The 56811-nt window shown below is 70.3% G+C and carries 55 protein-coding genes (2 of these 55 only partly in view); 23 read left to right on the top strand and 32 right to left on the bottom strand.

All coding sequences use genetic code 11. The features are described 5' to 3' along the window. The 3 genes in view from kamD to kdd are tightly spaced (at most 2 nt apart) and all read right to left on the bottom strand, a layout consistent with a single transcriptional unit that may run on beyond the window. On the bottom strand, positions 1 to 1306 hold the 5' portion of the coding sequence (gene kamD, locus ACUZ2Y_RS03110) for a lysine 5,6-aminomutase subunit alpha (RefSeq protein ID WP_476326679.1). It extends 281 nt beyond the left edge of the window; only the first 1306 of its 1587 coding nucleotides appear in the window; its start codon is at positions 1304 to 1306; its stop codon lies beyond the left edge, outside the window. Beyond that, entirely contained in the window at positions 1303 to 2907 is a 1605-nt protein-coding gene (locus tag ACUZ2Y_RS03105) for an amidohydrolase (RefSeq protein WP_476326677.1), read from the bottom strand. Before ACUZ2Y_RS03105 ends, kamD begins: the two co-directional genes overlap by 4 nt. Positions 2908 to 2909: 2 nt before the next feature. Next, entirely contained in the window at positions 2910 to 3947 is a 1038-nt protein-coding gene (gene kdd, locus ACUZ2Y_RS03100) for an L-erythro-3,5-diaminohexanoate dehydrogenase (protein ID WP_476326675.1), read from the bottom strand. A 78-nt stretch (positions 3948 to 4025) separates the two neighbouring features. Between kdd and ACUZ2Y_RS03095 the strand changes: the two genes are divergently transcribed. The 8 genes from ACUZ2Y_RS03095 to ACUZ2Y_RS03060 all read left to right on the top strand — a co-directional run bounded on the left by ACUZ2Y_RS03095 (position 4026) and on the right by ACUZ2Y_RS03060 (position 12654). Further along, positions 4026 to 5471 carry a KamA family radical SAM protein gene (locus ACUZ2Y_RS03095; protein WP_476326673.1) on the top strand — a complete coding sequence of 482 codons (1446 nt, stop codon included), beginning with the start codon at positions 4026 to 4028 and terminating at the stop codon, positions 5469 to 5471. A gap of 109 nt (positions 5472 to 5580) precedes the next feature. Beyond that, a complete protein-coding gene (locus ACUZ2Y_RS03090; RefSeq protein ID WP_476326672.1) occupies positions 5581 to 6240 on the top strand; it encodes a hypothetical protein in 660 nt (219 codons plus the stop codon). 129 nt (positions 6241 to 6369) lie between these two features. After that, positions 6370 to 7806, top strand: a complete 1437-nt coding sequence (locus ACUZ2Y_RS03085) for a S28 family serine protease (protein ID WP_476326670.1) — start codon at positions 6370 to 6372, stop codon at positions 7804 to 7806. 134 nt (positions 7807 to 7940) lie between these two features. Beyond that, positions 7941 to 8306: a YciI family protein gene (locus tag ACUZ2Y_RS03080; protein ID WP_476326668.1), complete on the top strand. Its 366-nt coding sequence runs from the start codon at positions 7941 to 7943 to the stop codon at positions 8304 to 8306. 33 nt (positions 8307 to 8339) lie between these two features. Further along, entirely contained in the window at positions 8340 to 9587 is a 1248-nt protein-coding gene (locus tag ACUZ2Y_RS03075; RefSeq protein WP_476326666.1) for an RNA polymerase sigma factor, read from the top strand. 202 nt (positions 9588 to 9789) lie between these two features. Further along, a complete protein-coding gene (locus ACUZ2Y_RS03070; protein ID WP_476326664.1) occupies positions 9790 to 10527 on the top strand; it encodes a class I SAM-dependent methyltransferase in 738 nt (245 codons plus the stop codon). 284 nt (positions 10528 to 10811) lie between these two features. Continuing rightward, positions 10812 to 11636, top strand: a complete 825-nt coding sequence (locus ACUZ2Y_RS03065; protein WP_476326662.1) for a hypothetical protein — start codon at positions 10812 to 10814, stop codon at positions 11634 to 11636. A 28-nt stretch (positions 11637 to 11664) separates the two neighbouring features. Continuing rightward, complete coding sequence (locus ACUZ2Y_RS03060; protein WP_476326660.1) at positions 11665 to 12654, top strand: hypothetical protein; 990 nt, start codon at positions 11665 to 11667, stop codon at positions 12652 to 12654. Positions 12655 to 12663: 9 nt separating this feature from the next. On the opposite strand, the gene ACUZ2Y_RS03055 is transcribed toward ACUZ2Y_RS03060, so the two are convergent. After that, positions 12664 to 13071, bottom strand: coding sequence for a winged helix-turn-helix transcriptional regulator (locus ACUZ2Y_RS03055; RefSeq protein ID WP_476326658.1), 408 nt, complete (start codon positions 13069 to 13071; stop codon positions 12664 to 12666). Positions 13072 to 13179: 108 nt separating this feature from the next. Here ACUZ2Y_RS03055 and ACUZ2Y_RS03050 point away from each other — a divergent pair, with 108 nt between their 5' ends. After that, positions 13180 to 14082, top strand: a complete 903-nt coding sequence (locus ACUZ2Y_RS03050; protein WP_476326656.1) for an alcohol dehydrogenase catalytic domain-containing protein — start codon at positions 13180 to 13182, stop codon at positions 14080 to 14082. A 64-nt stretch (positions 14083 to 14146) separates the two neighbouring features. Here the strand turns inward: ACUZ2Y_RS03050 and ACUZ2Y_RS03045 are convergent, their stop codons facing one another. Together ACUZ2Y_RS03045 and ACUZ2Y_RS03040 are read right to left on the bottom strand one after the other, a co-directional pair. Next, positions 14147 to 14611, bottom strand: a complete 465-nt coding sequence (locus tag ACUZ2Y_RS03045; protein WP_476326654.1) for a MarR family winged helix-turn-helix transcriptional regulator — start codon at positions 14609 to 14611, stop codon at positions 14147 to 14149. Continuing rightward, on the bottom strand, positions 14608 to 15228 hold the full coding sequence (locus ACUZ2Y_RS03040; RefSeq protein ID WP_476326652.1) for a DJ-1/PfpI family protein: 621 nt from the start codon (positions 15226 to 15228) through the stop codon (positions 14608 to 14610). Before ACUZ2Y_RS03040 ends, ACUZ2Y_RS03045 begins: the two co-directional genes overlap by 4 nt. Before the next feature lie 63 nt (positions 15229 to 15291). Between ACUZ2Y_RS03040 and ACUZ2Y_RS03035 the strand changes: the two genes are divergently transcribed. From ACUZ2Y_RS03035 to ACUZ2Y_RS03025, 3 genes are all read left to right on the top strand, one after another. Next, the gene (locus tag ACUZ2Y_RS03035) at positions 15292 to 16341 is read left to right on the top strand and encodes a GDSL-type esterase/lipase family protein (protein WP_476326650.1); all 1050 of its coding nucleotides are present in this window, start codon (positions 15292 to 15294) and stop codon (positions 16339 to 16341) included. A 386-nt stretch (positions 16342 to 16727) separates the two neighbouring features. Next, on the top strand, positions 16728 to 17006 hold the full coding sequence (locus ACUZ2Y_RS03030; protein WP_476326648.1) for a hypothetical protein: 279 nt from the start codon (positions 16728 to 16730) through the stop codon (positions 17004 to 17006). Between the two features lie 25 nt (positions 17007 to 17031). Next, complete coding sequence (locus ACUZ2Y_RS03025; RefSeq protein ID WP_476326646.1) at positions 17032 to 17481, top strand: GNAT family N-acetyltransferase; 450 nt, start codon at positions 17032 to 17034, stop codon at positions 17479 to 17481. On the opposite strand, the gene ACUZ2Y_RS03020 is transcribed toward ACUZ2Y_RS03025, so the two are convergent. The 4 genes from ACUZ2Y_RS03020 to ACUZ2Y_RS03005 all read right to left on the bottom strand — a co-directional run bounded on the left by ACUZ2Y_RS03020 (position 17467) and on the right by ACUZ2Y_RS03005 (position 20974). After that, positions 17467 to 17925 carry an Lrp/AsnC family transcriptional regulator gene (locus ACUZ2Y_RS03020; RefSeq protein ID WP_476326645.1) on the bottom strand — a complete coding sequence of 153 codons (459 nt, stop codon included), beginning with the start codon at positions 17923 to 17925 and terminating at the stop codon, positions 17467 to 17469. The genes ACUZ2Y_RS03025 and ACUZ2Y_RS03020 overlap by 15 nt on opposite strands. A gap of 70 nt (positions 17926 to 17995) precedes the next feature. Further along, entirely contained in the window at positions 17996 to 19126 is a 1131-nt protein-coding gene (locus tag ACUZ2Y_RS03015; protein ID WP_476326643.1) for a M24 family metallopeptidase, read from the bottom strand. A gap of 25 nt (positions 19127 to 19151) precedes the next feature. Further along, positions 19152 to 20411: an MFS transporter gene (locus ACUZ2Y_RS03010; RefSeq protein WP_476326641.1), complete on the bottom strand. Its 1260-nt coding sequence runs from the start codon at positions 20409 to 20411 to the stop codon at positions 19152 to 19154. Next, positions 20408 to 20974, bottom strand: a complete 567-nt coding sequence (locus tag ACUZ2Y_RS03005; protein WP_476326639.1) for an ArsR/SmtB family transcription factor — start codon at positions 20972 to 20974, stop codon at positions 20408 to 20410. The genes ACUZ2Y_RS03010 and ACUZ2Y_RS03005 overlap by 4 nt, the downstream gene beginning before the upstream one ends. Positions 20975 to 21046: 72 nt before the next feature. Here ACUZ2Y_RS03005 and ACUZ2Y_RS03000 point away from each other — a divergent pair, with 72 nt between their 5' ends. Beyond that, a complete protein-coding gene (locus tag ACUZ2Y_RS03000) occupies positions 21047 to 21979 on the top strand; it encodes a 5'-3' exonuclease (protein WP_476326637.1) in 933 nt (310 codons plus the stop codon). A gap of 337 nt (positions 21980 to 22316) precedes the next feature. Here ACUZ2Y_RS03000 and ACUZ2Y_RS02995 read toward each other — a convergent pair whose 3' ends face one another. The 8 genes from ACUZ2Y_RS02995 to ACUZ2Y_RS02960 form a co-directional block, all read right to left on the bottom strand. Further along, positions 22317 to 22988, bottom strand: coding sequence for a DUF4333 domain-containing protein (locus tag ACUZ2Y_RS02995; protein ID WP_476326635.1), 672 nt, complete (start codon positions 22986 to 22988; stop codon positions 22317 to 22319). Between the two features lie 887 nt (positions 22989 to 23875). Next, the gene (locus ACUZ2Y_RS02990; RefSeq protein ID WP_476326633.1) at positions 23876 to 26653 is read right to left on the bottom strand and encodes a DEAD/DEAH box helicase; all 2778 of its coding nucleotides are present in this window, start codon (positions 26651 to 26653) and stop codon (positions 23876 to 23878) included. A gap of 65 nt (positions 26654 to 26718) precedes the next feature. Next, positions 26719 to 27603, bottom strand: coding sequence for a diacylglycerol/lipid kinase family protein (locus tag ACUZ2Y_RS02985; protein WP_476326631.1), 885 nt, complete (start codon positions 27601 to 27603; stop codon positions 26719 to 26721). Positions 27604 to 27637: 34 nt separating this feature from the next. After that, positions 27638 to 28597 carry a twin-arginine translocase subunit TatC gene (tatC, locus tag ACUZ2Y_RS02980; RefSeq protein WP_476326629.1) on the bottom strand — a complete coding sequence of 320 codons (960 nt, stop codon included), beginning with the start codon at positions 28595 to 28597 and terminating at the stop codon, positions 27638 to 27640. Positions 28598 to 28617: 20 nt separating this feature from the next. Further along, complete coding sequence (tatA, locus tag ACUZ2Y_RS02975) at positions 28618 to 28920, bottom strand: Sec-independent protein translocase subunit TatA (RefSeq protein WP_476326627.1); 303 nt, start codon at positions 28918 to 28920, stop codon at positions 28618 to 28620. After that, on the bottom strand, positions 28911 to 29165 hold the full coding sequence (locus ACUZ2Y_RS02970) for a bacteriophage holin (protein ID WP_476326625.1): 255 nt from the start codon (positions 29163 to 29165) through the stop codon (positions 28911 to 28913). Before ACUZ2Y_RS02970 ends, tatA begins: the two co-directional genes overlap by 10 nt. Before the next feature lie 51 nt (positions 29166 to 29216). Then, positions 29217 to 30191: a helix-turn-helix transcriptional regulator gene (locus ACUZ2Y_RS02965; RefSeq protein WP_476326623.1), complete on the bottom strand. Its 975-nt coding sequence runs from the start codon at positions 30189 to 30191 to the stop codon at positions 29217 to 29219. Beyond that, a complete protein-coding gene (locus ACUZ2Y_RS02960) occupies positions 30188 to 31165 on the bottom strand; it encodes a helix-turn-helix transcriptional regulator (protein ID WP_476326621.1) in 978 nt (325 codons plus the stop codon). The genes ACUZ2Y_RS02965 and ACUZ2Y_RS02960 overlap by 4 nt, the downstream gene beginning before the upstream one ends. Before the next feature lie 381 nt (positions 31166 to 31546). Between ACUZ2Y_RS02960 and ACUZ2Y_RS02955 the strand changes: the two genes are divergently transcribed. Then, entirely contained in the window at positions 31547 to 31987 is a 441-nt protein-coding gene (locus ACUZ2Y_RS02955) for a carboxymuconolactone decarboxylase family protein (RefSeq protein ID WP_476326619.1), read from the top strand. Positions 31988 to 31997: 10 nt separating this feature from the next. Next, positions 31998 to 32879 carry an RNA polymerase sigma factor SigJ gene (gene sigJ / locus ACUZ2Y_RS02950; RefSeq protein WP_476326617.1) on the top strand — a complete coding sequence of 294 codons (882 nt, stop codon included), beginning with the start codon at positions 31998 to 32000 and terminating at the stop codon, positions 32877 to 32879. Here the strand turns inward: sigJ and ACUZ2Y_RS02945 are convergent. The 3 genes from ACUZ2Y_RS02945 to pafA form a co-directional block, all read right to left on the bottom strand. After that, entirely contained in the window at positions 32869 to 33054 is a 186-nt protein-coding gene (locus ACUZ2Y_RS02945; protein WP_476326615.1) for a hypothetical protein, read from the bottom strand. The two genes, sigJ and ACUZ2Y_RS02945, sit on opposite strands and share 11 nt — an antisense overlap. Positions 33055 to 33590: 536 nt before the next feature. Beyond that, a complete protein-coding gene (locus ACUZ2Y_RS02940) occupies positions 33591 to 34172 on the bottom strand; it encodes a GNAT family N-acetyltransferase (RefSeq protein WP_476326613.1) in 582 nt (193 codons plus the stop codon). 41 nt (positions 34173 to 34213) lie between these two features. Continuing rightward, entirely contained in the window at positions 34214 to 35572 is a 1359-nt protein-coding gene (gene pafA / locus ACUZ2Y_RS02935; protein WP_476326611.1) for a Pup--protein ligase, read from the bottom strand. Between the two features lie 147 nt (positions 35573 to 35719). On the opposite strand from pafA, the gene ACUZ2Y_RS02930 reads away from it, so the two are divergent. Both ACUZ2Y_RS02930 and ACUZ2Y_RS02925 read left to right on the top strand, forming a co-directional pair. Beyond that, a complete protein-coding gene (locus tag ACUZ2Y_RS02930) occupies positions 35720 to 37207 on the top strand; it encodes a phosphatase PAP2 family protein (protein WP_476326609.1) in 1488 nt (495 codons plus the stop codon). A gap of 10 nt (positions 37208 to 37217) precedes the next feature. After that, positions 37218 to 38045: an MOSC domain-containing protein gene (locus ACUZ2Y_RS02925; protein WP_476326607.1), complete on the top strand. Its 828-nt coding sequence runs from the start codon at positions 37218 to 37220 to the stop codon at positions 38043 to 38045. Here the strand turns inward: ACUZ2Y_RS02925 and ACUZ2Y_RS02920 are convergent. The 6 genes from ACUZ2Y_RS02920 to dop all read right to left on the bottom strand — a co-directional run bounded on the left by ACUZ2Y_RS02920 (position 38042) and on the right by dop (position 46271). Beyond that, positions 38042 to 39028 (bottom strand): LysR family transcriptional regulator, encoded by a 987-nt coding sequence (locus ACUZ2Y_RS02920; protein ID WP_476326605.1) that lies wholly within the window; start codon positions 39026 to 39028, stop codon positions 38042 to 38044. The genes ACUZ2Y_RS02925 and ACUZ2Y_RS02920 overlap by 4 nt on opposite strands. A gap of 198 nt (positions 39029 to 39226) precedes the next feature. Next, positions 39227 to 41692, bottom strand: a complete 2466-nt coding sequence (locus tag ACUZ2Y_RS02915) for a S8 family serine peptidase (protein ID WP_476326603.1) — start codon at positions 41690 to 41692, stop codon at positions 39227 to 39229. 1062 nt (positions 41693 to 42754) lie between these two features. Then, positions 42755 to 43540, bottom strand: coding sequence for a proteasome subunit alpha (gene prcA, locus ACUZ2Y_RS02910; protein WP_476326601.1), 786 nt, complete (start codon positions 43538 to 43540; stop codon positions 42755 to 42757). Positions 43541 to 43571: 31 nt separating this feature from the next. Further along, positions 43572 to 44429, bottom strand: a complete 858-nt coding sequence (prcB, locus tag ACUZ2Y_RS02905) for a proteasome subunit beta (protein ID WP_476326599.1) — start codon at positions 44427 to 44429, stop codon at positions 43572 to 43574. A gap of 60 nt (positions 44430 to 44489) precedes the next feature. Next, positions 44490 to 44684, bottom strand: coding sequence for a ubiquitin-like protein Pup (locus ACUZ2Y_RS02900; RefSeq protein ID WP_476326597.1), 195 nt, complete (start codon positions 44682 to 44684; stop codon positions 44490 to 44492). A gap of 81 nt (positions 44685 to 44765) precedes the next feature. After that, positions 44766 to 46271: a depupylase/deamidase Dop gene (gene dop, locus ACUZ2Y_RS02895; RefSeq protein ID WP_476326595.1), complete on the bottom strand. Its 1506-nt coding sequence runs from the start codon at positions 46269 to 46271 to the stop codon at positions 44766 to 44768. An 83-nt stretch (positions 46272 to 46354) separates the two neighbouring features. Here dop and ACUZ2Y_RS02890 point away from each other — a divergent pair, with 83 nt between their 5' ends. Further along, the gene (locus ACUZ2Y_RS02890) at positions 46355 to 46864 is read left to right on the top strand and encodes an NUDIX hydrolase (protein ID WP_476326593.1); all 510 of its coding nucleotides are present in this window, start codon (positions 46355 to 46357) and stop codon (positions 46862 to 46864) included. 159 nt (positions 46865 to 47023) lie between these two features. Here ACUZ2Y_RS02890 and ACUZ2Y_RS02885 read toward each other — a convergent pair whose 3' ends face one another. The 3 genes from ACUZ2Y_RS02885 to arc all read right to left on the bottom strand — a co-directional run bounded on the left by ACUZ2Y_RS02885 (position 47024) and on the right by arc (position 50721). Beyond that, a complete protein-coding gene (locus ACUZ2Y_RS02885) occupies positions 47024 to 47701 on the bottom strand; it encodes a hypothetical protein (protein WP_476326591.1) in 678 nt (225 codons plus the stop codon). A gap of 99 nt (positions 47702 to 47800) precedes the next feature. Next, entirely contained in the window at positions 47801 to 48694 is an 894-nt protein-coding gene (locus tag ACUZ2Y_RS02880) for an aldo/keto reductase (protein WP_476326589.1), read from the bottom strand. A 188-nt stretch (positions 48695 to 48882) separates the two neighbouring features. Further along, a complete protein-coding gene (arc, locus tag ACUZ2Y_RS02875; protein WP_476326587.1) occupies positions 48883 to 50721 on the bottom strand; it encodes a proteasome ATPase in 1839 nt (612 codons plus the stop codon). A 463-nt stretch (positions 50722 to 51184) separates the two neighbouring features. Here arc and ACUZ2Y_RS02870 point away from each other — a divergent pair, with 463 nt between their 5' ends. Beyond that, on the top strand, positions 51185 to 51841 hold the full coding sequence (locus tag ACUZ2Y_RS02870) for a flagellar basal body-associated FliL family protein (protein WP_476326585.1): 657 nt from the start codon (positions 51185 to 51187) through the stop codon (positions 51839 to 51841). Positions 51842 to 51928: 87 nt separating this feature from the next. Further along, positions 51929 to 52717, top strand: coding sequence for a hypothetical protein (locus ACUZ2Y_RS02865; protein WP_476326583.1), 789 nt, complete (start codon positions 51929 to 51931; stop codon positions 52715 to 52717). A gap of 67 nt (positions 52718 to 52784) precedes the next feature. Here ACUZ2Y_RS02865 and ACUZ2Y_RS02860 read toward each other — a convergent pair whose 3' ends face one another. Together ACUZ2Y_RS02860 and ACUZ2Y_RS02855 are read right to left on the bottom strand one after the other, a co-directional pair. Beyond that, positions 52785 to 53618, bottom strand: coding sequence for a tRNA (adenine-N1)-methyltransferase (locus tag ACUZ2Y_RS02860; protein WP_476326581.1), 834 nt, complete (start codon positions 53616 to 53618; stop codon positions 52785 to 52787). 65 nt (positions 53619 to 53683) lie between these two features. Continuing rightward, on the bottom strand, positions 53684 to 54808 hold the full coding sequence (locus ACUZ2Y_RS02855; RefSeq protein ID WP_476326579.1) for a site-2 protease family protein: 1125 nt from the start codon (positions 54806 to 54808) through the stop codon (positions 53684 to 53686). Between the two features lie 100 nt (positions 54809 to 54908). On the opposite strand from ACUZ2Y_RS02855, the gene ACUZ2Y_RS02850 reads away from it, so the two are divergent. From ACUZ2Y_RS02850 to ACUZ2Y_RS02840, 3 genes are all read left to right on the top strand, one after another. After that, positions 54909 to 55805 (top strand): RecB family exonuclease, encoded by an 897-nt coding sequence (locus tag ACUZ2Y_RS02850; RefSeq protein WP_476326577.1) that lies wholly within the window; start codon positions 54909 to 54911, stop codon positions 55803 to 55805. A 107-nt stretch (positions 55806 to 55912) separates the two neighbouring features. Then, positions 55913 to 56455: a class I SAM-dependent DNA methyltransferase gene (locus ACUZ2Y_RS02845; protein ID WP_476326575.1), complete on the top strand. Its 543-nt coding sequence runs from the start codon at positions 55913 to 55915 to the stop codon at positions 56453 to 56455. 277 nt (positions 56456 to 56732) lie between these two features. Beyond that, positions 56733 to 56811 carry the start of a thioesterase family protein gene (locus ACUZ2Y_RS02840; protein ID WP_476326573.1) on the top strand. The gene runs 692 nt beyond the window's last position, so the window shows 79 of its 771 coding nt (coding positions 1-79); its start codon is at positions 56733 to 56735; its stop codon lies off the right edge, out of view.

Raw genomic sequence — 56811 nt, 5'->3', positions numbered from 1 at the left:
TGGCCAGGGCGAGGTCGCGGTCGGACAGGAACGGGGTCACCACGGCTTCGGTCATCATCCCGACCAGCAGGATCGACTGGCCGGTAAGCACCCCCGCAAGATTGAAAAATCCATCTAGGAGGTAGCCGTTGAACACGTCGCCGGTCATGTGCTTGGTCGGCGGCATCCACTTGAGCGGCGCGTCGGGGAACAGCTCCCGGGCGAGCAGCGCGTGGGCGAGTTCGAGCCGGAACGAGTCGGGCACCTTTGGGTTGATCTCGAAGGCGTGCCCGAGGCCGAGCAGCTCGTCGGGCAGCCCGGCCTCGTGCGCGAAGTGCTCGTTGAGCAGCTGCGAGACGGTGACGGTGTGCGCGGCGTCGACGGCGTCGGCGGTGGTGAGGTAGTTGTCCTCGCCGGTGTTGATGATGATCCCGGCGCGGGCGTGGACCTGGCGGGAGAACCGCTGGTCGACGAAGGTGCGGATCGGGTTGATGTCGCGGAACAGGATCCCGTACATCGAGTCGTTGAGCATCATGTCGAGCCGTTCCAGGCCCGCGAGCACCGCGATCTCGGGCATGCACAGGCCGGAGGCGTAGTTGGTGAGCCGCACGTAGCGGCCGACCTCCTTGGACACCTCGTCCAGGGCGGCCCGCATGATGCGGAAGTTCTCCTGGGTGGCGTAGGTGCCTGCGAACCCATGGTGGGTGGCGCCTTCTGGCACGTAGTCCAGGAGCGACTGCCCGGTGGAGCGGATGACGGCGATGATGTCGGCGCCGGCGCGGGCGGCGTTGGCGGCCTGCACGACGTCCTCGTCGATGTCGCCGGTCGCGACGATCAGGTAGATCCAGGGGCGCCGGGGCGGGTCGCCGAGCTTCGTGACGAGCTTGTCGCGCCTGCCGCGGTTGCGGTCGACGGTGCGCAGGCCCTTGGCGACGGCGACGCGGGCGGCCTTGGCGGCGGAGCCGGCGGCGCGGCCGGCGGGGATCGTGAACTGGATCTGCCCGGCGGCGGTGGCCTCGGCCAACTCGGTGAGGCTGCCGAGGTCGTGTTCACGCAGCGCGTGGAACACCGGCAGCGTCACGCCGTGTTCGAGGCCGCAGTGCTCGCGGACGGTGTCGACGACCCGGTTGACCCAGGGCACGTCACCGGCGCGGTGGGTGGTGTCGGCCCCGGTGATCCCGGCCAGGCGCAGGGTCGCGCGTTCGACGGCGACCGTGGTGTGGGCGCGCGCGATGTCGATGACCGGCGCGGCGGCCTTGGCGGCCAGGCCGCGCGCGGTGGCGACGACCTGCGGGTCAAGGTCCAGCAGGGCCCGAGTCTGGCTCACTGGTGGTGCTCCTCGCGGTGGTGGATGGTGCGACCGCGTAGGACGGTGCGCAGACAGACGGGAAGTTCGGCGCCGGGGTGCAGCGGCGGCAGGGCGGGCACGCGCGAGCGGGGGTCGGTGGACCAGCGCTGCACGCGGGAATCGGGGGTGGCGGTGACGAGTTCGGGGGCGTCCCAGATGGCGTAGGTGGCGGGGGCGCCGGGCTGCAGGGTCCCGGTGATCCCGTCGTCGACACCCGCCGCGCGCCAGCCGCCCTTGGTGTGGGCGGTGAACGCGGCCCGGGCGGACAGGCCGTGGCCGTCGGTGCGGTGGTGCACGGCGGCTTGGACGGTGGCCCACGGGTCCACGCGGGTGACGGGGGCGTCGGAGCCCAGGGCGAGGATCACCCCGGCCGCGGCGAGGCGGGAGAACGGGTTGAGCGTGGTGCCGCGCTCGCCGAGCCGCTCGGTGTACATGCCGTCCGGTCCGCCCCAGGCGGCGTCGAACAGGGGCTGCACGGACGCGACCACACCCCACTGGCCGAACCGCTCGGCCTGCTCGGCGGTGACCATCTCCAGGTGTTCGAGGCGGTGCCGGGCCCCGGCGAGGGCTTCGCGTCCGACGGTCTTCTCCGCGATCGCGAAGCCGTCGATCACCTCGGCGACGGCGCTGTCGCCGATCACGTGGAACCCGGCCTGGATGCCCGCCTCGGTGCAGATCCGCAGGTGCTCGGCGATGGCGGGCGCGTCGAGGTAGAGGGCGCCGCTGGTGTCGGGGGCGTCGGTATACGGGTGGCACAGGGCGGCGGTGCGGGAACCGATGGCGCCGTCGACGAACAGGTCGCCTGCCAGACCGCGCGCGCCGAGCCGGGCGGCCAGGTCGGCGGTCCCGAGCTCGCCCCAGTAGCCGACGACCTCGGGACCGTCGGTGCGGGCCAGCAGGTCGGCGAAGTCGTCGGTGCCCGAGATGTCGGGTCCGGCGCACTCGTGGACCGACGCGATGCCCATCTCGGCCGCGTGGCGCAGGAACGCGGTCTGCGCCTCGGCGCGCTGGGCGGGGGTGATCGCGGCGAGGGCGGCCCGGCGGACCCGGTGGTGGGCGTCGCGGCTGAGTGGGCCGTCCTCGCTGAACCCGTCGGCGCCCCGCGCGTGCTCCAGCAGCGCCGAGGACACCAGCGCGGAGTGCACGTCGATGCGCGAGAGGTACACGGGCGTGCCCTGCGCGGCGGCGTCGAGTTCGGCCCGGGTGGGTGTGCGCCGCTGCGGCCAGGTCGTCTCGTCCCACCCGTGGCCCCACACCAGCGCGTTCCCGGTCGTGCGCACGTGGGCGCGGACCGCGTCGAGGCACTCGGTGAGCGACGCGCACCCGGTCAGGTCCAGCCCGGTGCGCAGCAGCCCTGCCGAGGTGGCGTGCACGTGGGCGTCGACGAACGCGGGCGCGACGAAACCGCCGTCGAGTTCGACGGTCTCGTCGGCGCCGGAATACATCGTGCGGCCGACGGAGTCCTGGCCGAGCCACACCACGGTGCCGTCCTCGACGGCCATGGCGGTGGCGTGCGGGTCGGCCGGGGAGTGGATCTTTCCGCCGGTCAGCAGGGTGGTCCGGGGGTGCGCGGTCGTCATGGTCAAGCAGTCTGCCGTTCGCGTGACTCGAACAGGGCCCGCACCCCGGGCTCGGCGCGCAGCAGGTCGAGGGCGAACTCGGCGTGACCAGGCACGTAGCCGTTGCCGATGAGCATCCGCACGTCCGCGGCGAGCCCTTCGGCGCCGAGCGCGGCGGCGGCGAACGACGTGGCCATGGAGAAGAAGATCACCGTGCCGCCCTGGGCCGTGGCGAGGACCGCGCCGTGCTCGCAACCGGGGACGTCCACGCAGACGACCGTGACGTCGACCGGGGTGCCGACGGCTTCGGCGACGGCGAGCGGGTCGCGCGCGTCGGCGATGACGACCTCGTCGGCCAGGCCTGCCTCGCGGACCGCCTCGGCCTCACGCTCGGTGGGGACGAGCGCGACGACGCGGCCCGCACCGGCGCGGCGCGCGGCGACCAGGGAGAGCGAGCCGGACTTGCCGCCGCCGCCGAACACGCAGACCGACGCGCCTTCACCGGCGTCGCGCACGACCCGGTCGGTCAGGGCGGGCGCGCCGCACACGTCGAGCACGGACAGCGCGAGGCCGTCGGGCAGGTCCGCGGGCAGGACCGCGGCGATGGAGCGGCCGAAGAGCACGGCAGTGCCGGTGCACGGGACCTGTTCGCCTTCGCCGTCCCAGTCGGCGAGGCCGTCGGTGATGCGCAGCGGGGTCAGCGTGAGCGAGACGAGGGTCGCGATCCGGTCGCCGACCTTGAGGCCCAGCGGCGACTCGGGGCCGACCCCGGCGACGGTGCCCAGCAGCATGCCGCCGGACCCGGTGACCGGGTTCTGCATCTTCCCGCGCGCCTCGACGATCGCGAGGACAGCGGCGCGGACCGCTTCGCCCGTGCCGTGTTCTTCCCGGAGTTGCCGGTAGGAGGCGGCGTCGAGGTTGAGCTTCTCGACGGCGACGACGACCTCGTCGGCGCGCGGTGTCGGGTCGGGGTCGAGCCGTTGTGCCTGCTGGGGCAGCACCCCGGCGGGTTCGAGCACGCGGTGCAGCCCGTAAGGGGACACAGGGCGGGCTTCCGTCAAGGCGACCTCCGTAAGATTTACGTCGTTCGAGTCGTATGGCAGCATATCTTTACGCCACCCGAACGGCGAGGAGCACATATGACTGCCCTGCGTGTTGCAGAGCTGAAGCCGGATACCCCGGCGACGACGGTGTCCGACGCGGTCCACCACGCCGGTGAACAGCCTTATGAGTACGTCCGGCGTGAGCTGGTCGAACCGGATTGGCGGCGGTTCCCGGGCTGGTCGAAGGTCACCGAGGCCCAGTGGCGCGACGCGCAGTGGCAGCGGGTGAACTGCGTGAAGAACGCGAAGCAGCTGCGCGCTGTTGTCGGCGACCTGCTCGCGGAGTCGTTCTACGACGAGCTGGCGGCGGATCAGCAGCAGCTGGCGACGATGTCGATGCTGCTGCCGCCGCAGATGCTCAACACGATGGCCCCGACGGCGGAGACGACGACGCCGGAGTTCACCGAGGCGTTCTTCGCCGACCCGGTGCGCCGCTACATGCTGCCGGTGCGGTCCGACCGCGACCCGCAGTGGCCGTCGCACCCGCACTCGGAGCGCGACTCGCTGCACGAGGCGGAGATGTGGGTGGTGGAGGGGCTGACCCACCGCTACCCGACGAAGGTCCTCGCGGAGATGCTCTCGACGTGCCCGCAGTACTGCGGGCACTGCACCCGGATGGACCTGGTCGGCAACTCCACCCCGCAGGTGGAGAAGCACAAGCTGACGTTGAAGCCGGTCGACCGCTACGACCAGATGATCGACTACCTCAAGCGCACCCCCGGTGTGCGGGACGTGGTCGTCTCCGGCGGCGACGTGGCGAACGTGCCGTGGAAGCAGCTTGAGCTGTTCCTGATGCGGCTGCTCGACATCGAGACCGTCCGCGACATCCGCCTGGCCACGAAGGCGCTCGCGGGTCTGCCGCAGCACTGGCTGCAGCCGAGTGTGGTCGAGGGCTTGGAGCGGGTGGCCCGCACGGCCGCCCGGCGCGGGGTGAACCTGGCGATCCACACCCACGTCAACCACGTGCAGTCGGTGACCCCGCTGGTGGCGGAGGCGGCGCGCACCGCGCTGGAGGTCGGCGTCCGCGACGTCCGCAACCAGGGCGTCCTGATGCGCGGGGTCAACGCGACCCCGGAAGCGTTGCTGGACCTGTGTTTCGCGCTGCAGGGCGAGGCGAACATCCTGCCGTACTACTTCTACATGTGCGACATGATCCCCAACGCCGAACACTGGCGGGTCGCGGTGTGGGAAGCGCAGGAACTGCAGCACGCGATCATGGGCTACCTCCCCGGCTACGCGACGCCCCGCATCATCTGCGACGTCCCGTATGTCGGTAAGCGCTGGGTCCACCAACTCGCCGAGTACGACCGCGAGCTGGGCATCTCGTACTGGACGAAGAACTACCGCGCGGGCACGGAACGCATGGAGGCCGAGGAGGCCGCCGCGATCCTCAGCCGCCGCTACCCGTACTACGACCCCATCTCCACCCTCGGCGCGGCGGGACAGCAGTTCTGGCGGGACAACCCGGAGCACCAGGCGTGAGCAGGCGCGCCCCGACCAGGTGAGGTCTGGTCGGGGCGCGCGGTTATGGTGTGCGAACGCCCCGGCCGTGATGGCCGGGGCGTTCGTCTGCGCACATACTGGGGATTTCATGCGATCGTCGCTCGTCCGCGCCCTCGGCGCGCTTCTCGTGGCCGTCAGTGCCACCTCCTGCTCGGGCGCGGGCACTGCCTCCGCGCCCAGCCCCGGGACTTCCTCCACGACCACGACCTCGTCGCCGACCCCGGCCACCACCTCCGCCGCCCCGATGCCGCTGATCGCACCGATCCCTCCGGGCGCGGGCTGGACGATGTTCCCCGACTTGGCCACGGGATTCTCCGTGATGCTGCCCCGGAAGGTGACTCCTGACGAATCGGTCAAGGAGCCCCCGCAGCGGGTTTACACGGTGCGGTTGAGCAAGAAGGCCGTCGCCGAGGTCACCGTGGCGTTCATGGAGATGGTGATCAAGCCGCGCGAGCTGGAGGCGTTGGTCCGGGCGAAGGCGGACACGCTCAAGGGCGAGGGTGCGACCGATGTCGCGATCACCGACGTGAAACCGGCGCTTGTCGCGGGCGAGTTCGCCGCCTGCGACTTCACGACCTCGTACACGCGTCAGGGCGTGAAGGCCGTGATGTGGTCCCGCTACATCGCGGGCCCCAAGAGCTTCGTCGTCGTAGCCACCGAGGCGACCGGCGACGCCACCGCGGCCGAGCCGCTGGCCACGATGCGCGAGTACCACCAGCGCACGGTCGACAGCGTCCGCGAAGTCTGAAGCCGCCACTCGGACCGGGTCAGTCATCGGATGATCCTGCCGCACCCTTTCGCTGAGCGGCACAGTGCGCAAGACTCGCGCAACCCTGCCGTCGAACCACGCGGCGAGATGACAAAAGGAGATCAGGGCGTGCTCATCCGTAGAAGTCGGACGCTCGCGGCCACATTAGTGGCGGCGGCGGCCATGGGTCTGATCGCGACCGGGGTCTCCCCCGTGACCGCGGCACCCGTGGCACAGAGCGCGGACATCGCCGACCAGCTTCGGGCGATCCCCGGGCTGACCGTGGTGTCCGAATCCGCTACCCCGCCCGCCGGGTACCGGTTCTTCAAGCTCACCTACAACCAGCCGGTCGACCACCGCGACGCCTCGGGCCAGCCGTTCGAGCAGCGGTTCCAGTTGCTGCACAAGGCCACCGACCGGCCGATGATCCTGCACACCACCGGCTACAACATGCCGGCGAACGCGTTCCGCTCCGAGCCGACGCGGCTCGTCGACGGCAACCAGATCTCGGTGGAGCAGCGGTTCTTCAGCCCGAGCCGCCCGGACCCGGCCGACTGGGACGACCTGAACATCTGGCAGGCCGCCACCGACCACCACCGCATCGTCGAGGCCCTGAGCCCCGTCTACGCGCAGAAGTGGATCTCCACCGGGGCCAGCAAGGGCGGCATGACCTCGGTCTACCACCGCCGCTTCTACCCCGGTGACGTCGACGGCGTCGTCGCCTACGTCGCGCCCAACGACAAGATGAACCGCCTCGACAGCGCGTACGACAAGTTCTTCGACACCGTCGGCACCGACGCGGACTGCCGCGCCCGCCTCGACGGCGTGCAGCGGGAGGCGCTGACCAGGCGCACCGAGATGCTGGCGAAGTACAAGGCGCACGCGCAGGCCGATGGGATGACCTTCAACCAGGTCTTCGGCGACATCGACAAGGCCTTCGAGATGGTCGTCCTCGACACCGCGTGGGCGTTCTGGCAGTACTCGAAGCAGGCGGACTGCGCGACGGTGCCCGCGGCGACGGCGTCGACCGATGAGCTCTACACCTTCATCGACAACGTCAGCGGCTTCTCGTTCTACTCCGACCAGGGGATCCTCCCCTACGCGCCGTACTTCCGGCAGGCCGCGACCCAGCTCGGCTGGCCGTCGCTGACCTTCGACCACCTCCGGGGCCTCACCAAGTACCCGGGGCTCTACCAGGCGAACTCGAGCCTGCCGCCGAACCTGCGGGCCCGGCACGACGCGCGGCCGATGCTCGACATCGACTCGTGGGTGCGGACCCGGTCGAGCGAGATGCTGTTCGTCTACGGCCAGAACGACCCGTGGGGCGCGGAGCCGTTCGTGCCCAGCGGCCGCGACTCGTTGACCTACACCGCGCCGGGCGCCAACCACGGGGCGAACATCGCCGCGCTGGTCCCGGCCGAGCGTGACGCCGCGACGGCGGCGCTGCGTCGCTGGGCGGGTGTCGCGGTCCCGACCGTGCAGTCTTCGCAGTCGGCCGACATCACGGTTCCCGAGGTCAGCGACCTCGACCGGGCCGAGCCACGCAACACTCGTCGCCCCTTCTAGTCGACGAAAATGACGCGCCCCGGCGGACTTTCCGCCGGGGCGCGTTTTTCGTTCGTGTGCCGTGTCGAACCGCGCCCGGCCCGTTCGACGCCTTCGTGGCAGGCTCACCACGGGCCGCACGAAAGGAGTTCTCGATGAGGTACATGGTGTTCGTCAACATGGCCGAGGACGTCGGCAACCCACCGCAGGAGCTGGTCGACGTCATGGGCGCGGAGATGGACCAGATGTTCGGCGCCGGGTCGATGCTCGACGCGGGCGGCCTGTTCGGCCTCAAGGACAGCACCGAGGTCCGGCTGACCGGGGGCGAGGTCACGGTGACCGACGGCCCGTACACCGAGGCCAAGGAGGTCGTCGGCGGCTACGCGGTCATCGAGGCCCGCAGCCACGAGGAGGCGGTGGCGGGCGCGCGCCGGGTCGTCCAGATCCACAAGGACCACTGGCCCGACTGGGAAGGCTCGGTGCTGGTCCGCCAGATCGGCGGCCCGCCGCCCCGGACTTGATCCGGCGTCACACGGGTGCTCTGATCGTCCACTGTGGGCACCCGAGAGACTGACCCGGCCGTCGCGGCGGTGTGGCGGCACGAGTCGACGCGGCTGGTCGCCGGTCTCGTGCGGATGACCCGGGACGTGGGTCTGGCCGAGGATCTCGCGCAGGACGCGCTGGTCGCGGCGATCGAGCAGTGGCCCGAGTCGGGCGTCCCGGACAACCCGGGCGCCTGGCTCATGGCCGTGGCCAAGCGGCGCGCGGTCGACCACTTCCGGCGCGCGGACACGCTGCGCCGCAAGACCGAGGAACTCGGGCACGCGACGAGCGAGTCGCACATCCCCGATTTCGCCGGGGCGGTCGACTACATCGAGGACGACGTCCTGCGGCTGATGTTCATGACCTGCCATCCGGTCCTGCCCACCGAGGCGCGGGTCGCGCTGACCCTGCGCCTGGTCGGCGGCCTGACGACCGCGGAGATCGCCCGCGGATTCCTGGCGAAGGACGCCACCATCGGCCAACGCGTGTCCCGCGCCAAGCGCACCCTCACCGAGGCGAAGGTCGAGTTCGACCTGCCCACCGGGCGCGAGCGCCGAGCGCGGCTGGCCGACGTCATGGGCGTGATCTACCTCGTGTTCAACGAGGGCTACTCGGCCACCGCGGGCGGGGACTGGATGCGCCCGGCCCTGTGCGAGGAGGCGATGCGGCTGGCCCGGGTGCTGGCCGCGCTGGTCCCCGACGAGCCCGAGGCACACGGATTGCAGGCGCTGCTGGAGATCCAGGCCTCACGCACCGCCGCGCGGACCGCCGCCGACGGCTCCCCCGTGCTGCTGCTGGAGCAGGACCGCTCCCGCTGGGACCGGCTGCTGATCCGCCGCGGCCTCGACGCGCTCGACCGGGCCGAGGCACTCGACGTGCCGGTCGGCCCCTACGTCATCCAGGCCGCGATCGCCGCGTGCCACGCCCGCGCGGCTCGGGCCGAGCACACCGACTGGGCGCGCATCGCAGGCCTCTACGACGTGCTGGGCGGGCTCGCGCCGAACCCGGTGGTGGAGGTCAACCGCGCGGTCGCGCACGGCATGGCGTTCGGGCCGGAGGCGGGGCTGGCCGTGTTGGCGCCGTTCGAGGGGGAAAGGTCGCTGGCGGGCTATCACCTCCTTGCCAGCGTGCGCGGCGACCTGCTCCTCAAGGCCGGGCGGGGCGCGGAGGCGAAGGCCGAGTTCGAGCGTGCGGCGGCGTTGACCGGCAACGAACGCGAGCGTGAGCTGCTCTCCGCACGGGCCGCGCGAATATCTTGAAACCCGTGTCGAAACCGGGCGACTACGCGAACAAATGTTGGTCCCACCTGGGAACGAGTTTTGGCCCCACTTGTTGATCTGCCGGCTGGCTCCTTTCGGTGTCCTGGGAGACTGGCGAGTTGGGCTGCCAGGTGGTTCTTGTCTGTCGTGTGCCCCGGCCCGTTCTTTCCGAAGCAGGTGCCAGAGTCAGGAGGGCAGGGTCATGTCCAGCGCGCAGTTGTATGACACCATCGGAGCCACTTACGCCGTGACGCGGCGTACCGAGCCGCGGATCGCGTCCCAGGTCTGGGCCGCGCTCGGCGATGCGCGGACCGTGCTGAATGTCGGGGCGGGCACCGGCTCTTACGAGCCCTCCGACCGTGACGTCACCGCGGTGGAGCCGTCGGCGGTCATGCGGGCGCAGCGCCCCGCAGGCGCAGCGCCGTGCGTGGCTGCCTTCGCGGAGAGCCTTCCGTTCGAGGACCAGTCCTTCGACGCCGCGATGGCTTTCGCCACCATCGATCACTGGCAGGACCCGATGGCGGGTCTGCGCGAGATGCGTCGTGTCGCTCGCCGCGTGGTGGTGTTCACGAAGGACTTCAGTGCCCTCGATCTGTTTTGGCTGGATCGCGATTATCTGCCCGAGCGCGCTGGCCTTCTCGTCGGCCGGCCGTCGCCGGCCGAGCTGGCCCGCTCGATCGGAGCCCGGGTGGAACCGGTGCTCATTCCGTGGAACTGCGCGGACGGCTTCTACGAGGCCTACTGGCGCAGGCCCGAGGCGTACCTGGATGAGAATATCCGCCGCGGGATGTCGATCTGGGCCAGAGTCGGGCCGGTCGCCGAACAGCGGGCAGTGCGCAGCCTCCGTGATGACCTCGCATCCGGCCAGTGGGCCGAACGCAACCGCGACTTCGTCGATCTCGACGCGGCAGACCTTGGCGGGCGTCTGCTCATCGCCTGAACGGGTCGTCCAGGCGCGGCGGCGAATTGGACGCTGTCCAGGTACCAGCCCAGGCAGGCCCGTGGGTGGTAGCCGCGATCGGCGCCGCCGAAGGCGGCGCCATGTCACAGCGCCATGTCACAGTAGGGTTTGGCGGCATGGGGTGGTTGCGGGTCGGCAGAGTCGGCGGTGGCGCAGATCGGCCGGAGCCGAAGGTTGTGCGTGCCCCGCGGTGGCCTGATGCGGCGCTTGCCGCCGCGGTCGCTGAGGCTGATGAGGGCAGGGTTCGGGCCGCTGGAACGGTTTTGACCGAGTGCCGCGCGGACGCTGAGCTGCGCGCGCACCGCGTCGACGTCCTGGCCGAGCGGCTCATCGGGTTCGGCGAGCGGGTCCTCGACATCGGTGTGCAGTCCCGGGATCCGGACATGTTCCTGTTGGCGGGCGCGATCTTCACCAAGGAGGCGTGGGCGATCCGCGGCACCGGGTTGTCCGCCGCCGTGGGTGAGAAGCGGTTCCGGGTGTTCCACGCGCATCTGACGCAGGCGGTCGTGCCGCTGCGGCGGGCGGCCGACCTGCTCACCGACGACCCGGTGCCGTGGTCGGAGATGTTCCCGGTGAGCCGCGGGCTGGAGTTCGACCGCGCCCACAAGGACCAGTTGTGGTCCGAAGTGGACAGACGGGCGCCGCTGCTGGTGTCGGCCAATGACAGCCGGGTGCAGACGCTGGCGCCGAAGTGGGGCAAGGGCGACGAGTCCGAGATGCTCGCCTTCGCCCGCGAACGCGTGGCGTTGGCCCCGAACGGCCACCCGGTGGTCGCGGTGCTGGTCTCGGCGGTGTTCGAGACCGCCGCGCACCACGACCGGCGCGTCGGCAACGTCGGCCGGTTCTGCGCCAGGTGGCGCGACGAGCTCGTCGAGGCGTCGGCCAAGTTGCTCGTCGGGACGCTGGCGCTGCCCCGCACCACGTGGGCGCACAATATGTTCGCGGCGGTGTTCGTCGCGATGGGCGACCATGAGCACGCGGCGCCGCACCTGCGCGCGATGGAGGGCCATGTGTCCGTCGCCGCCTGGGACTGGATCGGCGGCGAGCAGCGGTACCGCACGGCCGCGGCCCGCTTGCGCAACTCCTGACCGTTTGACGAAAGGACGCCCCACCCCCATGCCCTCAGCGCAGCCGCCCGTGACCTGGGATCGGGCGTGGCACGACAGCGCGCTCTCGGCCGCGGTCGCGGAGCTGGCCGAGTCGCGGCTGCGGCCGGTGGCCACCATCCTCGCGGAGTGCCGTGACCGCCCCGAAGTCCGGTCGCTGCGGGTGGCGGTGCTGGCCGAGCGGCTCGTCGGGCAGGGCCGGGGCATCCTGGAATTGGCGGAGGACAACGACAACCCGGACCTGCTTGTGTTGGCGGGCACAATTTTCGTGCGGGAGGCACTGGTGATCGCGGGCGACGTGCCGATCACCGAGCTGCCCCGCGGGCGGGCGGCGGTGGCGCTGTCGTACCTGCGCAAGGCGGCGGCCCCGCTCAACCGGGCGGCCGCGGCCCTGCCGAAGGACGCGGTGCCCGTGGACCACCTGCAGCTCGTCGGGTCGCTGCTGGAGGTCGACCGCGGCCGGGTCGACTCAGTGTGGGCGGAATCCCAGCGGCGCTGCCCGACCCTGTTCTCCGCGCACCGCAACCGGCTCACGGTGCTGGCGGCGCGGGAAGACCAGTCCGAGATGCTCGCGTTCGCCCGCGGCTGCGTGGACCGGGCCCGCTCGGGTGACCCGCGGCTGTCGCTGATCGCCTCGGCCCACCTGGCGGTGGCGCGGCGGCTGGGGCGGGTGGCCAAGGACGCCGGTTGGAAGGAGCGGCAGGCCGCGTTCTCCGCGCGGTACGACCACCTCGCCCGCACCAGCCCGGCGGTCGCCGAGGTCGGCCGGGCCGCCGAGCGGTGGCTGCGCGGCCCGGGCGGGCACCCGTTCGCCCTGGAGATCCACAACGTGTTCGCGGCGGTGTTCGCGCAGGCGGGGCAAACCGAGATGGCCCGGCCGCACCTGCGCGCGATCGGCACCCGGTTGACGCCGGTGTGGACGATGGTGGACGGGGAACCTGTCTACCGCAAGGCACTCAAGCGGCACCTGCGGGCGGAGCGGGTCCCGCCGGGGCTTTGACCGGTGTCGTCAGTTCTGGCGGGCGTCGAAGTCGGAGCGGGCGCCGATGATCAGGTGGACGTGGGTGTCGGACCAGCCCTTGAGCTGTCGGACGATCTCCAGCAGCGAGGCCCCGAGGTCGGTCAGCGCGTAGTCGACGGTCACCGGGACGGTCGGGGTGACGGTGCGGATGATCAGCCCGTCGCGTTCGAGGGTGCGCAGGGTCTGGGTGAGCATCTTCTGGCTGACCCCGGCGATCCGCCGGGCGATCTCGGAGTAGCGCATCGGCGAACCGTTGTCCCCCAAGGCGCACAGGACCAGGGTGACCCACTTGTCGGCGAGTCGGTCGAGGACCTGCCTGCTGGCGCAGCCTGCCAGGTAGGAGTCGAACTCGGCCTTGGCCAGGGCACGGCGCTGCGCCGCGGTCATGGTCGGCATCGCACACCTCTTCGTGAGTTACGCACCTACAGGTGCCTACTTACCAATGGAGAGCTACATCCCGCAGGGTAGTCCTCGTACGGACATACCGACACCAGGGAGCTTTCCATGCGAGCCGCCGTGATCACCGCGCCCGGGTCCCCCGACGCCATCGAGATCATCGACATCGCCACCCCCGAGCCCGGCCCGGGCGAGATCCGCGTCCGGGTCGCCGCCGCCGGGGTCAACCCGGTGGACCTGCAGACCCGTTCGGGCGCCTTCCACGACCTGGGCTGGATCAACCAGCCCGACCACGTCGGTCTCGGCTGGGACGTCGCGGGAACCGTCACGGCGGTCGGCCCTGGTACAGGCTTCGCCGTAGGCGATCGGGTCGCCGCGCTGTCCGAGGGCGTCGACCGGGCATTGGGGTCGTACGCGGAAGAGGTCGTCGTGCCCGCGGGCGCGGCTGCCGTGGTGCCCGACGGGCTGTCGCTGACCGACGCCGCCACGGTCCCGCTCAACGCGCTGACCGCGGCACAGGCGGTGAACCTGCTTGGCGTGCCGGAAGGTCGGACACTGCTGGTCACGGGCGCGGCCGGAGGAGTCGGCGGCTACGCGGTCGCCTTCGCCGCCGAGCGCGGTTGGCGGGTGACCGGCCTGGCCCGATCGACCGACGCCGAGTTCGTCGCAGCCGCGGGCGCGTCCGCCCTGATCACCGAACCGACCGGTTCTTACGACGCGGTTGTGGACGCGGCGGTCCTGGCCGACGCGGCGGTCGCCCTGACCCGCGACGGTGGACACTACGTCGGCGTCATCCCGCCCGCGGTGCCCGATGGCGCGGGCCGGGTCCGAACGGAGGCAGTGATGGTCGCCGCCGACAGCCCGACGCTGGCCAAGGCGCTCGCCGCGACCGCCGAGGGCACCCTGCCGGTCCGCATCCACGCGACGCTGCCGCTGGAGCAGGCCGCGCTCGCGCACAAGGCCGTGGCGGCCGGTGGCATCCGCGGCCGCCACCTGCTCATCCCAAGCTGAACAGGCGAACCACACCCGCGACCAGGTCACCTCGTCGCGGGTGTGGTTCGGACCTGGCGTCGACTCACACCTGGTTGGACTCGTCCCCCGCCAACGCCACGCCCAGCCTCCGCATCACTTCCGCGGTCGTTCGCAGTTCCGCGTCCGTGAACTGGGCGGCCACCCGGTTGGTGAAGGCGTGTTGGGCGGCGCCCATGCCGTGGATGGCTTTCCAGCCCGCGTCGCTGGGACGGACCAGTTTCGCCCGGGCGTGGGCCGGGTTCGGCAGGTACTCGGCGAGTCCTCTGTCCACCAACAGGTCCGCTGTTCGCTGGACGCTCTGCCTGGCCATGCCCATTTCGCGGGCGATGTCGGCGACCGAGCGGGGTTGGTCGAGGACGCCGCCGAGCACCTGCCACCACGACGGGGTCAGGCCCTGTGGTCGGGAGATGTGTTCGGCCGCCCGGAGGAATGCGCCGTTGAGGTGGAAGGTGCGCACGATGATGTCGGTCAGCGCGTCACCTCCGGGCGTGCGGGGTTCGGTGCTCACCCGACGGCTTCCATCAGCGCGAAGAACCACTTGGGGTCGCCAGTCGCGTTGAGCTGGTACCACGCCTCCAGCACGTCGGGCTCGTACACGTCGAGCACCCGGAAGATCTCCCGGGCGAACTCCAGCGGGCTGGCCGCACCCGCGGTGATCAGCCCCTGGTCGACGACCGCGCGATCAGGCAGGAAACGCGACTCCCCCTGGTACGCCTCCGCCATCGCCAGTTGCTGGGGCGCGTTTCCGGTGTGCGCGCGGGTGTCGAGCAGGCCCGCCGCCGCGAGACCGACCGTGGCGCCGCAGATGGCGGCGACGGGGCTGCCCGCGTCGAGCCTGCGGGCCGCCGCCTGGGCGAACGCGGCGTGTTCGCCTTCGAGCCAGGAATCCGCGCCGGGCAACAACAGTAGGGCCGCGCCATCGATGTCGGCGTCGGCGATGGTGAGGTCGGGGGTCACGGCGAGCCCGCCCATGGTGGTGATCGGCGCGGCCGTCTCCGCGACCGTGCGCACCCGGAACCGCCCGGGTTCGCGCTGGAAGGCGGGTGAGTTGAGGCCGGCGGTGACGTAACCGATCTCCCAGTCCGCCAGGCCCGAATACACAGCTACGAGGATGTCTGAAGTCATGACAGTATTCTGTCATTTTGACAGTGTCCTGTCAACATGGATCGGCGGCTAAGATTGACGGTGATGCGACGGTTCCGATGGCCCGCGGCCGCCCTGCTCCTGGTGGCGATCCTGATCGGCGGATTCGTCATGGTCGGCGGCGACCCGCCCCGCGCCCCGGCACCGCCGACCGGTCCCCGGGTGCTCGTCGCCATGGGCGACTCCACGATCTCCGGCGAGGCCGCGGGCGACTACGAACCCGGCACCGACGGCGACGGCGGCAACTGGTGCCACCGCTCCACCAACGCCTCCATCCACCACACCGCCCTGCGCGCGGTCGCCGAGACGATCAACCTCGCCTGCTCCGGCGCCCCCTCGGCCCAGGTCGGCCTCGGCGAGACCCAGCAGTACACCGAGGGCTCCCAGGCCCGCAGGCTCGGCATCATCGCCCGGGGCAAGCGGGTCGTGGCGATCCTGCTCTCGGTGGGCGCCAACGACGATCCCGGTTTCGCCCGGGTGCTCGACGCCTGCGTCCAGGCCTGGTTCGACGAACGCAAGCCGGGCTGCGCCGAGGCCAACCGCGACGAATGGCCGCGCCGGGTCGACGCGATGGTGCCCAAGGTCCTGGCCGCCATCGACGACATCCGCGAAGTCATGCACCAGGCCGGCTACCAGCCCACCGACTACCACCTCGTCCTGCAGTCCTACGCCGCCCCGATCGGCCCGGACGCGCTGGCCTCGCTGCGCAACCTCAACGGCTGCCCGTTCCGCGAAGGCGACCTGCGCTGGGTGCGCGAGACCGCGGTGCCGCTGATGACCGAGGGCGTGCGCCGCGTCGCCCGCGAGTCCGGGGTGCGCTTCCTCGACCTGTCCCGCGCCGCCGTCGGCCGCGAGGCGTGCTCCAGCGACGATCCCGCGCGGGAGTGGTTCAGCCGCCTCTCGGTCCGCTGGGCCGACCTGCGCGACGAGGCCCGCTCCACCCACGCCCTGCAGGAATCCTTCCACCCCAACGCGGCAGGCCATGCCGCGTTCGGCCGCTGCCTCGGCGAGTTCCTCACCACCACCGACCGCGCCGCCGCCTGCCTGCCCGGCGCGACCGGCGACCTGCACGCCGCCACCAGCCTCGGGCCGTAACATGGCGCCCCCTCCGGGAGTGCGGCGCGGTCGCTTCTGTGGTGACGTGCGTGGTTGTACGGCTCAGAGAACGACGGCCCAATCGCCCGGGATGTGACGACGCGACACCGGCGTGGACCTGCTGCCCGCGACGGTCTGGGATGGGTTCGAACAGAAGCAGAAGCAGTGGGGCGCCGGCTCATGATCGCGCGCACCCTCGCGGTCGCCTCGGTCCTCGTCCTCGCCGGCTGCTCGTCGCCGCCCTCGGACATGCCCGAGGACTTCGCGGGCACCATCGCCTACGACAGCGGAATGCTTCCCGCGCGGCAGTACGAGTGGACCCTGACGTTCACCACCACCGACGCGACCATGACTTGGCACCCCGGCAACGGCCGCGTCACTCCACCTTGGACCCGCACGGTCCCCCGACCGCCGATGCCCGCGCCGCCCTCTACCGCGACCTGCGCGACGCGGGTGCCTTCGACACCGACGACCGCGGCGACGCGGGTATCGGCGGCCCCACCGGCCGGATCACCTTCACCGCCGACGGCGAAACCTACGACACCGCCCGCCTGGCCGGCGCCAGGCAGTCCCTGCTGCGCGCCGCACACGAAGCCGCCGCGCGCTTACTGCCGCCCGACGTGTGGGCGGAGTTCGAGCGCATGCAGAAAGCGTTCGGCGGCTGACCAGCGGGCGCGGTACAACTCACCGGTGATCCCCGAAGAACTCGACCTCACTGACGACGCCACCGCGACCGCCGTGCACGCCGTCGGCCTGCGCTCCTACCGGGTGGAAGCCGACCTGATCGGGTTCGACGGCATCCCGCCGCTGCATGAGTCCCGTGCGGACATGCGCGCCCAGCCGCTGCGCTGGCTGGGCTGCCGCGCCGACGGTGTGCCGGTCGCGTTCATCGCGTGGGCGCAGCACGACAGAGTCGACATCGACCGGCTGTGCGTGGACCCGTCCTGGTTCCGCCGCGGCCTGGCGACGACCCTGTTGCGCGCGCTGCTCGACCGCACCGAAGGCGACGTCACCGTCGCCACCGGAGCCGAGAACACCCCCGCGGTGTCGCTCTACCAGCGCGCCGGATTCATCCGGACCGGCACCGTCGAACCCGCGCCCGGCCTCAAGATCGCCACGTTCCGACTACAACGCGGGTGAGCGGCCCTCGTACGGTGTGGACAGCACCACGGTCGTGCGGGTCGACACCTTCGCCTCCTCACGGATCTTGCGCAGCAACTCCTCCAGCCCCGCGGGCGACGCGACCCGCACGAGGAGCACGTAGGAGTGGTCGCCCGCGACGGAGTAGCACGACTCGATCTCGCTGATGTGCACCAGCCGCTGCGGGTAGTCGTCGGGGGCGGCCGGGTCGATCGGCGTCAACGAGATCAACGCGGTCAGCGGCAGCCCGATCGCCTCGGCGTCGAGCCGCGCCGAGTAGCCGCGGATCACCGCGCGCTGCTCCAGCCTGCGCACCCGCTGGTGGACCGCGGACACGCTGAGCCCGACCCGCTCGGCGAGGTCGGTGAAGCTGCACCGCCCGTCGGCGGACAGCTCACGGACAATGGCCTTGTCGATCGGCTCCAACACGTTCTCGGCAGTCATGCGACCACCTCACAAGGTCGGTGGCCGCACTCGCGAAGACGCTGTGTCGACGATTCGCTCGCAAGCTCGCTCATGCCGGCAACACCACCAGGTCGTGCGGGCGGGTGTTGACCGGCTCCACACCGTCGGCGGTGACGACCACGATGTCCTCGATCCGCGCGCCCCAGCGGCCCGGCTGGTAGATGCCCGGCTCGACGCTGAACGCCATGCCTTGCTCCAGCACCAGCGAGTTCCCGGCGACGATGTACGGGTGCTCGTGCACGTCCAGGCCGATGCCGTGGCCGGTGCGGTGGATGAAGAACTCCCCGAACCCGGCCTCGGCGATGATCTCACGCCCCACGGCGTCGACCTGCTCGGCGGTCACGCCCGGCCGGATGAACTCCACCGCGGCGCGCTGCGCCCGCTGCAGGACCGCGTACGTCTCGCGCACATCGGCGTCGCGCGGCTCGCCGACGGCGTAGGTGCGGGTGCTGTCGGAGTTGTAGCCCTCGGCGATCGGGCCGCCGATGTCGACCACGACGACGTCACCGGCCTCGATCACCCGGTCGGACAGGTCGTGGTGCGGGCTGGCGCCGTTGGGGCCGGACCCGACGATCACGAACTCGGTTGACACGTGTCCCTCTTCGACGATGGCGGCGGCGATGTCCGCGCCGACCTCGCGCTCGGTGCGGCCCGCGCGCAGCCACTCGCCCATCCGGGCGTGCACCCGGTCGATCGCCGCGCCCGCTTTGCGCAGCGCGTCGACCTCGGCGGCGTCCTTGCGCATGCGCAGCTCGCCGATCACCGGACCGGCCAGCACCTGCCGCGCCCCAGGGAGGGCGTCGCGCAGCGCCAGCACATGCAGCGCGGGCAGCACGTCGCCGACGGCGACCTGCCCGGCGTCGCCGAGGAGCGCAGCGACCAGCGCGTACGGGTCTTCCCCGTCGACCCAGGTCGCGACCCGCACGCCGAGCGCTTCGGTGGGCGCGTCGGCGTAGCCGGGCGCCTCCAGCTTCGGCACCACCAGAACGGCCTCGCCCGCGGTCACGACCAGGCAGCTCAGCCGCTCGAACGACGACCCGGTCGCGCCGAGCAGGTAGGCCAGGTCCGTGCCCGGCGCGATCACCATGGCATCGACGCCTGCGGCGGCCGCGGCCGCGCGGGCCTTGTCGAGACGGGCCCGCAAGAGCGTCGGGTCAAGGGAGAGGGCAGTGGTCGACATGATCTGCAGCCTAGTCCTGTGTGGCCTAGGGGGTCGCCGCGGCGACCGGCACGGGGCCGGGCTCGGACACCGGCCGGGCGTCCATCTCCCGCCACACGGGGAACACCACCGGGCACACCGTCACCACCAGGTAGGCCACACCCACCGCGACCAGGGTCGGCCCCAGTCCGGCCGCCTCGACCGCCACCCCCGCCGCGACGGCGCCCACCGGGCCGCCGAGCAGCACGACGGCGGTGGTGACGCCGGTGACCATCGGCCGCACGTCGTCGGGGACACGCGCGAACTGCACCACGCCCAAGATGGGGTTGATCGCGCCGCACAGCACGCCGGCCACACCCATCACGACCAGGATCACCGTCAGCCCCGGTTCGGCCGCCATCACCAGGAACCGCGGGCCGCCCACGACGAGGAACGCCACCGTGTAGGTGATCCGCCGCGGCAGCCGCGCCCCGACCCACGCGTACAGCACGGTCCCCAGCATCGCCGCGCCGCCGAACACTCCGAAGATCAGTCCTAAGGAGACACTGCTGGGCAGCACACCACTGTGCAGGACATCGTCGGCGTAGACGGGAATCAGCACCGCCGCGGCCGCCATGTCCAGCAGGTTGGTGACCATGACCATCAGCAGGATCGCCACCATGAGCCGGTCCCCGCGCAGATACGCGAACCCGCGCCGCAGCCGCCCGAAGTAGCTGCCGTCGACCAGTTCCCCGGCGCCCACGTCGGGCACGGCGAGCCGGATCAGCAGCGCGGAGACGAGGAACGTCGCCGCGTCGACGTAGAGCACCTGCTGCGGTCCGATGACGGCGATCAGCACGCCCGCGAGCGGCGCGCCGACCATCTTCGCACCCCGGCTGACCCCGTCGTAGGCGCTCAGCACGCGGGTGGCGCCCGCGCCCGACAACGTGATCAGCGACGCCATCATCGACCAGCGGGCGGTCTCCCCCGGCGTCCTGGTGATGCCGAGCAGGCCCGCCAAGGCCAGCAGGAGCCCGAACGGCAGGCCGGTGGTGGCGAACAGCAGCGGGATCAGCGCCACCACCACCGCCGCCGCCAAGTCGGAGATGACGCTGCTGCGGCGCCTGCCGAGCCGGTCGATCACCGGCCCGCCGGCCAGTGCCGCGACGACCGCGCCCGCCACCTCGACCCCGACTACCAAGCCGGTGCGGGCCGGGCTGCCGGTGGTCTGCAGGACGAACCAGGGCACGGCCAGGAACGTCATCGTCGTGCCGCACACCGACAGCGCGTTCGCGACCAGCAGCGCGACCAGCGGGGACCGGTTCACTGGTCGGTCTCGATCGGGAAGGCCTGGAACTGCACGGCGAACGCCTGGTCACCCTCGGCCGCCGGACGGCGGTAGCGCTCCACGACCGTCTCGATCTCGGCGAAGAACCGCCGCGCCTGCTCCGCGCCCATCGGCAGCAGCCAGTCCGACATCGACGAGGTGTGCCGCCACGGCTCGTCCCAGGTGTGCCGGGAGCGGACGAAGCCGATCGCACGGTCGCGGTAGCCCTCGATGATGTGGCTCATGTAGGCCACCAGGGCGTCCTGCACCTCGGGGTCGTCCTCGGGCAGGGACCGCTCTCGCAACTCGGTGTAGTCCTGCGCGGCCCGCCACCACCGCTCGCGCCGGTTGCCGCGCTCGGTGTCCTCCTCGATGAACCCGGCGTCGGCGAGCTGTCGCAGGTGCCAGCTGGTCGTCCCCGAGCTCTCGCCCAGCCGCTGGGCCAGCCCGGAGGCGGTCCCCGGGCCGTGGGTGCGCAGCAGCCCGAGCAGGCGAACGCGCATCGGGTGGGCGAGAACCTTCAGGCCCTCGACGTTCATCTGGTGATAAGTCGGCTGCCCCATATCCCGAGCATAGATCGCAGAGATTTCTTTGCAAAGAAGTCTCTGCGATCTTTTTGTGGCAGGCTTCCCCTCGTGAGCGGACCCCTCGTGCTGTTGGACTCGGCAGGGCTGTACTTCCGGTCCTTCTACGCCCTCCCCGAGTCGATGACCTCCCCCGACGGCGTTCCCGTCAACGCCGTGCGCGGCTTCGCCGGGATGGTCGCCCAGATCATCACCGAACGCCGCCCCGCGCGACTGGTGGCGTGCCTCGACGCCGATTGGCGCCCGGCCTTCCGCGTCGCCGCGATCCCCAGCTACAAGGCGCAGCGGGTGGCTGATCCGGTCAACAACATCGAGGAAGTCCCCGACACCCTCACCCCGCAGGTCCCGATCATCATCGAACTGCTCGACGCGATGGGCCTGTGCATGGCCCAGGCCATCGGCTACGAGGCCGACGACGTCATCGGCACCCTCGCCGACCGCGAGACCGACGCGCCGGTCGAGATCATCACCGGCGACCGCGACCTGTTCCAGTGCGTCCGCGACGAGCCGACCCACACACGGGTGATCTACGTGGGGCGCGGCTGGTCGAAGGCCGAGGTCATCGGACCGCTCGAACTCGCCCAGCGCTACGGCCTGCCGCCACGCGGCGACGCCTACGCCGACATGGCCGTCCTGCGTGGCGACCCGTCCGACGGCCTGCCCGGCATCGCGGGCATCGGCGAGAAGACGGCGGCGAAGCTGATCAGCAAGTTCGGCTCGCTTTCCGCCCTGGTGGCCGCGGCCGCCGACCCGTCCAGCGACGTCCCCCTGCGGGTGCGCACGGCGTTCGTCGCCGACGCCAAGTACCTCGCCGCCGCACCGAAGGTCGTCGCCGTCGCCACCGACGCGCCACTCGACATCCGGGGTGAGCAGAAGATGCCGACCGAGATCGCCGACCTGGAACGGGTCCGCGAACTCCAGGAGCGCTGGGACCTCGGCGCGCCGGTCGACCGGCTGATCGCCGCGATCACCGGATCGCGGTGAACGCCACGACCGGCGGCCGGTCGGGCGTGCGCACCTGATCGAACTCCCCGCGCAGTCCCCACGCAGTCGCCGGCACGTCGACGCCGCTCCAGCCCGCGGTGCGTCGGTAGACCCAGCCAGTGCGCGGTTGAGCGGGGTGTCGGCCAAGCGCCTGTCGATCACGAACAGCCTGCCGCCAGGCCGCAGCGCCGCCCGCGCGGCGCTGACCGAGAACGACGCCGGTGTGCGGCCAATTCGTGCCGAACCCAGCCCAACCAGTTCCACAACGTCGCCATCTGGAGACAGCTCGGGCGCGTGACCGGCTTGCGGTCACGCGCCCGATGGTGAAATCCAGGGACTACTTGTCGCTCGGTGGAGCGACCTCGTACTCGCCGTTGTCGTTGCGGACCGTGATGTTCACCGTGCGCTTCTCACCATCGATGGTGGCCTCGCAGGTGAACTGGCTGTCCTTCTTGACCGCCTGGTCCGACGGGCAGGTCACCGACTCGACCTTCTCGATGTTGTACTTGTCGGTCAGGATCGACTTCACACCGTCCTGCACGGCGACCTGGTCGAAGACCTTCGTGACGAGGAAGCCGGGCTTGAAGAAGCCCGTGACCGCGAACGCGCCCGCCAGGAGCACGACAACGACGACGACGATCCACAGGCCGGTGCTGCTCTTCTTGGCAGGCACGCCGGGGTATCCGCCTGGAGGCGGGTAGCCGCCCTGCTGGTGCGGCTGCCCGTAAGGCTGCTGTTGCTGCTGGGGATACCCACCCATGGGGTACTGCTGCGTGGGCTGCGGCTGCTGGCCGCCACCGGGCTGGCCGTAGGGCTGCTGCTGCTCGCCGCCGGGCTGGGCGTAGGGCTGCGGCTGCCCGTAAGGCTGCTGCTGCGGGTACCCACCGCCCTGGGCGGGGAACCCGCCAGACGGAGTCCCGGGTGGTGTCGGACCGGCACCGTAGGGCTGCTGCGGCTGCCCCCACTGCTGCGGATCATTCCCACCGGACGGCCCATAAGGGCTGCTCATGTCTCGCCTCCGCCTGAATCGAGGTCACGCGCCCAATGCCCGAACATCGAACACCTCTGCGCGCGATCCAACCACAGCCCGCCGGTCAACCCCAGCCTGACTGGCGGCGTGTTCACCACACCGCAATGACCTGTCACCTGATCACACCATGGCTTGACCGCCACCTCACAGCGACGCCGTAGCCACGCCCATGCTGGCCATGCGCCGCCGGCGGCCGCGCTGCTGACGTTGCGTGGTCTGCAGGGTTCTCGTTGCCGGGTGCCTGTTTGAGTGGTTCGCCTTGATTCGGGGACCCCTCGAAATGGGGCTGTGCGGGTTAAAAGGCGGGGCGAAGGAACCCCACCCGCACCGCGAGTTCAGCCCCATTTCCCCCGAATCAAGGCGAGCCACCCAAACAGGCCGTTCTGTTGGGCCCCTTGCGTTCGAGGGCTGTTTCGTTCCGCTCCCTGATCTTCGCGGCACCTTCGTACCGGCCCTTCGTGCCGCCCTACCCGTTCGGCACCCTCCGTACCGCCCTGCGTGTTCCGGCACCTTTTGTGCCGCCCTACCCGTTCGGCACGGTTCGTACCGCCCTGCGCGTTCCGGCACCTCCGTACCGCCCTGCGCGTTCCGCGCACCTTCGGACCCCCCTGCGCGTTCCGCACCTTCGTGCCGCCCTCCCGTTGCAGCCACGCCGGTCCGCACCTCGCCCACTCCCCACCTTCGGGCCGCCTTGGTTCCGTACTCGCGTTCGGGCCGTTTCGTGCGGCCCTCGCTCTTGCCCGATCGTTCCCGGCTCGCGTCGGGTCTCTGTGGGTTCCGCCCTCAAGTCCGGGGGCGGATCGTCGGTTCGGTGGTGTCGTCGGGTGGTGCGGGTCGCGATGGCGGCCAGGTGGGACTTCACTCCCCTAGGCAGTCGCCAGCGCCACCACGCCTCGGCGGATCGCCTTGACGGCTTCGCGGGCTGTGGCGCCGACGGGGGCGCCTTCGCCCATGACGTCTCGGATTTGGTCCAGTAGGTCGATTACCTGGCGGCACCAGCGGACGAAGTCGCCCGCGGAGAGTTCCTGGCCTGCCGAGTCGGCGGCGGTGATCACCTTTTCCAGGGACTCGCCGCGGACCCAGCGGTACACCGTCCAGGCGAAGCCTGGGTCGGGTTGGCGGGTCTTCTCCAGCCGGTGGTGGCGTTCGTCGCCTTCCAGTTCGGCCCAGAGTTGGGCCGTTGCCTTCAATGCGTCCTCGACGGCGCCTCCCGGGACGCGGGCCTCGATCGGGCCGTCGCGGCGGGCCTCGAAGACCAGGGACGACACCACGGCCGCCAGTTCGGCCGGGTTCAGGCGGTCCCACACGCCGTGGCGGAGGCACTCCGCGGCCAGCAGGTCCGACTCGCTGTAGAGGCGGGCGAGGCGCTTGCCGTGTTCGGTCACCACCTGTTCGCCCTGCTTCTCCCCCGTCCCCGGCGCCAGGTAGCCGCGCTCGGTCAGCAGGCCGCGGATCCGGTCGAACGCCCGGGCCAGGGAGTGGGTCGTCGCCGCGACCTTGCGTTCTACCTGCTCGGTCTCGGAAAGCAACCGCTGATACCGCTCCGCCCACCGGGCGTGGTTCTCCCGGTCGTCGCAGCCGTGGCATGGGTGTGCGCGCAACGCGCGGCGGGCCGCCGCCAAGTCGGCGTCGTCGTCGACGCCGGTGCGGCGCCGGACCCGTGGGGGCAGCTCGATCCCGGCCGCGCGCAGGGTCGTGGCCAGGTCTCGGCGGGACCGTGGTGAGCGCACGTCCACCTGCTTGGGCAGCCGAACCCGGCCGAGCACCGTCACCGGGTTCGGGAAGTCCGACACGGACAGCCTGCCCGCCCACCGGTCTTCGGTCACGACCAGCGGCCGTGGCTCGCCCATCGCGTCAAGACCTGGGTCGATCACGATCGCCAACCCGGACCGGCGGCCCGCGGGCACCGCGATCACATCACCCTTGCGCAGCTGCTCCAGGGAGTGCGCCGCCTCGTTCCGCCGGGCCGCGCTGTTCTGCCGCGAGAGCGCCTTCTCCCGGTCGGAGATCTGCTTGCGCAGCGCCGCGTACTGTGTGAAATCGCCCAGGTGGCACGTCATCGACTCCGCGTACCCGGCCAGCGCCTCCCGATTGCGCTCGACCCGCCGGGACAGCCCGACCACCGAGCGGTCGGCCTGGAACTGCGCGAACGACTGCTCCAAAATCTCGCGGGCCTGCACCGCGCCCATCCGGTCGACCAGGTTGACCGCCATGTTGTAGCCCGGGCGGAACGATGACTTGAGCGGGTATGTCCGGGTCGAGGCCAGCCCGGCCACCTGTTTCGGGTCGAGACCGGGCTGCCACACCACGACCGCGTGGCCTTCGACGTCGATCCCCCGGCGGCCGGCGCGGCCGGTGAGCTGGGTGTACTCGCCCGGGGTCAGCTCGACATGCGCTTCGCCGTTGTACTTGACCAGCTTCTCCAGCACGACCGTGCGCGCGGGCATGTTGATGCCCAGCGCCAGCGTCTCGGTCGCGAACACCGCCTTCACCAGGCCGCGCAGGAACAGCTCCTCCACGGTCTCCTTGAACGCGGGCAGCAGCCCGGCGTGGTGCCCGGCGAACCCGCGCTCCAACGCCTCTTTCCACTCCCAGAACCCGAGCACCGTCAGGTCGGCGTCGGGCAGGTCGCGCGTCTTCGAGTCGACGATCCGCCGCACCTCGGCGATCTCGTCCTCGGAGTTGAGCCGCAGCCCCGAGCGCACGCACTGCGACACGGCCGCCTCGCAGCCCGCGCGGCTAAACACGAACACGATCGCGGGCAGCAGACCTTGCGAATCCAGCCGCTCCACGACCTCGACCCGTGAGGGCGGCTTGAACCGCGGCCCACCGTTGCCGCCTGAGCCCCGACCGCCGCGCGAGCGCGGCCCGTGCCACGGCGTGTGGAAGCGGCCGATCTCGTCGGCGCGGCGCACGAGTTCCGGGTTGATCCGCAGCTCGATCCCACTGGGCTCGGACCCGGCGAACAGGTCGAGCATCCGGTTGCCGACCAGCATGTGCTGCCACAGCGGCACCGGCCGGTGCTCGTCGACCACGACAGCGGTGTCGCCGCGCACCGCCACGAGCCATTCGCCGAACTCCTCGGCGTTGGACACCGTGGCCGACAGCGACACCAGGTTCACCCATTCGGGCAGGTGCAGGATCACTTCCTCCCACACCGCCCCGCGGAACCGGTCGGCCAGGTAGTGGACCTCGTCCATCACCACATAGCCGAGCCCCTCCAACGCCCCGGATCGCGCGTAGAGCATGTTGCGCAGCACCTCGGTGGTCATCACGACCACGGGGGCGTTGCCGTTCACCGACGTGTCGCCGGTCAGCAGACCGACCGACTTCGCGCCGTAGCGGGCGGTGAGGTCGGCGAACTTCTGGTTCGACAACGCCTTGATCGGCGTGGTGTAGAAGCATTTGCGGCCCTCGGACAAGGCCAGATGGACCGCGAACTCGCCGACCACCGTCTTGCCCGCGCCCGTGGGGGCGCACAGCAGGACACCGTGGCCCTCCTCCAACGCGGCACACGCGTCGGTCTGGAACGGGTCGAGTTCGAAGGACAGCTCGGCGGCGAACTCAGCCAGTTTCGGGCTGCGCGCGCGACGCCGGGAGGCGGCATACGCCTCAGCGGGGGTGCGGGATGAGCTTGCGGACACAACGCAAGGCTTTCACATCCGACCGACAGGCGTCGCCCGTTATCCACAGGGCACGCCGCGTGCCGTCAGCCCACGATCTCCAGAGCGCCGGGCACGCACTCGACGGCCCACGGCAGCGGACCGATGCGCTCACCGTCGGCATACGCGACCCAGCCGTTGTCCCCGCCGACGGAAACACGGCGCGCGCGCATGGTGCGCACCGCCGGGTGCGAAACGTGCTTGCCGGTCCGCAGGCTCGGCAGGATCCGGATGAGGTCGAGGCGCGAGGCCTTCCCCACGATCGTGACGTCCAGCAGTCCGTCGGCCGGGTCCGCGTCCGGGCACACCGGGATGCCACCGCCGTAGTACGCCGTGTTGCCCACCGCCACCAGCGTCGCGTCCAGCTCGACGCGGCCGTCCTCGGTGTCGAGCACCAGCGGCTTGGGCCGCAGCGCCGCCAGCTCGGCCAGGATCGCCAGGTCGTAGCGTCGCGGCCCGTGCGGCCACCGCATCCGGTTCACCCGTTCGTTGACCGCGGAGTCGAACCCGGCGCACAGCACGCTGGCGAACCACTCGTCGCCCACCCGCCCCAGATCGATCCGCCTACGCCTGCCCGCGCCGATCGCCTCGACCAGCGCGTCGGCCGCGGAAAGGGACTCCATCGGGAATCCGAGGGCTCGCACAAGGTCGTTGCCGGTGCCCGCGGGCACCACCGCGAGCGGCACGTCGTGATCGGCGCAGAACTGGACACCCTGGTGCGCCGACCCGTCGCCGCCCAGCACGACGAGCAGGTCCAGACCCGCGTCACGGGCCCGGACCATCAGCGCGCGCGACTCCGCCACCGAGTTCGCCTCGACCATCGTCAGGTGGTCGACCGCCGCCCGGAGCTTCTCCGCGACCGCACCCGACGCCCGACCCGCGGCACCATGTCCGGACCCAGGATGAACCGCCAGCGCCGCCCGAATGCCCACGTGTTCTCCCGTACCCAGGACCTGGCCGGGGTGGTCAGGTCACGTCGTCGAAGTCCTTGCCCAGATTCGCCACCGGCTTGCTGGGCTCGACCGGCTCGGGAGCGTAGTTCATCTGCGTGGCCTCGTCGTCGCTCAGCCCCGTCAGGGCTTCGGCGGCTTCCCGCTTCGCCTTGCGCCTGTCGTGGATTCGAGTGACCTGCACGGCGAGTTCGAACAGCAGCCACATCGCCGCGGCCAGCACGACCATCGAGATCGGGTCCGTGCCCGGCGTCGCGAACGCCGCGAAGACGAACAGCCCGAACACGATGCCGCGCCGCCACCGCTTCAGGTTCGCGTACGGCAGCATGCCGACCTGGTTGAGCATCACGACCAGCAGCGGCAGCTCGAAGCTCACGCCGAAGATCAGCAGCATCACCAGCACGAACGAGATGTAGGACCCCGCGTCCAAGGCGGTGATGAACGCGCTGCCGCCGAACCCGACGAGCACGTCCAAGCCCTGCGGGATGACGACGAAGGCGAGCACCGCGCCTGCCGCGAACAGGATCGACGCGAAGATCACGAAGGTGAACGCGAAGCGGCGTTCCTTCGCGTAGAGGCCCGGCGTGATGAACGCCCACAGCTGGTAGAGCCACAGCGGCGCCGAGACGACCATGCCCGCCGCGATACCGACCTTGAACCGCACCATGAAGCCCTCGAAGGGCTGGCGCTGGAACAGTTGGCACTTGTCGTTGGGCGAGAACCGGGCTTCCGGGGGCAGCGCGCAGTACGGCTGGAGCAGGATCTTGCTCAGCGACGGGATGGGACCGAGCTGGACATCCCACCAGATGAAGCCGAACACGCCCCCGAGCACGATGAAGAGAAGACCGAGACCGAGCCTGTTACGAAGATCGTAAAGGTGGTCCTTCAGGGACATGGTGCCGTCGGGGTTGTGCCGGCGATTGCGGATCTTCCGCTTCTCGCGACGGCTTCCCTCCCGGCGGGGCGTATCACGCACCACCGTGCGAACCGATCCTCTCAGCTCGCGTTCTTGTGCGGCTGGCTCTTGTCGAGCTTGACCTGCAGGTCATCGATCTGCTTCTGCAACTGCTCAGGAGTCTGCTGAGGCGTGGCGGCGGGCAGCTGCTGCGGCTCCGGCTTCACGTCGGCGGTCGCCGTCGGCTCGGCTTCCTTCTCATCAGCGCGCATGCCCTTGGTCTCCGCCTTGATGATGCGCATCGACTGCCCGAGCGAACGTGCCATCGCTGGCATCTTCTTCGCACCGAACAGCAGAATGATCACCACAGCGATGATGAGGATTTCCCACGGTCCTAGCGGCACGGCTGTCCTCCTGTCTCACTTCGCCCTGTAGATGCTACGCGCCCGGCGGACCGCTTCCGATCGGCCAAAGCGACGCGCAGCGCGGCCGAACGGGCCCTAAGCAGGCCCGATCCGTCGTCGAACGTCCCCTTGGCGGTTCCGATAGCGGTCCGCACCCGACCCAGCCCACGGACAACGCGGACCAGAAAGAATCCCAACAGCGCCAGCCCGAGCAGGGCCAGCGCCGCACTAGGCAAGTACGGCACGGGCCAACCCTACCGGGTAACCGATTGGCGACAGCGCACAACAGCCGGCCATCAGGTGTCGGCCAGGTGATGATCCATCAGCCGCAGGGCCGCCACGGCCTGCGCGCGCAGTTCCCGGGCCAGCTCGGCCGGGCGCTCCACCGTGACCTCGCCGCCCAGGCCGAGGAGCAGCCGGACCATCCACGACGTGTCGGCGTAGCGCATCGTGACCCGCAGCCTGCCGCCGTCGAGTTCCTCGATGTCCTCCACTGGGTAGTACTCCGACACCCAGCGCGCGTCCGGTTCCAGGATCAGGCGGGCGACCGACTGGTCGGGGGCCGGCCGGAACAGGCCAGTGGAGACGTCCGTCGGCCGCGCGTACGGCGGCGGCGCGGCGGGCTCGTCGAGGACCTCGACCTCGTCGATGCGGTCGAGCCGGAACAGCCGAACCGCCTCGGCCCGCCTGCACCAGGCCTCCAGGTAGCCGCGGCCCTCGACGATCAGCACCCGCATCGGGTCGACGGTCCGCTCGGAGATCTCGTCTTTGGAGGCGGTGTAGTACGTCATCCGCAGGGCGCGACCGGCCTTGAGCGCCGACTGGACCGTCTCGCGGACCTTGACCGTCTCCGCGGCCTCCCGTACACCCAGGCCGACCGCGACACCGGCGGGCTGCGCCTGGCCCGCGGCCATCTCGATCTTCGCGACGGTCCGCCGGATCGCGTCCGCGTCGGCCACGCCGGGGGTGTCGGCCAGCGCGCGCAGGGCGACCAGCAGGGCTGTCGCCTCGGCGCCGGTCAGCCGCAGCGGCCTGCTCATGCCCGCGTCGAAGGTGACGGTGACGGTGTCCTCGTCGAACGAGATGTCGATCAGGTCGCCGGGGCCGTAGCCGGGCAGCCCGCACATCCAGAGCAGTTCGAGGTCTTTGCGCAGCTGCTTCGGCGTCACGTCGAAGTCGGCGGCGGCCTCGTCGATCGGGATGCCCGGGCGCGCGATCAGGTACGGCACCAGCGCCAGCAGCCGTGGCAGCCGGTCTTGCGAAGCCGTCACAGCACGTCCCCCTCGGCGACAGCGACCAGGCGCTCCCGCACCGACTTGGCCAGCACTTCGGGCTCGAGCACCAGGACGTCGGCGCCGTATCCGGCGAGCCATCCGGCTGCCGTGTCCGGCCAGCGCAGCTCGAGTTCCAGGATGTCCCCGGCGGTCCCGCGGATGTCGCGCTCGCCCATGACTTTCGCCCGCCGGCGCACGCCGGCGGCGCGACCGGAGGCCGCCCAGACCCGCACGGTCGACACCGAGGAGACCTCGCCACCGGTGGTGGCGACGAACCGCATCAGGTCGACGTTCTCCGGCCTGCGCACCTGCCCGGGCTTGCCGACCTTGCGCACCTCGCCGACGACCCGGGAGAGCCGGAAGCAGCGGGGCGCGTTCCGGTCGCGGTCATGGCCGACGACGTACCAGCGCCCACGCCACGAGACCACGCCCCAGGGTTCCAGCGTCCGCTCGCGCAGCTCGGCGGGCGAGGGCCTGCGGTAGTCGAAGGACACGACCTGCCCGGCCTGCACCGCCGCCAGCAGCGGGGTGAACGCGGGCTCGGAGGTGCGCACCTTCGACTCGACGATGGCGGGCGCGGCCTGGTCGACGTCGACCCCGGCGGCGCGCAGCTTGAGCAGGGCGCCGTGGGCGGCGCCGGTCAGTTCGGGGGAATCCCAGAGGCGCACGGCGAGCGCCACCGCGGCGGCCTCGTCGGGCTCAAGGTCGATCTCGCCCAGCTCGTAGTCCCGCCGCGCGATCCGGTAGCCGTCCACGGTGTCGAACACCGAGTTCCGGCCCACCTCCAGCGGGATCCCCAGGTCTCGCAACTCCGTCTTGTCCCGCTCGAAAGTGCGGAAGAACGCGTCGTCGGAAGGTGCGTCGGCGTAGCCGGGGACGATCCCCCGGATCCGCTCGGCGCTGAGGTACTGGCGGGTCGAGAGCAGGCACAGCACCAGGTTGACCAGTCGTTCGGCGCGTGCAACAGACACCCGCGCACCATAACGCGCCCACGGCAGGCGGGTTCACCCAACACACCGAACATCCGTGCGATCGGCTCTGTTACCACTCCCCCGAACGCCACACCGTCCCCTGCTCCCCCAGCAGCCCCAGTTGGATCGAACCGGGCTCCGATCACCCCGCCGCGCAAGGGCCGCACGGTCATGGCGGTGGGGACACCGGGTGGTCAGCCGCATAGGTCGGGCTTGCCTTTGCAGAGCAGACGTCGGCGTCATCGGCAGTAGGTCGACGTCGATGTTTACTCGCGCGTCTCGGCCACAGTCGCAGTGAACTGGATCACAAGCGGGCTCGGGCCGTCACGCCGTGGGAGGGCTGTGCCGTCTTTGCGGCGAGACATCGAGAAAGGACTGCTCATGCAGCGCATCCAGTTGGACAAGCTCGCCCCCGAAGCCCACCGCAAGGTCGTGGACCTGTTCCTCTACAGCCAGGCGAACATCGAGACCCCCCTGCTCAACCTGATCATGCTGCGGGCCTCGGTCGTCAACGGCTGCGCCTACTGCGTCGACATGCACACCCGGGACGCGCTCAAGGCCGGTGAGTCGGCGCAGCGGTTGTTCGCGGTGGCGGTGTGGAGTGAGTCGCCGTTTTTCAGCAAGGAGGAGCGGGCCGCGCTGGCCCTGACCGACGCGGTGACGCTCATCGGGCAGGATGGGGTTCCGGATGAGGTGTGGGACGACGCGCGGGCTATCTGGTCGGAGAAGGGGGTGGCGGATCTCGTGATGGCCATCATCATGATCAACGCCTTCAACCGGATCGCGGCGAGCACCCGTAAGACCCCGGTGCTCACGGACTGACAAGGCCCCTGTGACCAATTCTGCGACCACTTCGCTCGACACCGAGTTCGAGCGGCACCGGTCGGTGCTGCTCGGCATCGGGTACCGCATGCTCGGCTCGTTCGCCGACGCCGAGGACGTCGTCCAGGAGGCGTGGATCCGCTGGGCGGGAGTCGACCGTGACACGGTCTCCGACGCCCGGCGGTTCCTGGTGACCATCGTGTCCCGGCTCGCGATCGACCGGATGCGCCTGGCGCACCGCAAGCGGGAGACCTACGTCGGCCCCTGGCTGCCCGAGCCGGTCCGCACCGACCGCGACGAACTCGGTCCGGCGGACACCGCCCAGCAGCGCGACACCCTGTCGGTCGCGACCCTGCGGCTCATGGAGCGCCTCTCGGCGCCGGAACGCGCGGTGTTCGTGCTGCGGGAGGCCTTCGAGCTGCCGTACGACGAGATCGGCGAGGTCCTGCACCTGACCGCCGCGCATGCCCGCCAGCTGCACCGGCGCGCGGGCGCGCGGCTCACCGCCGACCGTGAGCGGTTCGCCGCCGATCCGGGCAGCCACCGCGACCTCGTCGACCGGTTCGTCCTGGCCGCCCGCACCGGCGACCGGGACGCGCTGCAGGAGCTGTTCGCCCAGGACGTGACGCTGTGGGCCGACGGCGGCGGCAAGATCCGTGCCGCGCTGCGCCCGGTGCGCGACGCCGACCGGGTCGCCCGCTTCCTCGCGGGAGTGCTGGGCAAGTACGACGAGATCGATCTGACGGTCATCGAGGTCAACGGTCTGGCGGCGATGGTGCTGGTCCTCGGCGAGTACCGCCAGGTGATCTCCCTGGAGACCGCGGACGGCTTGGTCACCGGCGTGCAGATGGTGAGCAACCCGGACAAGCTGCTCCGCGCGCTCAGCTGGTGACGCGCCCGTTGTCGCGGAACAGCGGGTTGCGCCGGAACGAGAACAGCGCGTAGCCGCACAGCAGGAAGAACCCCGCCGCGCCGCCGAACGCCAGCAGGCGCAGCCCGCCGGACATCGGCGACGTCGTCGCGGTGAGCACGACCGAGAGCACCGTGGTGCCCAGGCCCGTGCCCACAGCAGTCCGGTGGCCAGGTGGTAGGCGGGCCGGGAGTGCAGGTTCATCCTCCAGCGGTTGCGGCCGCGGACCCAGCTCTCCCAGTGCAGCACGTCGGCCGGTGGCAGCTCCGACTCGCCCGCCACGGCGTCCGGCGCGCGCAGCTGGGCGTTGATCTTCTTCTCCAGGTCCCACAGGAACCACCTGGCCCGGCCCAGGCGCTGTACCTCGCCCCACCAGACGAACCAGATGAAGACCAGCAGCAGCGGCGCGAGGCTGAGAATCCCGGTGCGCAGCGCGAGGGTCTGCCAGCCGGCCAGCAGACCGGTGTAGATCACCGCGATCGCGGCCAGACCGTAGCTCATCACCGTCTGCTGGGTGGTCACGGCGGCGACCAGCTCGGAGCGGATGGAGTTGTACTCGTGCTGCATGAAGACCAGTCGCGCCTGATCCCGCTGCGCGGCCAGGTCAGGCGCGGGCGGCACCGGTGACGTGGCGGGTCTGCGTGGTCGCCAGAACGTCATGCGGGCTCACCGGCTGTCCCCATACGATCAACGCTACGGATTCAGCGGCTGGTCATGGCCCGTTTCGGGAAATTCGGCCCGGGTGATCCGCCACCGGACGTCCACCCCGTCCTCCCCCGAGGTGATCGGCTCCTGCGGCGGCGAGGTGCGGCCGATCTCGGTGAACCCCAGCTTGCGCGGAATGGCTCCGCTGAGGACGTTGGCCCTGTCGTGCACGATGTCGACGAACTCGATCCCGGGAAGCTCGAACGCCGCCTTGACCAGCAGGAACGTCGACTCGGTCGCGGCGCCGCGGCCGACGTAGGCCGGGTGCAGCCAGTAGCCGATCTCCAGGCCGCCGTCGCCCACCCGCGGCATCAGGCCGGTCCGACCGGCGATCTCGCCGCCGACGGTGATGGCGTAGGTGAACTCGGTGCCCGCGTCCCAGTTCGCGTCGGTCTCGGCGACGTGCGCGCGCACGGCGTCGGGGTCGAACTCGCCCGCCGCCCAGGCCATCCACGGCCGCAGGTGGGGTATCGCCTCCTCCACCACGCGCACCAGGTCGTCGACCTCGTCGGGTCGCAAGCGGCGCAGGACGACGATGTCACCGGTGAGCGTGGGCGAAGGGCGGATCACGCCGGAATCGTCCGGCACGACCCGCCCTTCGGCCAAACGACTTACAGCGAGGCGATGAGGCGCTCCACGCGTTCGTCGACCGCGCGGAACGGGTCCTTGCACAGCACGGTGCGCTGCGCCTGGTCGTTGAGCTTGAGGTGCACCCAGTCGACGGTGAAGTCGCGGCCCGCCTGCTGGGCGGCGGCGATGAAGTCGCCCCGCAGCTTGGCGCGCGTGGTCTGCGGCGGGGTGTCCTTGGCGGCCTCGATCTCGCCATCGTCGGTCACCCTGGCCACCAGGTCCTTGCGCTGCAGCAGGTCGAAGATGCCCCGGCCGCGGCGGATGTCGTGGTAGGCCAGGTCGAGCTGGGCGATGCGGGCGCTGGACAGGTCGAGGTTGTGCTTGGCCTGGTAGCGCTCGATGAGCCGGTGCTTGATCGCCCAGTCGATCTCGCGGTCGATCCGGGTGAGGTCCTGGGCTTCGACCGCGTCGAGCACCTTGCCCCACATGTCGACCACGCGCTGCGCCAGCGGGTCCGGCGAGCGGCGGGCGACGTGCTCCACGGCCTTGGAGTAGTACTCGCGCTGGATGTCGAGCGCGGAGGCCTCCCGGCCGCCGGCGAGCCGGACCAGCCTGCGGCCGGTCAGGTCGTGGCTGATCTCGCGGATCGCGCGGATCGGGTTGTCGAGGCTGAAGTCCCGGAACTGGACGCCGTCCTCGATCATCTCCAGCACCAGGTTGGCCGTGCCGACCTTGAGCAGCGTGGTCGACTCGGACATGTTCGAGTCGCCGACGATGACGTGCAGGCGCCGGTAGCGCTCGGCGTCGGCGTGCGGCTCGTCGCGGGTGTTGATGATCGGGCGGGACCTGGTCGTGGCGCTGGAGACGCCCTCCCAGATGTGCTCGGCGCGCTGCGAGAGGCAGTACACCGCGCCGCGCGGGGTCTGCAGGACCTTGCCCGCGCCGCAGATCAGCTGGCGGGTGACGAGGAACGGCAGCAGCACGTCGGCGATCCGGGAGAACTCGCCCGCCCTGGTGACCAGGAAGTTCTCGTGGCAGCCGTAGGAGTTGCCCGCGGAGTCGGTGTTGTTCTTGAACAGGAAGATGTCGCCGCCGATGCCCTCATCGGCCAGGCGGCGTTCGGCGTCGACGAGCAGGTCCTCCAGGATCCGCTCGCCCGCCTTGTCGTGGGTGACCAGTTGGACCAGGTCGTCGCACTCCGCCGTGGCGTACTCGGGGTGCGAACCGACATCCAGGTAGAGGCGTGACCCATTGCGCAGGAAGACGTTCGATGAACGGCCCCACGACACCACGCGCCGAAACAAGTACCGCGCGACCTCGTCCGGCGACAGCCTGCGCTGTCCGTGGAACGTACAGGTCACGCCGAATTCGGTCTCGATTCCGAAGATCCGCCGCTGCATTCCCTAAGCCTAGGCGCAAAGACCGACAAGGACCGAGCGCCGTTCGGGGAAGGTCCACAAATTGTGTCGTCGGACTTCGGTAACCGAGTGTTCACCTGAGACGGACCGTCAAGCGGAGCACTGCGCCGTCCTGTTGAATGATCGATCATGTTGGGAAGAATCCGCCGCCACTCGGTACGCCAGGTCAACCAGGCAGACCAGGCGCTGGTCAGGCAGGTCGCGGCGCTGCCGCACACACGGGTAGACATCGGTCTCAAGCGGCTGTCCACCGCGGCCGACCACGGCAAGCTCTGGTTCCTGGTCGCGGCGATCCTGGCCGTGGGCAAGGGCCAGACCCGGCGGGCGGCGGTGCGCGGCGTCGGGTCCATCGCGTTCGCCAGCCTGTCGGCGAACCTGATCGCCAAGAACCTCTTCCCGCGCAGGCGGCCCGCCGCGGAGCTGCTGCCGCTGTACCGGCGGTTCGACAAGCGGCCGACCAGCTCGTCGTTCCCGTCCGGGCACGCGGCCTCCGCGGTCGCGTTCACCACGGCCGTCGCGATGGAGAGCCCGCGCACGGCCATGGCGCTGGCCCCACTGGCAGGCGCCGTGGCGTACTCGCGGGTGCACACCGGCGTGCACTGGCCCACCGACATCGCCGCGGGCGCGGCGATCGGGGTCGGCGCCGCGTACGCGGTGCGGCACTGGTGGCCGGTCTCGGAGCAGGGGCCCGCGCACACCGCCCACGAGGCCCAGGTGGGGCCGCTGGTCGACGGCGAGGGCCTGCTGGTGCTGGTCAACCCGCACTCGGGGCTCGGCGACGACCCGACCGAGGAGCTGAGCACGCGCTGGCCGAAGGCGACGGTGGTCAACCCGGTCGCGGGCGACGACCTCATCGAAGACCTCTCCGAACAGGTCAAGAAGTCCACCGAGGAGATCCGCGCGCTGGGTGTGTCGGGCGGTGACGGGACGGTCGCCGCGGTCGCCGCGGTCGCCGCGGAGTTCGGTCTGCCGCTGGTGCTGATCCCCTCGGGCACGCTGAACCACTTCGCCCGCGACATCGGCGTGGAGACCGCGGACGACGTCGCGGACGCGGTCCGCGAGGGCCGCGGGGTGGAGATCGACCTCGCGGGCGTGCAGATCACCGACCGCGACGGGTCCGAGTCCCACCGCTGGTTCGTCAACACCGCCAGCGTCGGCGGCTATCCGGAGATGGTGCGGCTGCGGGAGAAACTCGAAAGCAAAGGCTGGCCGAAGTGGCCCGCGGGCGCGCGCGCGATGATCCGCACACTGCGGCGCGCGCAGCCGCTGCGGGTGGCCATCGACGGCAAGCCGCACCTGGTGTGGTGGCTGTTCGTCGGCAACGGCACCTATGAACCGAAGGGGTTCGCGCCCAACCGGCGGCCTGCGCTGGACACAGGTCTGCTCGATGTCCGCTACCTGCGGGCCGACGTACCGTTCTCCCGCGCGCGGTTCGTGCTGGCGACAATCACCCGGACGCTGTCGACCAGTCACGTCTACCGCGAGCTCGACATGGCGAAGCTGCGGGTGGAGCTGCTCGACGGCCACCGGCGAGTCGCCACCGACGGCGAGGTGGGCGCACTGGGGAACCGGTTCGACTTCCAGTCGCGGCCCCGGGCGTTGTGCATCTACCGGTAGCGTCTGGTTCGTGGCGATCGTGAGCGACCTGAAGTGCTTCCCCATCAAGGGATGCGCGGGTGTCTCCTTGTCGGACGCGGTGATGACCCGGGCCGGGCTCGCCCACGACCGGGCGTTCATGGTCGTCGGCGAGGACGGCGTGTTCCGCAGCCAGCGCCGCTCCCCCAAGTTGGCGGTCATCCAGCCGTCGGTCACCGCCGCGGGCGACCGGATCACGCTGCGGGCCACCGGATTCACGGCGCTCGACGTCGAGGTCGACCTGACCCGCGCGCGGCGCGACGTGACCATGTTCGGCGACCCGTACCGGGGGATCGATCTCGGCGGCGAGGCCGCGGGCTGGCTCAGCGAGGTCCTGGGAGAGCCGGTGCGCCTGGTCCGGGTGCCGCCGGAGCACGACCGGGTGACCGACGGGCAGGTCCCCGGCACCTCGGGCTACGCCGACAGCTCCGCCGTGCACCTGCTCAGCCGCTCGACGCTGGCCGAGCTGAACGCCCGGCTGGTGGCCGCGGGCGCCGACCCGGTGCCGCCCGACCGCTTCCGGGCGAACATCGTCGTCGACGGCTGGGCGGAGCCATCCACCGAGGACCGGCTGCGTCGGGTGCGGATCGGCGACTGCGACCTCGGGTACACGAAGCTCGCGATCCGCTGCGCGGTCACCACGGTGGACCAGGAGGCCGGGGTCAAGACCGGCCTGGAGCCGCTGCGGACCCTCGCCGGCTACCGCCGCGCGGCCGCGGGCGGGGTCGCCTTCGGTGCGAAGTTCTCCGTCCTGCGCGCGGGCAAGCTCTCCGTCGGCGACGCACTGACCGCCGACGCCTGGGGCGACTCGGAGCTCTAGCGCCGGGCGGCCCGGGTGGCGCCGTCGGCGGGGGCGTCCTTGTGCTCGGCCCACCAGGCCGCGAACAGCGGGTTGGTGTCGACCAGCTTGGCGTAGGCCTCCAGCAGCGCGGTCGGGGCCTGTTCCGCCGCGCCCGCCAAGGTGCTCTCCTCGTGCCAGATCAGGACGATCTCATGGCGCAGGGGCGTGCCCGCGATGTTGCGGATCACCAGGCCGTTGCCCTCGCGCGCGACCGGTTTGGCCAGGGTCACCGCGCCCGCCTGGACCAGGGCACGGGTGGTGGTCGAGTCGGAGACCTGGTGCTTGATCTTCGGGGTGAACCCGCTTCCCGCGCACGCGCGAAGCAGCGCCAGCTGTTCGGGGACCTCGCCGACCGGGGGCAGGACCCAGTTCTCCTCGGCGAGTTCGCGCAGGTCGATGTCGCCGGCGCCTGCCAGGCGGTGGGTCTCGGAGAGGGCCACGAACATGGGGGCGCTGAGCATCACCCGGCTGTGCAGCTGCGGCGCCAGCGGGGTGCGGAATCCGGGATTCTCCTCCAGGATGGCGAAGTCGACCTTGCCTTCGAGGACCTTGCGGGCCAGTTCCACCGGGTTGGACTCGATGTACATGGAGGTCTCGGCGTTGCCGAGGCGGTCCGCGATCGCGGTGGCGAACAGCGGCACGATCAGACCGGGCGGGCCGCCGACGCGGATCATGCCCGCGACCGTTACGGCCTGAGTGCGCTGCTTGATCCCGGCCATCAGCTCGTCGACGTCGGTGAGGACCAGCCGGGCGGCTGACAGGACGTAGGTGCCCAGTTCGGTCGGCACGACGCCGGTACCCGAGCGGGCGAACAGCAGGCCGCCCACGCGGCGCTCGAGTCGTTGCAGCTGGGCGGTCAGCGCGGGTTGCGAAACCCCGAGTTGAACGGCGGCCTTGGACAGGCTGCCCGCGTCCGCGACAGCGATGATGACTCGAAGATGGCGAAGTTCCAGCTCGTGCACACCAAAGTTATGCCCTCTGGCGCGGCGTTATGCAAATCCCAGCCCGCCTGATGGGAGAGACCACACAATTCTTGGGAGCGGCGTGTAAAAACAGGTCCGGCGACGTCTACCCCAGACGTCGCCGAACCTGTTTATGACTCAACTATTGGTCACCGTGGCGCGGCCAGGTAGTGCTGACCGCGCCACGGTCGCTTTTCACTACGACACGGTCACTGCCGTGTCATCCACCGCGAACGTCGTCTGCAGCGACGAGTCCTCGGTCATCAGCCACCGGAGGCGAATCGTCTGCCCCTTGTAGGCCGAGAGGTCGTACGTCTTCTGGACGTAGGACGTGCTCTTGTTCAGGTTCGAGACGGTGCCGAGGGTGCCCAGCACGGTGCCCGAGCTGTTGAGAACCTGCAGTTGCAACTTGTCGTACTGGGCCGACGTCGTGGTCTCGGCGGTGTCGATCCGGACCCAGTAGGAGGCGCTCGCGCTGGTGGCGGAGGCCGGGATGGTCACCTGCTGGTACAGGTTCTCCGACGAAGAGCTGCCGTTGCCCCCGAAGTAGGCCCACCACGAACCACCGTGCGTCGGACGCGTGGTGGCGTTCGAGATGATCCCGGTGGTCCCGGTCCAGCCGGTGTTGCCGGACTCGAAGCCGGGGTTGGCCAGCAGCTGGTTGGGCTGCGTGGTCGCGGTGACGGTCCAGGTGAAGGCGGTGTTGCCGCTGCCACCCTTGCCGTCGGTCACGGTGACGGTCACGTTGGACGTGCCCGCCACGGTCGGCGTGCCGGAGATGAGGCCGTTGCTCGCGCCGATGCTCAGGCCGCTCGGCAGACCCGACGCCGCGTAGGTCAGCGGGTCGTTGTTCGCGTCGGTGGCCTGGATCTGCAGGTTCACCGCGGTGTTGATCTGCGTGGTCTTGTTGCCGGGGTTGGTCACGACCGGGTTGGCGTTGACGCTGCCGCCGGTACCGAACTTGCCGTCGACGACCAGGGCGAACTTCTGCGGTCCCGAGGGGACGTTGAAGCCGCGCACCCGCACGGTCCACTCACCGGCGGCGGCGTTCTGGATGTAGACGTTCTCCAGGTTGTTGCGCCGGTCGGCGGTGCCGCCGGAGTTCGACCAGCCACCTCCGAAGACGTTGCCGCGGTAGACGGTGCCGGTGGGCGAGACGACCTCAAGGTCGAGGTCGTTGACCAGGGTGACGGCGGCGCTGACGGCGGCTTCCTTGTCGGAGTACGCCATCGTGATCTTCAGCGGCTGACCGGCCTCGACGGTGTACTTGGTCTCGGAGACCCCGCCGGTGGCCAGGCCCTGAGCGGCCTCGTCGACGAATTTCGCGGTGCCCGCGGTGGCCTTGTCCAGGTTCACCATGCCCCAGCCCTCGTGTGCGTTCGGCACGGGCAGGTCGTTGTCGTTCGCGCCATCCTCGTTCTCGTCGAGGAGGTCGGTCGCGGAGTTGACCAGGGTGCCCTTGACCAGCGCCGCGGTGGCGTTGACCGTGTGCTTCTTGTTGTAGAAGTCGCGGACCACGGTGGCGCCACCGGCGGCCAGCGGGTTCGACATCGACGTGCCGCTGAAGTACTTGTAGTCGTCGTTCAGCGGGAAGCCGTAACCGTCGTTCTGCGGGTTGCCGTTCTTCGGGTTGTTCGGCGTCGCGTCGTACTGCTGCTGGTACTTGTCCGAGTAGCCGGACAGGATCCAGGAACCGGGGGCCACGATGTCGGGCTTGATCCGGCCGTCGTCCGTCGGGCCGCGGCTCGAGAACGCCGCCACCTGCTGCGGGTTGCCGGTCTGCGAGTCGGACTTGATCGGCTCGGCCGGGTAGTCGGTGGGCCACCAGTCACCCCAACTGGGGATGACGTTGACGCCGTTGACGTCCTTGCAGGAGCGGTTGTTGAAGGTCGCCTGCTCCTTCGCGGTCTGCGGAAGGTAAGTCAGGGTCGAGTCGCAGGGCGACTGGGCCTTGCCGTTCTCCGAGGCGCCGACCGTCAGGACGTTCTTGGCCGTGGCCGGGGCGCCGATGGAGTCGTTGTCGATGACACCGTCGCCGTTGGCGTCGGTGCCCTCGTTGCCCGCGCTGAAGGTGATCAGCATGTCGCGGTGGGTGTTGATGAACCTGTCCGCGCCCTGCGAGGTGTCGGTGTAGCCGCCGTTCGCCGCGGAGCCCCACGAGTTGGCGTGAATGCGGGCGCCGTCGTCGTAGGCCTGCTGGAACAGCGTGGTCAGGTCGTCGGGCAGACCGAGCAGGTAGTACCCGTCCGCGTACTGCGCGGCACAGTTGCCGAGCATGTCGACGTAGTCCTCGACGGCCTGGAAGACGAGGCGAGCGCCGTACGCGGCGGCCTTGCCGGTGCCATCGGCCATGCCGTCGCCGACGACGGAGACCGCGACGTGCGTGCCGTGGCCGCTGTCGACGTCCTCGGCGCCGTTGCCCTGCACGTCGTAGCAGTTGGCCGCGTCCGCGCCGACCCAGGAGCGAACGGCCTGGATGCGGTCGGCCGGGATGTCCGGGTGCGCGGTGGCGGCGGTGCCGCCGCCGAGGCCGGTGTCGGCGACCGCGACGGTCTGCGAGGAGCCGTCGTAGCCGCGGGCGTTGGCCTGCGTCGCGCGCATGATCGTGCCCGCGGCGTGCTCGTTGTGCTTCTCCGGGATGCGGAACTTGTCGACGAACGACACGTCCTCGATGCCCGCGATCTGGCTGGCCTGGCCTGGCCTGCCTCGGCGGCGATCAGCAGCGTGCCGTCGGACTGCTTGGTGACGACGGCGCCGGTGCCCTCGGCGGCGCGGCGGACCGTGGCCAGGTCGACACCGTTCTCGGCGCGGACCTTGTAGATCCCCGCCTTGCCCTCGTCGATCTTCGCCTTGGCGTCCTTGGTGACCTTCCACGCGGACTGGAAACGGCCCACGTAGTGCACGCCGGTCAGCTTGCTCGCGCGCTGCGCCTGACCCGGGTTCATCCGGACCTTGAACGCGTTGTCGGGGATGTACTCGACGATCGTGGCGCCCAGGGCGGTCAGACCGGCCTTCCAGTCCTCGCGGACGGGGCCCTGGAACTGGACCAGGTAGCTGCCGCGCTCACTGGTGCCGAGTGCGCGGGCCTCGAGGCCGTGCGGGACGGCGGCCAGCGAACTCGGCAGGAACTCTCCGGTCACCAGACGGATGGGAGCTTCTGCGGGTGATGCGGCGTTGGCGAGTCCAGGGACTGCGATAGCGGCACCGACCAGCACTGTCGAGACAGCGAGCGTGATGGCCCGTCGTCTCCGTGTGGCACCAAACATGGGTTGTCCTCACGAATGCAGGGTTGGGACACGACCTTTCCGGCCTGCGGACGCCTAGCCCTCACTTGGCGCCCACGGTCCTCACCTACCGCCGGCTGGAATTGGTCGTTAGTGGACTATGACCCGCGTAATACCGGTTCGGCCTATCCCGGACACCCATAACATGCGTGTGAACAGCGGTTATCGCGTTGGGTTGACGTAGTTGTAACCGGGGGCAACCAGGTGGTGTCACCTTGATGTATCAACGTTTACGTGCGATTGGCCTACGCCGGCGCGGCATTGGTCCACCCGACCGACTCGCGAGTCGCCCCTCCCAGCAAGCGAGTCGCCCCTCCCGGCAAGCGAGTCGCCCCTCCCGGCAAGCGAGTTCGACGTTCGCGAATGTCGAACTCGCTTGCTGGAAGGGGCGACTCGTTTGCCGGACGGGGCGACTCGTTTGCCGGGAGGGGCGACTCGCGGGTTAGTCGCCGTCGGCGGGTGGCAGTTCGACGTCCTCGATCGGCTTCGCGGGGGATTCCGGGGCGGACTCCGCTGGGCGCTCGCCTGCTGGGAGCAGGGCGGTGAGGGCGGCTCCGGTGATCCGGCGGAAGGCTCGGGTGGGCCTGCCGCGGTCGAGGACCGCTACCTCGAGCTTGTCGAGGGTGGTCTCCCCCGCCGTCTTCGCCGCGCTGTTCGCCGCGCCCGCCCCCAGGGCTTTAAGTGCCAGCCGGACGGCGTCGCTCAGGGGGATGCCGTCCTCGAACGTGTCCTTGAGCAGGGCGGTGATCGTGTCGGTCTGGCCGCCCATCACCAGGAACTGCGGTTCGTCGACGATGGAGCCGTCGTAGGTCAGGCGGTAGAGCTGGTCCTGCTTGGCCGTGGCACCCACCTCGGCGACGCAGATCTCGACCTCCATGGGCTTGACCTGCTCGGTGAAGATCGTGCCGAGGGTCTGCGCGTAGACGTTGGCCAGCTGCCGGGCCGAGACGTCGCGGCGGTCGTAGGAGTAGCCCCACAGGTCGACGTGGCGGATGCCGCCGCGGCGCAGACTCTCGTACTCGCTGTAGCGACCGGCGGCGGCGAAGCCGATGCGGTCGTAGATCTCCGAGACCTTGTGCAAGGTCGCCGACGGGTTCTCGGCGACGAACAGCACGCCGTCGGCGTACTTCAGCGCGACGACGCTGCGGCCCCGGGCGATGCCCTTGCGGGCGTACTCCGAGCGGTCGCGCATCAGCTGCTCGGGCGAGGCGTACAACGGCATCGTCACGGGGCAGGCTCCTTAACTCGGCGGGTGGGGGTCAGCCGCGGGGGCGTTCGGACCGGTCGTTCACCACGGCTTCGGCCACGGTGGCCGCGTCCGCCTCCGACAGGCGCTGTGCGCCCTCGTCGGCGGTGATGGTGACGATGCTGGGGTAGATCCGACGGGCCAAGTCCGGTCCGCCGGTGGCGGAATCGTCGTCGGCGGCGTCGAAGAGTGCCTCGACGGCCGCGCGCACCGCGGCCTCCTTGTCGCCCTCGGGGTCGTAGAGCTTCTTGAGAGCGGACTTGGCGAACATCGAGCCGGAGCCGATGGCGTGGAAGCCCGCACGTTCCTCGTAGCGGCCGCCGGTGACGTCGAAGGACACGATCCTGCCCGCGGTGGCCGGGTCGTCGGCGTCGATGTCGTAGCCGACGAACAGCGGCAGCACCGCCAGGCCCGCCATGGCCACGTCGAGGTTGCCGCGGACCATGCTGGCCAGCTTGTTGGTCTTGCCGTCGAGCGAGAGGCCGACGCCCTCGATCTTCTCGTAGTGGCGCAGTTCGACGGTGTAGAGCCGAACCAGCTCCACCGCGAGACCCGCGGTGCCCGCGATGCCCACCGACGAGTACTCGTCGGTGACGTAGACCTTCTCGATGTCGCGCTGGGCGATCAGGTTGCCCGCGGTGGCCCGGCGGTCGCCCGCGATGAGCACGCCGCCGGAGAAGGTGACCGCCACGATGGTCGTGCCATGCGGGATGTCCGCGCGGCTCACGGCGGGCGCGTCGACGACGCGGCGCCCGGGGAGGAGTTCGGGCGCCTGGGAGCGCAAAAAGTCGGTGAACGACGACGAACCGGCTGACAGGTGGGCAGGCGAGAGCGAGGCTCCTCGCGGCCCTCGGGACGAGGTGTGTTCCATGCCTTCTTTCAATTCCTGTGTCGGCGTCGCCGTGGTTGGGCTGGTGAACCGCGCGGGGGCTTACTCGCCGCCCTTTTGCACGTACGCGCGGACGAAGTCCTCGGCGTTCTCCTCGAGCACGTCGTCGATCTCGTCGAGGATCGCGTCGGTGTCGTCGCCGAGCTTCTCGCGTCGTTCCTGACCTGCCGCGGTGGTGTCGTCGGCGCCGTCGTCGCCGTCACCGCCGCCTTGGCGCTGCGTCTGCTCCTGGGACATTGAGACCTCCCGGTTGTCTGGCCTACTTGGAACATTACCCAGCCGGACCGGCTTTCGTCGCCGTCCGCCCCGGTGACAAGATCAGCGTTTCGTGCCGGTGAGCTTGTCGACCAGCTGTTCGGCGGTGTCCGCGGCGTCGAGCAGGTCCCCGACGTGGGCTTTGGTGCCGCGCAACGGCTCAAGGGTCGGGATGCGCACCAGCGACTCCCTGCCAAGATCGAAGATGACCGAGTCCCACGATGCGGCCGCGATGGAGTTCGGGTAGCGCTCCAGGCAGCGGCCCCGGAAGTAGGCGCGGGTGTCCGACGGCGGGGTGTAGACGGCCGCGCGGACCTCGTCCTCGGTCACCAGGCGCTTCATCGAGCCGCGGGCGACGAGGCGGTTGTAGAGGCCCTTGTCGAGGCGCACGTCGGAGTACTGCAGGTCGACCAGGTGCAGCCGCGGGGAGTTCCAGTTGAGGCCGTCGCGGGCCCGGAAGCCCTCCATCAGCCGCAGCTTCGCGGGCCAGTCGAGCCGGTCGGCGCACTCCATCGGGTCCCGCGCGAGGGCGTCGAGGATCTCGCCCCAGGTGCGCAGCACGTGGCGGCCGACCGCGTCGGCCTCGATCCGGTCGACGTGCGCGGCGACCATCTCGTGATAGGCGTTCTGCAGGTCCAGGCCGGTGAACTTGCGGCCGTTGGTCAGCTCGACCGTCGCGTTGAGCGTCGGGTCGTGGCTGAGCACGTGGACCGCGCGGACCGGGTCGGCGAGCTTGAGGTGGTCGAACCGAATGCCGGACTCGATCATGTCGAGGACCAGGGCGGTGGTGCCCACCTTCAGGTACGTCGAGGTCTCGGCCAGGTTCGCGTCGCCGATGATCACGTGCAGCCTGCGGTACTTGTCGGCGTCGGCGTGCGGCTCGTCGCGGGTGTTGATGATGCCGCGCTTGAGCGTGGTCTCCAGGCCGACCTCGACCTCGATGTAGTCCGCACGCTGGGAGAGCTGGAAGCCCGCCTCCTCCCCCGCGACACCGAGACCGACCCGGCCGGAGCCGCAGATGACCTGCCGCGAGGCGAAGAACGGGGTGAGGCCCGCGATGATCGACGTGAAGGGGGTGTTGCGGGCCATCAGGTAGTTCTCGTGGGTGCCGTAGCTGGCGCCCTTGCCGTCGACGTTGTTCTTGTAGAGCTGCAGCCGCGGCTGGCCGGGGACGGTGGCCGCGCGCATCGCGGCCTCCTCCATCACCCGCTCGCCCGCCTTGTCCCAGATGACGGCGTCGCGTGCGTTGGTGACCTCGGGCGCGGAGTACTCGGGGTGCGCGTGGTCGACGTAGAGGCGCGCGCCGTTGGTGAGGATGACGTTGGCCGCGCCCAGGTCCTCCACGTCGGGGTCGGAGGGGGCCATGCCGGGCGCCCCCAGGTCGAACCCGCGCGCGTCGCGCAGCGGCGATTCCACCTCGTAGTCCCACCGCGCCCGACGGGCCCGCGGGACGTCCGCCGCGGCCGCGTACGCCAGGACGACCTGGGTCGATGTCAACACCGGGTTCGCCGTTGGGTCGCCCGGCACGGAGATGCCGTACTCGACCTCGGTTCCCATGATCCGCCGCATGTCTTCCACCCTACGGGTCCGCACCGACGACACGGACGTGAGCCGCGCCGGGCGGTGGTCGCGCTGATGGGACGATCCACATCATGGGCGGCGACGAACTGGTGGCGGTGTACTCGGCGGACGGCGAGGTGGTGGGTTCCGCGACCCGCCGCAGGATGCGCGCGGAGGGTTTGTGGCACGCCGCGAGCGCGATCCTCGTGCGTTCCGGCGACCGGGTTTATGTCCACCGCCGCACGGACGACAAGGACGTGTTCCCTGGCATGCACGACTGCTGGGCGGGCGGTGTGGTCGCGGCCGGTGAGACGCCGTGGGACTGCGCGGAGCGGGAGCTGGCGGAGGAACTGGGCATCTCGGGAGTGCCCCTGATGCCGCTGTTCACCGCGAGCGCCGACGTCGACGGCACCCGGATCCACCTGTTCGCGCACGAGGTGTGGTGGGACGGCGACATTGTCCTGCAGGAATCCGAGATCGCCTGGGGCGGCTGGATGACCTTCGCCGAGCTGCGCTCGAAGCTGGCGGACCCGTCGTGGCCGTTCGTGCCCGACGGCCGGATCGCCGTCGAGGAGTTCTTCCGCCGCGAACTCGACCGCTAGTGCTGTGTCCATGAACGTTGTCGGGCTATCGGCGGATCCAGGTTTCCGCTGGCCGCGCCGCCGGAATGCTGCTCGTACCGGGTGTACTCGGGCATTTCGGCGGTGCGGTCAGCGGGAAGCTGGGCCGTCGAGAGCCTGGCAACGTTCGTGGACACAGCACTAGGTCCGGCTGGTCAGCTTCCCGGCGGCGACCGGGGCCAGTCGCGCGATGGCGGCCTGGGCGCGGGCGAGGGTCGAGGCCTCCACGGTGACGACGCTCAGCACGTCCGCCTTCGCCAGCGCCAGGGTGCAGGTCGGGCGGCGGGGGTTGGTGGCGCACCAGGTGTGCCCGGCGTCGACGCCGGGCGGGACCGCCATCTTGGCCGCGCTGTCGATCTCGTAGCGCAGGCCGTCGACGGTGAAGGTGCCGCAGTCGAGGGCTTCCTTGATGTCTTCGACCACCGATGCCTCCGCGGCGTGGACGGCGACGTACTGGCGCAGGACGGAGCCGCTCGCGTACCGCCAGGTGGTGGCGATGGCGTCCGTCGCGGACGGCAGGGGGGCGGCGCAGTCGGGTAGGGCGGCTTGGACCTGGGTCTTTGGGACGCCGTCAGGCTGGACTTCTTCTGCCGCGAGGTCGATGGCTGTCAACGCGACTGCCGAGGGGTCGGATGCTCGCTTGGTCGTCGTCGTTGTCGTCGTGGTGCTCGTCGGGGTTGGGCTCGGCGCGGCGGCCGTACTCACTTCCGGCGATGGGGCGTCGTAGTACGTGTAGAGGTCGTTCGGGCGGTCAGAGCAAGCCGTGGCCAGGAGAACGGGGAGCACGGCGGCGCCGGCCAGCACCTGCACACGACGCACGAGCGTCCTTTCGGGGGAGTTGGGTGTCGATCAAAATCTACCGGGGTCGCGACATCGGGCGGGTCCTGGGGGGTGGGTGCCTGTTGGGTGGTCCGGGGGTCAGCTCCACGGCAGGCGGGACCGGGTCGCCCAGTAGTCGACGGGCGGTTCGGCGAGGTCGGGCAGGTCCGGCGGGTCCAGGTCCGCCGCGCGCAGGTTGGAGGCGAGCTGGGCGGTGGAGACCGGGCCGATCAGCACGGTGTCGGCCCACGGTTGGGCCAGTGCGGCGGCCAGGGCGACTGCGTCGGACGGTTCTGGGCGCGCGGCGAGGCTAGGCGGTGGTTCGACGGCGAGGCGGCCGTTGGCCAGGGCTTCCTTGATCGCGACGTGGGCACCCGCCGCGTGGGCTTCGGCCAGGGCGGGGCCCGCCGACGGTTCCAGGAGGTTCCAGGTCGACTGGACGGCCGTGAAGATCGTCACTCCCCCGCGTCGCAGGGCCAAGCCTCGGCGCACAGCGTCAGCCTGGGCGGGGCCGGAGGTGGAGAAACCCAGTCGTTGCCCCGAATCCGCCAGTTCGGCGAGGGCGTCGAGGAGTGGTTCGTCGGCGAACAGTGGACTGTCCACGGTCAGTGAGTGCACCTGGTAGAGCGCGACCCGGGAGCCGAGCAGCGCGCGGGTTTCGGACCACTGCGACCGGAACCGGGACAGCGTGTGTTCCTTGACCTCGTGCACCTTCGCGTCCATGCGCCAGTCGCCGACGTAGGTGTAGCCCCACTTGGACGACACGGCCACGTCGTCGTGGCCGCGCGCGTCCAGCCAGCAGGCGAGGAACTCCTCGGCCCGGCCATAGGACCGCGCGGTGTCCACGCGCCGCACGCCTGCCGCGTGGGCGGCGTCGAGGACATCCCAGGTGGTCGACCGGAGGGTCTCGACGTCACGGTGGGTGGGCAGGTCGCGGCCGAGGTTGAGGTAGGCGGGCCTGCCCAGCGCGGCGAGGCCGAGGGTGAATCGCACCGCGCGAGTATGCCGGGAACTCGCGGGGCGGCGCCTACAGCGGGATGGCCGGGCACGTCCCGGACTCCGGGGCGCGAGTGGATCGGGCGGCAGCGAGGTGACGGTCTAGCTGAACTGACATCCGTCCAGGGTGACCTGAGAAAGGCGTGCGGCCCCGCGCGAACGCGGGGCCGCACGCCTTTCTTCGATCAGAGGTACTGGCCGGTGTTCGTGGCCGTGTCGATCGCCCGACCCGAATCCTGGTTCTTGCCGGTCACCAGGGTGCGGATGTAGACGATGCGCTCGCCCTTCTTGCCCGAGATCCGTGCCCAGTCGTCCGGGTTGGTCGTGTTGGGCAGGTCCTCGTTCTCGGCGAACTCGTCGACGATCGCGTCGAGCAGGTGCTGGACCCGCAGGCCGCGCTGCTGGGTTTCCAGCACCGACTTGATCGCCGCCTTCTTGGACCGGTCGACGATGTTCTGGATCATCGCGCCGGAGTTGAAGTCGCGGAAGTAGAGCACTTCCTTGTCTCCGTTGGCGTAGGTGACCTCAAGGAAGCGGTTCTCCTCGGTCTCCTCGTACATGCGCTCGACGGTGTGCTGGATCATCGCGTCGAGGCAGGCGCGCTTGTCGCCCGCGAACTCCGCGAGGTCCTCGTCGTGGATCGGAAGAGTGGTAGTGAGGTACTTGGAGAAGATGTCCTTCGCCGCCTCCGCGTCCGGCCGCTCGATCTTGATCTTCACGTCGAGCCTGCCGGGTCGCAGGATCGCCGGGTCGATCATGTCCTCGCGGTTGGACGCGCCGATGACGATGACGTTCTCCAGGCCCTCCACACCGTCGATCTCACTGAGCAACTGAGGCACGATCGTGGTCTCCACATCGGAGGACACACCACTGCCTCGGGTTCGGAAGATCGAGTCCATCTCATCGAAGAACACGATCACCGGGGTGCCTTCGGACGCCTTCTCACGCGCCCGCTGGAAGATCATCCGGATGTGCCGCTCGGTCTCGCCGACGAACTTGTTGAGCAGCTCCGGACCCTTGATGTTCAGGAAGTAGGACTTGGCTTCCGACGGCTGCGGCGCACCCGACGGGTCTTTGCTGGCCCGGGCCGCCGCGACCTGCTTGGCCAGGGAGTTCGCCACCGCTTTCGCGATGAGCGTCTTCCCGCAGCCGGGCGGGCCGTAGAGCAGCACGCCCTTGGGCGGGCGCAGCTCGTACTCGGCGAACAGGTCCTTGTGCAGGAAGGGCAGCTCCACGGCGTCGCGGATCTGCTCGATCTGCCGGAACAGGCCACCGATGTCGGAGTAGTCGACATCCGGGACCTCCTCGAGCACGAGGTCCTCGACCTCGGCCTTGGGGACCCGTTCGTAGGCGTATCCGGATTTGGTGTCGACCAACAGTGAGTCGCCGGGCTTGAGTGGGGAGTCCATCAGCGGATCGGCGAGCCACACCACCCGCTCCTCGTCGGCGTGCCCGACGACGAGCGCACGGCTCGGCTTCTCCTCGTCGAGGCCCGCGAGCAGCTCACGCAGCGTCGAGACCTCGCCGATGCGTTCGTAGCCACCGCCCTCGACCACGGTCAGCGCCTCGTTGAGCCGCACCGACTGGCCGCGGCGCAGTGTGTCCGATTCGACCGCGGGTGAGACCGAAACCCGCATCCGCCGACCCGCCGTGAACACGTCCACGGTGCCGTCGTCGTGCACGGTCAGGAACACGCCGTAACCACTGGGTGGCTGGGCTAGCCGATCGACCTCCTCACGCAACGCGAGCAACTGGCTGCGCGCCTCACGCAGCGTGTCGACCAATTTGGCGTTGCGTTCAGTGAGCTGGCTCACTCGCTCCGACGCCTCGGCCAACCTTTGCTCGAGCAGCCGCGAATGCCGCGGCGATTCCGTCAGTTTCCGGCGCAGCAGGGAGACTTCCTCTTCAAGGAATCGGATCTGCGCGGCCTCCGAGCGCGACTCGCGCTCCTCTGGCTGGCCGGGCGTGTCACCGTGCTCATCGTCGGCTTCTTCTGGCCGACTGCCGGGACGATCGTGCTGCATGTCGGCACCTCCTCCCGAACTCGTACCTTCTACGGTACCGGCGATCACCGACAACAACAGAGCTTCCGGCTGTCGGAACCCGCGTGTCACACCTCAGCAATACCCACTCGGCGGCACTTGATCCACCAAGCCGGTCATCCGCAGGCCTGACACCCCGCTACGTTGCGTCGGTGTATTACGCCAACCGCGCGCCACGTTGGCAACCCCATTTGGCCACCATGTGGACACTCCCACGGTGTCGTGCCACCGGGTCCACTCCGGACGTGCGCAGGCCCCGTTCCCGATTCGTCATCCGATCGCCGCCGGGCGGAGTCCCCGCGGGCCCAGGACCACCCGCGAGGCCAATAGAGTGCACATACCAGGAAGGTCACCCTCACGGGATACTTTCCGCAGGGAACGAGACGGCCCTCCAAGCCGTCTAGAGAACGTTGTCGAAACCGGCACGAGGAGTCAGGGGCGAGCAATGACCTACCCACCGCAGCAGCCCGGCCCATACGGCCCGCAGGGGCCGTACGGGCAGCAGCCTGACCCCTTCGCGGGGCAGACCGCGTACCAGGGCCTCGGTGGATACCCGGGCGGCGGCGAGCCGCCCGCGCCGAAGAACACCGGCAAGATCGTCGCCATCGTGGCCATCGCCGTGCTGGTGCTCGCGGGCGCGGGCGTGGGTGTCTTCTTCCTCACCAAGGGTGACGACAAGCCGTCGTCGGCGGCTCCCGCGAGCTCGGAGCCGAAGCCCAAGCCGTCAGGGACAGACAAGCCCTCGGAGACGAAGTCGACCAAGCCCGGCACGGACCCCGGCGGCGCGGGCTCCCCCGAGGACATCGTCGACGCCTACATCGCCGCGTACGAGAAGAAGGACTTCTCGACGGTCACGGCCGAGGCGTGCGAGCCCTACAAGAACAAGTACGGGACCGACACGAGCTCGCTCGAGGACAAGCTGAGCAAGTACGAGGTCAAGGGCACGGCGAAGGGCGAACCCGAGGTCAAGGGGTCCGTCGCCACAGCGGAGATCGACTTGATGCTGACCCCGGAGAGCGGCGAGCCCAAGCCCGCCCACATTCGCATCAAGATCGTCAAGGAAGACGGCGTGTGGCGGTTCTGTGGAGAAGAAACCGCCTGATCTGGATCGTCCCCCGCAACACCGCCCCAAGAGCGGGCGATTCATCAACGAACGTTCCACCCAATAACCGAGGAGTCGGGTCCGGAGATGACCTACCCACCGCAGCAGCCCGGCCCGTACGGCCAAGACCCGCACGGTCAGCCCGACCCCCACGGTCAGCAGCAGCCCTATGGCCAGCCCGGTTACGGCCAGCCGGGCCAGCAGCAGCCCGCCTGGGGTCAGCCGCAGGGCTATGACCAGACCCAGCAGTACGGCCAGGTCCCCCAGGACCCGTACAACGCCCCGGATCCGTACTCCCAGCAGCAGCAACAGCAGTTCGGCGGGTACGGGCCGGGTGGCGTGCCGCCCAAGAGCAACACCGGCAAGATCGTGGCGATCGTCGCGATCGCGCTGCTGGTGCTCGGCGGCGCCGGGACCGGCGTGTACTTCCTGACCAAGGGTGACGACAAGCCGAGCAGCACGGCCGGGACGGATCTGACCTCGTCGACGAAGCCGAAGCCCACGACGACCGAGGAGGAGCCCACCGAGTCCTCCGAGGAGCCGACCACCACCACGAAGAAGTCCACCGGTGGGGGTGGCGCGGGTGGTGGCGGCGCGGACATCGCGGCCGCGGGCCAGAAGTACGCCGACGCGGTCAACGCCAAGGACGAAGCCGCGGCCAAGGCGCTGACCTGCGACGGGACCGACCCCGGCATCATGTACACCTCGGTCACCGACGGCGGCGCCGAGGCCAAGGTGACGGTGGTCGGCGAGCCCACGCTCTACGGCGACGAGAACGGCAAGGTCGACACCGAGGTCGTGATCGGGAGCAGCTCGCCGATCAAGTTCCCGATCGTGTTCGAGAAGAAGTCCAAGGGCTGGTGCGTCTCGCTCTGACGTTTCGAGGAAGACCGAGTGACCGGGTGGCCGGGGCTAACGCCCTGACCACCCGGTTTGTCGTTTCTCAGCCCTTGCTGGGACGGCGCTGCGGGCGCGGGGCGACCACGCCGTCGGCGAGCCTGCGAGCGGTCAGCAGGAACGCGGTGTGCCCGATCATCCGGTGCTCGGGACGCACGGCCAGCCCGACGACGTGCCACGGCCGGATGAGCGTCTCCCAGGCCTGCGGCTCGGTCCAGTAGGTCTGCTCGCGCAGGGCCTCGGTGACCTTCGACAGCTGAGTAGTGGTCGCCACGTAGACGACCAGCACGCCGCCGGGGATGAGGTTCTCGGCGACCACGCCGAGCTGCTCCCACGGGGCCAGCATGTCCAGGATGACCCGGTCGACCTCGCCGGAGTGCTCGGCCAGGTCGGACACGGTCAGTGTCCAGTTCTCGGGGTGTTCGCCGTAGAACTGGACCACGTTGCGCTCGGCGTGGTCGGCGTGGTCCTGGCGGATCTCATAGGACGTGACGCTGCCGGTGGGGCCGACCGCGCGCAGCAGCGAGCAGGTCAGCGCGCCGGAGCCCGCCCCGGCCTCCAGCACGCGCGCGCCGGGAAAGATGTCGCCCTGCATGACGATCTGGGCGGCGTCCTTCGGGTAGATCACCTGCGCGCCGCGCGGCATCGACAGCACGTAGTCCGACAGCAGCGGGCGCAGCGCCAGGTAGGACGTGCCCGCCGCGGAGCTGACCACGGAACCCTCGGGCTGTCCGATGATGTCGTCGTGGGCGAGCGCGCCGCGGTGGGTGTGGTATTTCTCGCCTGGCTCGAGGACCAGGGTGTAGTGCCTGCCCTTGGGGTCGGTGAGCTGTACCCGGTCCCCTGCCTCGAAGGGACCGCTGACCTTGCGTGCCGACACCGACGCCTCGCTTCCGTCCTGCTGTGAACCAACGAGAGATATTCGCAGAAGGCGAAGTCGGCCGGTCAGTCAACCCCTCGGTCGAGGGCGGCGCGAAGGTCGTCGCGGTGCAGCACGCCGCTCGGGCGGCCCTCGTCGTCGACGACGAGGAACTGCCAGGAGGCGGTCTGGTGGACGCGGTCGATGATGTCCTCGCCGGATTCGGCGGCGAGCAGCACCGACTCCGGGCGGATCGGCTCGGCGGCGAGTTCGGCGGGCGCGTGCGGGGAGCGTTCGGCGAGTTCGCGGGCGGCGATCTCGTCGAGCAGGCCCGCGGCGACCCCGTCGGCGCGCACGAGCACGACCCCGCGGCCCGCCGCGGCGCTGAGCGCGTCGGCGACCGGGCTCTCGGCGGGCAGTTGCAGGATGGGACGGACCAGGTCGGTGAGCCGCAGCCCCGCGGGCCAGGTGCGCTGCCGTTCGTGGGCCAGTTCGCCGCTCGCGCCCGCGCCGACGAACCAGGCGGTCAGCAGGCACACGCCCAGGCGCAGCCAGCGGTCCGGCGCTTCGGTGGCCAGGCCCCACAGCGCCCACAGGACAAGCAGGCCCGCGACCGCCCAGCCGCCCACCACCGCGGCCCGGGTGCCTGCGCCACGCCTGCCGGTGAGCGCCCAGACGCCGGCGCGCAGCATCCGGCCGCCGTCGAGAGGCAGCCCGGGCAGCAGGTTGAACGCGGCGACGGCGGTGTTGGCGAGTGCGCATTCCAGGACCAGCACCCACACCGGGCCGGACCCGGGCATGACCACCGCGGCAAGGCCGAACACGGCGGCGAGCAGGACCGACACGGCGGGCCCGGCGACGGCGATCGCGCCTTCGTGGCCGGGTTTGCTCGGGGTGCGGACGATCTCCGACAGCCCGCCGAGCAGGAACAGCCGAAGCCTGCGCACGGGCAGACCGAGACGCAGTGCGACCACGCAGTGTCCGAGTTCGTGCGCGAGCACCGAGAGCCCGAGCAGGACGGCGAAGGCGGTGGCCAGCAGCACCGAGGTGAGCATGGTCGCGCCGGGCAGCAGCCTGCCGACGAGCGGGGTGTAGAAGACGACCACGGCCGCCGCACCGAGCCACCACGACGGCGCGAGGACGACCGGGACCCCGCTGTAGCGGAACAGGAGCAGGCCGCCGGGCGCGCGGGGTGCCGTGGTGCTCGCCATTGGGACACCTTAGGCCCGGGGTGTGTGGCCGTGGTGATCGCCACCGAACACGCTCGGCGTCCTCACCGGAACTGTCGGTGCCCGACACTATGGTCTGGGCATGTTCTCCGGACCAGGAACCGAACCAGGCTCGCGGCCCGACCCGCCCGCGGCGCCGCGGCGGCCGGCGCTGTCGCCGTCCCGCGCGGGCGATTTCAAGCAATGCCCGCTGCTCTACCGGTTCCGCGCGGTGGACCGGCTGCCGGAGACACCGACAAAGGCACAGGTCCGCGGCACGGTCGTGCACGCGGTTCTGGAGCAGCTCTACGCGCTCCCCGCCGACGAGCGGCAGCCCGATCGGGCCCACGCGTTGATCGCGCCGACGTGGGAGCGGCTGTCGGCGGAGGAGCCGGGGCTGACCGCGATCTTCGACGGCGAGAGCGTCGAGGAGCAGTTGGCGGCGTGGCTGGAGTCCGCGGGTGGGTTGGTGGACGGGTACTTCGAGCTGGAGGACCCGCGCAGGCTGCAGCCCGAGGCGTGCGAGTTGCTGGTCGAGACCGAACTCGACTCGGGGGTGCTGCTGCGCGGCTACATCGACCGCCTCGACGTCGCGCCGACCGGCGAGATCCGGGTGGTCGACTACAAGACGGGCGTCGCGCCGCGCGAGATCGGCGAGGCGAAAGCCTTGTTCCAGATGAAGTTCTACGCATTGGCCCTGTGGCGGCTGCGTGGGGTGGTCCCCCGCCAGCTGCGGCTGATGTACCTGGCCGACCGCCAGTCCCTGGCCTACACCCCGGACGAAGCTGAGCTGTCCCGCTTCGAACGCACCCTCGACGCGATCTGGACCGCCATCCTCCGTGCCGCGCCTACCGGCGACTTCCGGCCGAACAAGACCAAACTGTGCGACTGGTGCTCCCACCAAGCGATCTGCCCCGCCTTCGGCGGCACGCCACCGGCGTACCCCGGCTGGCCGGAGCCCGACGCGGGCGACGAGACGATCTTGGAGCGTGCCGACTGACCGAGCCCTCGTACCTGACCGTCACCCGCACGGCGTACGACACCGTCGCCGCCGACTACGCCACCCTGCTGCGCGATTCGCTTGCGGCAGGCCCTTTCGACCGCGCGATGCTCGCGGCGTTCGCCGAACAGGTGGGCGAAGGGGTTGTGGCGGACCTTGGGTGTGGACCCGGTCGGATCACCGCACACCTGCGCTCCCTTGGCGTGGACGCCTTCGGTATTGATCTGTCGCCTCGGATGATCGCGGTGGCACGTCAGGCCCATCCAGGCATCCGGTTCGATGAGGGGACGATCAGCGCGCTGGATCTGCCCTCTGGGGAACTTCGTGGGGTGGTCGCTTGGTACTCGATCATCCATACGCCACCCGGGTTACTGCCGGAGGTGTTCGCGGAGTTCCATCGGGTGCTCGCGCCTGGTGGGCACTTGTTGCTCGCGTTCCAGGTTGGGGACGAGCGCAAGGCGATTACCTCGGCGTACGGACATGCGGTGTCGTATGACGCCTACCGGCTGCCGGTCTCCCTCGTCGAGGGGTTGCTGGTGGAGGCTGGGTTTGACGTGCGAGCTCGGCTGGTTCGGGAGGCGGTGGGGAAGGAGACGACCCCGCAGGCGTATCTCTGGCTCGACAGGCAGGCTGTAGCTGCTGATGCCTGACGCCCGACGCCCGACAACCGACGCCCAGGCGAGGCCCAGGCGAGGCCGCCCAACACACTGCGGCTTCGGGTGGTTGGGCTTTATTCGGGGCGGAGATGGCCCTACCCTCGCGGGGGTCGGGGGTTCCCTTTCCCCACCTTCTCGACCCGCAGGGCCATCTCAGGGGTCCCCGAATCAAGCCCAACCACCCGAAGGTGCACCACCGCCCCAGCTCGGTGTGGACGCGGGAGCCAGCCGAACCACCCGAAGGCGCACCACCCACCAAAGAGGCGGCCCGATGGCGTTCTACATACCGCTGAAAGACAACAGCTTCGAGTCCACCGAGCACACAGCAGGCCCCTGGTCCCCCGACAGCC

This window comes from Actinokineospora sp. UV203 (assembly GCF_056323665.1).
This window is presented reverse-complemented; position numbering and strand designations above follow the sequence as displayed.

Coding starts and splice junctions, on each gene's coding strand:
- ACUZ2Y_RS03105 (WP_476326677.1), bottom strand. CDS start 2,907: ATGACGACCGCGCACCCCCGGACCACCCTGCTGACCGGCGGAAAGATC.
- ACUZ2Y_RS03095 (WP_476326673.1), top strand. CDS start 4,026: ATGACTGCCCTGCGTGTTGCAGAGCTGAAGCCGGATACCCCGGCGACG.
- ACUZ2Y_RS03090 (WP_476326672.1), top strand. CDS start 5,581: ATGCGATCGTCGCTCGTCCGCGCCCTCGGCGCGCTTCTCGTGGCCGTC.
- ACUZ2Y_RS03080 (WP_476326668.1), top strand. CDS start 7,941: ATGAGGTACATGGTGTTCGTCAACATGGCCGAGGACGTCGGCAACCCA.
- ACUZ2Y_RS03070 (WP_476326664.1), top strand. CDS start 9,790: ATGTCCAGCGCGCAGTTGTATGACACCATCGGAGCCACTTACGCCGTG.
- ACUZ2Y_RS03060 (WP_476326660.1), top strand. CDS start 11,665: ATGCCCTCAGCGCAGCCGCCCGTGACCTGGGATCGGGCGTGGCACGAC.
- ACUZ2Y_RS03055 (WP_476326658.1), bottom strand. CDS start 13,071: ATGCCGACCATGACCGCGGCGCAGCGCCGTGCCCTGGCCAAGGCCGAG.
- ACUZ2Y_RS03050 (WP_476326656.1), top strand. CDS start 13,180: ATGCGAGCCGCCGTGATCACCGCGCCCGGGTCCCCCGACGCCATCGAG.
- ACUZ2Y_RS03040 (WP_476326652.1), bottom strand. CDS start 15,228: ATGACTTCAGACATCCTCGTAGCTGTGTATTCGGGCCTGGCGGACTGG.
- ACUZ2Y_RS03035 (WP_476326650.1), top strand. CDS start 15,292: ATGCGACGGTTCCGATGGCCCGCGGCCGCCCTGCTCCTGGTGGCGATC.
- ACUZ2Y_RS03020 (WP_476326645.1), bottom strand. CDS start 17,925: ATGACTGCCGAGAACGTGTTGGAGCCGATCGACAAGGCCATTGTCCGT.
- ACUZ2Y_RS03015 (WP_476326643.1), bottom strand. CDS start 19,126: ATGTCGACCACTGCCCTCTCCCTTGACCCGACGCTCTTGCGGGCCCGT.
- ACUZ2Y_RS03005 (WP_476326639.1), bottom strand. CDS start 20,974: ATGGGGCAGCCGACTTATCACCAGATGAACGTCGAGGGCCTGAAGGTT.
- ACUZ2Y_RS02995 (WP_476326635.1), bottom strand. CDS start 22,988: ATGAGCAGCCCTTATGGGCCGTCCGGTGGGAATGATCCGCAGCAGTGG.
- ACUZ2Y_RS02955 (WP_476326619.1), top strand. CDS start 31,547: ATGCAGCGCATCCAGTTGGACAAGCTCGCCCCCGAAGCCCACCGCAAG.
- pafA (WP_476326611.1), bottom strand. CDS start 35,572: ATGCAGCGGCGGATCTTCGGAATCGAGACCGAATTCGGCGTGACCTGT.
- ACUZ2Y_RS02930 (WP_476326609.1), top strand. CDS start 35,720: ATGTTGGGAAGAATCCGCCGCCACTCGGTACGCCAGGTCAACCAGGCA.
- prcB (WP_476326599.1), bottom strand. CDS start 44,429: ATGGAACACACCTCGTCCCGAGGGCCGCGAGGAGCCTCGCTCTCGCCT.
- ACUZ2Y_RS02900 (WP_476326597.1), bottom strand. CDS start 44,684: ATGTCCCAGGAGCAGACGCAGCGCCAAGGCGGCGGTGACGGCGACGAC.
- dop (WP_476326595.1), bottom strand. CDS start 46,271: ATGCGGCGGATCATGGGAACCGAGGTCGAGTACGGCATCTCCGTGCCG.
- ACUZ2Y_RS02890 (WP_476326593.1), top strand. CDS start 46,355: ATGGGCGGCGACGAACTGGTGGCGGTGTACTCGGCGGACGGCGAGGTG.
- arc (WP_476326587.1), bottom strand. CDS start 50,721: ATGCAGCACGATCGTCCCGGCAGTCGGCCAGAAGAAGCCGACGATGAG.
- ACUZ2Y_RS02870 (WP_476326585.1), top strand. CDS start 51,185: ATGACCTACCCACCGCAGCAGCCCGGCCCATACGGCCCGCAGGGGCCG.
- ACUZ2Y_RS02865 (WP_476326583.1), top strand. CDS start 51,929: ATGACCTACCCACCGCAGCAGCCCGGCCCGTACGGCCAAGACCCGCAC.
- ACUZ2Y_RS02855 (WP_476326579.1), bottom strand. CDS start 54,808: ATGGCGAGCACCACGGCACCCCGCGCGCCCGGCGGCCTGCTCCTGTTC.
- ACUZ2Y_RS02850 (WP_476326577.1), top strand. CDS start 54,909: ATGTTCTCCGGACCAGGAACCGAACCAGGCTCGCGGCCCGACCCGCCC.
- ACUZ2Y_RS02845 (WP_476326575.1), top strand. CDS start 55,913: ATGCTCGCGGCGTTCGCCGAACAGGTGGGCGAAGGGGTTGTGGCGGAC.